Origin of the sequence: Phytomonospora sp. NPDC050363 (assembly GCF_040655735.1) — a bacterium.
In the GTDB taxonomy this organism is placed as follows: domain Bacteria; phylum Actinomycetota; class Actinomycetes; order Mycobacteriales; family Micromonosporaceae; genus Phytomonospora.
This window is the reverse complement of the sequence record NZ_JBFAKK010000011.1, coordinates 225,515-281,406: the sequence shown is the minus strand read 5'-3', so window position 1 is coordinate 281,406 and position 55,892 is coordinate 225,515. Positions and strand designations below refer to the sequence as shown.

At 71.1% G+C, this 55,892-nt stretch carries 55 protein-coding genes and 1 tRNA gene (2 of these 56 running past the window's edge); 18 read left to right on the top strand and 38 right to left on the bottom strand.

Features of this window, described 5'->3' with window-relative positions:
* Window positions 1-577 carry the 3' portion of an inositol monophosphatase family protein gene (locus tag AB0I28_RS28090; RefSeq protein WP_357498250.1) on the top strand. Its footprint begins 221 nt before the window's first position, so the window shows 577 of its 798 coding nt (coding positions 222-798); the start codon falls outside the window, past its left edge; the stop codon is at window positions 575-577.
* Here the strand turns inward: AB0I28_RS28090 and AB0I28_RS28085 are convergent.
* Window positions 552-2,516: a M91 family zinc metallopeptidase gene (locus tag AB0I28_RS28085; RefSeq protein WP_357498248.1), complete on the bottom strand. Its 1,965-nt coding sequence runs from the start codon at window positions 2,514-2,516 to the stop codon at window positions 552-554. The genes AB0I28_RS28090 and AB0I28_RS28085 overlap by 26 nt on opposite strands.
* Entirely contained in the window at window positions 2,513-2,851 is a 339-nt protein-coding gene (locus tag AB0I28_RS28080) for a hypothetical protein (protein WP_357498246.1), read from the bottom strand. The genes AB0I28_RS28085 and AB0I28_RS28080 overlap by 4 nt, the downstream gene beginning before the upstream one ends.
* 106 nt (window positions 2,852-2,957) lie before the next feature.
* Between AB0I28_RS28080 and AB0I28_RS28075 the strand changes: the two genes are divergently transcribed.
* Window positions 2,958-3,818: a hypothetical protein gene (locus AB0I28_RS28075; protein ID WP_357498244.1), complete on the top strand. Its 861-nt coding sequence runs from the start codon at window positions 2,958-2,960 to the stop codon at window positions 3,816-3,818.
* Here the strand turns inward: AB0I28_RS28075 and AB0I28_RS28070 are convergent.
* From AB0I28_RS28070 to AB0I28_RS28025, 10 genes are all read right to left on the bottom strand, one after another.
* Window positions 3,762-4,523: an MBL fold metallo-hydrolase gene (locus AB0I28_RS28070; protein ID WP_357498242.1), complete on the bottom strand. Its 762-nt coding sequence runs from the start codon at window positions 4,521-4,523 to the stop codon at window positions 3,762-3,764. The genes AB0I28_RS28075 and AB0I28_RS28070 overlap by 57 nt on opposite strands.
* Window positions 4,520-5,332 (bottom strand): glutamate racemase, encoded by an 813-nt coding sequence (gene murI, locus AB0I28_RS28065; protein ID WP_357498241.1) that lies wholly within the window; start codon window positions 5,330-5,332, stop codon window positions 4,520-4,522. Before murI ends, AB0I28_RS28070 begins: the two co-directional genes overlap by 4 nt.
* Window positions 5,333-5,430: 98 nt before the next feature.
* Window positions 5,431-5,796, bottom strand: coding sequence for a hypothetical protein (locus AB0I28_RS28060; RefSeq protein ID WP_357498239.1), 366 nt, complete (start codon window positions 5,794-5,796; stop codon window positions 5,431-5,433).
* Between the two features lie 78 nt (window positions 5,797-5,874).
* Window positions 5,875-6,825: a cysteine synthase gene (locus tag AB0I28_RS28055; protein ID WP_357498237.1), complete on the bottom strand. Its 951-nt coding sequence runs from the start codon at window positions 6,823-6,825 to the stop codon at window positions 5,875-5,877.
* Between the two features lie 8 nt (window positions 6,826-6,833).
* Window positions 6,834-7,109: a MoaD/ThiS family protein gene (locus AB0I28_RS28050; protein WP_357498235.1), complete on the bottom strand. Its 276-nt coding sequence runs from the start codon at window positions 7,107-7,109 to the stop codon at window positions 6,834-6,836.
* An 84-nt stretch (window positions 7,110-7,193) separates the two neighbouring features.
* On the bottom strand, window positions 7,194-7,676 hold the full coding sequence (locus AB0I28_RS28045) for a M67 family metallopeptidase (protein WP_357498233.1): 483 nt from the start codon (window positions 7,674-7,676) through the stop codon (window positions 7,194-7,196).
* Between the two features lie 29 nt (window positions 7,677-7,705).
* A complete protein-coding gene (locus AB0I28_RS28040; protein ID WP_357498231.1) occupies window positions 7,706-8,203 on the bottom strand; it encodes a DUF2017 family protein in 498 nt (165 codons plus the stop codon).
* A gap of 13 nt (window positions 8,204-8,216) precedes the next feature.
* A complete protein-coding gene (gene clpS, locus AB0I28_RS28035; RefSeq protein WP_357498229.1) occupies window positions 8,217-8,507 on the bottom strand; it encodes an ATP-dependent Clp protease adapter ClpS in 291 nt (96 codons plus the stop codon).
* 800 nt (window positions 8,508-9,307) lie between these two features.
* Window positions 9,308-9,547: a hypothetical protein gene (locus AB0I28_RS28030; RefSeq protein ID WP_357498227.1), complete on the bottom strand. Its 240-nt coding sequence runs from the start codon at window positions 9,545-9,547 to the stop codon at window positions 9,308-9,310.
* Entirely contained in the window at window positions 9,547-11,700 is a 2,154-nt protein-coding gene (locus tag AB0I28_RS28025; RefSeq protein ID WP_357498226.1) for a glycosyltransferase family 4 protein, read from the bottom strand. The genes AB0I28_RS28030 and AB0I28_RS28025 overlap by 1 nt, the downstream gene beginning before the upstream one ends.
* 184 nt (window positions 11,701-11,884) lie before the next feature.
* Here AB0I28_RS28025 and AB0I28_RS28020 point away from each other — a divergent pair, with 184 nt between their 5' ends.
* Window positions 11,885-13,174, top strand: a complete 1,290-nt coding sequence (locus tag AB0I28_RS28020) for a nicotinate phosphoribosyltransferase (RefSeq protein ID WP_357498224.1) — start codon at window positions 11,885-11,887, stop codon at window positions 13,172-13,174.
* 67 nt (window positions 13,175-13,241) lie between these two features.
* Here the strand turns inward: AB0I28_RS28020 and AB0I28_RS28015 are convergent, their stop codons facing one another.
* The 4 genes from AB0I28_RS28015 to ctaD all read right to left on the bottom strand — a co-directional run bounded on the left by AB0I28_RS28015 (window position 13,242) and on the right by ctaD (window position 17,559).
* Window positions 13,242-13,814 (bottom strand): isochorismatase family protein, encoded by a 573-nt coding sequence (locus tag AB0I28_RS28015; protein ID WP_357498222.1) that lies wholly within the window; start codon window positions 13,812-13,814, stop codon window positions 13,242-13,244.
* Between the two features lie 37 nt (window positions 13,815-13,851).
* Window positions 13,852-14,514: a TetR/AcrR family transcriptional regulator gene (locus AB0I28_RS28010; protein ID WP_357498220.1), complete on the bottom strand. Its 663-nt coding sequence runs from the start codon at window positions 14,512-14,514 to the stop codon at window positions 13,852-13,854.
* A gap of 14 nt (window positions 14,515-14,528) precedes the next feature.
* Complete coding sequence (locus tag AB0I28_RS28005; protein ID WP_357498218.1) at window positions 14,529-15,704, bottom strand: MFS transporter; 1,176 nt, start codon at window positions 15,702-15,704, stop codon at window positions 14,529-14,531.
* A gap of 166 nt (window positions 15,705-15,870) precedes the next feature.
* Complete coding sequence (ctaD, locus tag AB0I28_RS28000; RefSeq protein WP_357498216.1) at window positions 15,871-17,559, bottom strand: cytochrome c oxidase subunit I; 1,689 nt, start codon at window positions 17,557-17,559, stop codon at window positions 15,871-15,873.
* A gap of 151 nt (window positions 17,560-17,710) precedes the next feature.
* Here ctaD and AB0I28_RS27995 point away from each other — a divergent pair, with 151 nt between their 5' ends.
* Window positions 17,711-18,430: a phosphotransferase gene (locus tag AB0I28_RS27995; protein ID WP_357498214.1), complete on the top strand. Its 720-nt coding sequence runs from the start codon at window positions 17,711-17,713 to the stop codon at window positions 18,428-18,430.
* Between the two features lie 43 nt (window positions 18,431-18,473).
* Here the strand turns inward: AB0I28_RS27995 and AB0I28_RS27990 are convergent, their stop codons facing one another.
* The 9 genes from AB0I28_RS27990 to AB0I28_RS27950 all read right to left on the bottom strand — a co-directional run bounded on the left by AB0I28_RS27990 (window position 18,474) and on the right by AB0I28_RS27950 (window position 28,499).
* On the bottom strand, window positions 18,474-19,511 hold the full coding sequence (locus tag AB0I28_RS27990) for a TAXI family TRAP transporter solute-binding subunit (RefSeq protein ID WP_357498212.1): 1,038 nt from the start codon (window positions 19,509-19,511) through the stop codon (window positions 18,474-18,476).
* Complete coding sequence (locus AB0I28_RS27985; RefSeq protein ID WP_285661342.1) at window positions 19,511-19,966, bottom strand: roadblock/LC7 domain-containing protein; 456 nt, start codon at window positions 19,964-19,966, stop codon at window positions 19,511-19,513. The genes AB0I28_RS27990 and AB0I28_RS27985 overlap by 1 nt, the downstream gene beginning before the upstream one ends.
* Window positions 19,963-22,596, bottom strand: coding sequence for a nitrate- and nitrite sensing domain-containing protein (locus AB0I28_RS27980; RefSeq protein WP_357498210.1), 2,634 nt, complete (start codon window positions 22,594-22,596; stop codon window positions 19,963-19,965). Before AB0I28_RS27980 ends, AB0I28_RS27985 begins: the two co-directional genes overlap by 4 nt.
* Window positions 22,597-22,814: 218 nt before the next feature.
* Window positions 22,815-23,498 carry a TrkA family potassium uptake protein gene (locus AB0I28_RS27975; RefSeq protein WP_357498208.1) on the bottom strand — a complete coding sequence of 228 codons (684 nt, stop codon included), beginning with the start codon at window positions 23,496-23,498 and terminating at the stop codon, window positions 22,815-22,817.
* Entirely contained in the window at window positions 23,488-24,819 is a 1,332-nt protein-coding gene (locus AB0I28_RS27970; RefSeq protein ID WP_357498206.1) for a potassium transporter TrkG, read from the bottom strand. Before AB0I28_RS27970 ends, AB0I28_RS27975 begins: the two co-directional genes overlap by 11 nt.
* A gap of 56 nt (window positions 24,820-24,875) precedes the next feature.
* Complete coding sequence (locus tag AB0I28_RS27965; RefSeq protein ID WP_357498204.1) at window positions 24,876-25,607, bottom strand: class I SAM-dependent methyltransferase; 732 nt, start codon at window positions 25,605-25,607, stop codon at window positions 24,876-24,878.
* A 53-nt stretch (window positions 25,608-25,660) separates the two neighbouring features.
* Window positions 25,661-26,437 (bottom strand): enoyl-CoA hydratase/isomerase family protein, encoded by a 777-nt coding sequence (locus tag AB0I28_RS27960; protein ID WP_357498203.1) that lies wholly within the window; start codon window positions 26,435-26,437, stop codon window positions 25,661-25,663.
* A 37-nt stretch (window positions 26,438-26,474) separates the two neighbouring features.
* A complete protein-coding gene (locus AB0I28_RS27955) occupies window positions 26,475-27,680 on the bottom strand; it encodes a SpoIIE family protein phosphatase (protein ID WP_357498201.1) in 1,206 nt (401 codons plus the stop codon).
* Between the two features lie 3 nt (window positions 27,681-27,683).
* Complete coding sequence (locus AB0I28_RS27950) at window positions 27,684-28,499, bottom strand: alpha/beta hydrolase (RefSeq protein ID WP_357498199.1); 816 nt, start codon at window positions 28,497-28,499, stop codon at window positions 27,684-27,686.
* A gap of 139 nt (window positions 28,500-28,638) precedes the next feature.
* Between AB0I28_RS27950 and AB0I28_RS27945 the strand changes: the two genes are divergently transcribed.
* On the top strand, window positions 28,639-30,069 hold the full coding sequence (locus AB0I28_RS27945) for a hypothetical protein (RefSeq protein WP_357498196.1): 1,431 nt from the start codon (window positions 28,639-28,641) through the stop codon (window positions 30,067-30,069).
* A gap of 99 nt (window positions 30,070-30,168) precedes the next feature.
* Window positions 30,169-31,545, top strand: coding sequence for an RICIN domain-containing protein (locus AB0I28_RS27940; protein WP_357498194.1), 1,377 nt, complete (start codon window positions 30,169-30,171; stop codon window positions 31,543-31,545).
* A 73-nt stretch (window positions 31,546-31,618) separates the two neighbouring features.
* On the opposite strand, the gene AB0I28_RS27935 is transcribed toward AB0I28_RS27940, so the two are convergent.
* The 3 genes from AB0I28_RS27935 to AB0I28_RS27925 all read right to left on the bottom strand — a co-directional run bounded on the left by AB0I28_RS27935 (window position 31,619) and on the right by AB0I28_RS27925 (window position 34,163).
* Window positions 31,619-32,443 (bottom strand): hypothetical protein, encoded by an 825-nt coding sequence (locus AB0I28_RS27935; RefSeq protein WP_357498192.1) that lies wholly within the window; start codon window positions 32,441-32,443, stop codon window positions 31,619-31,621.
* Window positions 32,444-32,483: 40 nt separating this feature from the next.
* On the bottom strand, window positions 32,484-33,587 hold the full coding sequence (locus AB0I28_RS27930; RefSeq protein ID WP_357498190.1) for a family 43 glycosylhydrolase: 1,104 nt from the start codon (window positions 33,585-33,587) through the stop codon (window positions 32,484-32,486).
* A 309-nt stretch (window positions 33,588-33,896) separates the two neighbouring features.
* The gene (locus AB0I28_RS27925) at window positions 33,897-34,163 is read right to left on the bottom strand and encodes a hypothetical protein (RefSeq protein ID WP_357498189.1); all 267 of its coding nucleotides are present in this window, start codon (window positions 34,161-34,163) and stop codon (window positions 33,897-33,899) included.
* 381 nt (window positions 34,164-34,544) lie between these two features.
* On the opposite strand from AB0I28_RS27925, the gene AB0I28_RS27920 reads away from it, so the two are divergent.
* Window positions 34,545-34,862: a hypothetical protein gene (locus AB0I28_RS27920; protein ID WP_357498187.1), complete on the top strand. Its 318-nt coding sequence runs from the start codon at window positions 34,545-34,547 to the stop codon at window positions 34,860-34,862.
* 67 nt (window positions 34,863-34,929) lie between these two features.
* Here the strand turns inward: AB0I28_RS27920 and AB0I28_RS27915 are convergent, their stop codons facing one another.
* From AB0I28_RS27915 to AB0I28_RS27895, 5 genes are all read right to left on the bottom strand, one after another.
* Complete coding sequence (locus tag AB0I28_RS27915; RefSeq protein WP_357498186.1) at window positions 34,930-35,331, bottom strand: nuclear transport factor 2 family protein; 402 nt, start codon at window positions 35,329-35,331, stop codon at window positions 34,930-34,932.
* Window positions 35,332-35,440: 109 nt separating this feature from the next.
* A complete protein-coding gene (locus AB0I28_RS27910; protein WP_357498184.1) occupies window positions 35,441-35,875 on the bottom strand; it encodes an SRPBCC family protein in 435 nt (144 codons plus the stop codon).
* A 7-nt stretch (window positions 35,876-35,882) separates the two neighbouring features.
* Entirely contained in the window at window positions 35,883-37,136 is a 1,254-nt protein-coding gene (locus AB0I28_RS27905; protein WP_357498182.1) for a M24 family metallopeptidase, read from the bottom strand.
* 100 nt (window positions 37,137-37,236) lie between these two features.
* The gene (locus tag AB0I28_RS27900) at window positions 37,237-39,945 is read right to left on the bottom strand and encodes a LuxR family transcriptional regulator (RefSeq protein WP_357498181.1); all 2,709 of its coding nucleotides are present in this window, start codon (window positions 39,943-39,945) and stop codon (window positions 37,237-37,239) included.
* 155 nt (window positions 39,946-40,100) lie between these two features.
* The gene (locus AB0I28_RS27895; protein ID WP_357498179.1) at window positions 40,101-40,643 is read right to left on the bottom strand and encodes a DUF6189 family protein; all 543 of its coding nucleotides are present in this window, start codon (window positions 40,641-40,643) and stop codon (window positions 40,101-40,103) included.
* Window positions 40,644-40,860: 217 nt separating this feature from the next.
* Between AB0I28_RS27895 and AB0I28_RS27890 the strand changes: the two genes are divergently transcribed.
* Together AB0I28_RS27890 and AB0I28_RS27885 are read left to right on the top strand one after the other, a co-directional pair.
* Entirely contained in the window at window positions 40,861-41,514 is a 654-nt protein-coding gene (locus AB0I28_RS27890) for an RNA polymerase sigma factor (RefSeq protein ID WP_357498177.1), read from the top strand.
* Window positions 41,511-42,584: a CU044_5270 family protein gene (locus AB0I28_RS27885; RefSeq protein ID WP_357498176.1), complete on the top strand. Its 1,074-nt coding sequence runs from the start codon at window positions 41,511-41,513 to the stop codon at window positions 42,582-42,584. The genes AB0I28_RS27890 and AB0I28_RS27885 overlap by 4 nt, the downstream gene beginning before the upstream one ends.
* 143 nt (window positions 42,585-42,727) lie before the next feature.
* On the opposite strand, the gene AB0I28_RS27880 is transcribed toward AB0I28_RS27885, so the two are convergent.
* From AB0I28_RS27880 to AB0I28_RS27865, 4 genes are all read right to left on the bottom strand, one after another.
* The gene (locus AB0I28_RS27880; protein ID WP_357498174.1) at window positions 42,728-43,123 is read right to left on the bottom strand and encodes a hypothetical protein; all 396 of its coding nucleotides are present in this window, start codon (window positions 43,121-43,123) and stop codon (window positions 42,728-42,730) included.
* 493 nt (window positions 43,124-43,616) lie between these two features.
* A tRNA-Ala gene (locus AB0I28_RS27875) sits at window positions 43,617-43,689 on the bottom strand.
* 147 nt (window positions 43,690-43,836) lie between these two features.
* On the bottom strand, window positions 43,837-43,965 hold the full coding sequence (locus AB0I28_RS27870) for a hypothetical protein (RefSeq protein WP_357498172.1): 129 nt from the start codon (window positions 43,963-43,965) through the stop codon (window positions 43,837-43,839).
* 308 nt (window positions 43,966-44,273) lie between these two features.
* Window positions 44,274-44,873: a putative glycolipid-binding domain-containing protein gene (locus AB0I28_RS27865; protein WP_357498170.1), complete on the bottom strand. Its 600-nt coding sequence runs from the start codon at window positions 44,871-44,873 to the stop codon at window positions 44,274-44,276.
* A gap of 171 nt (window positions 44,874-45,044) precedes the next feature.
* Between AB0I28_RS27865 and AB0I28_RS27860 the strand changes: the two genes are divergently transcribed.
* The 5 genes from AB0I28_RS27860 (at window position 45,045) to AB0I28_RS27840 (ending at window position 52,669) form a co-directional block, all read left to right on the top strand.
* Window positions 45,045-45,218 (top strand): DUF4236 domain-containing protein, encoded by a 174-nt coding sequence (locus AB0I28_RS27860; protein WP_357498168.1) that lies wholly within the window; start codon window positions 45,045-45,047, stop codon window positions 45,216-45,218.
* 324 nt (window positions 45,219-45,542) lie between these two features.
* Window positions 45,543-47,594, top strand: a complete 2,052-nt coding sequence (locus AB0I28_RS27855) for a cellulase family glycosylhydrolase (protein ID WP_357498270.1) — start codon at window positions 45,543-45,545, stop codon at window positions 47,592-47,594.
* A 221-nt stretch (window positions 47,595-47,815) separates the two neighbouring features.
* On the top strand, window positions 47,816-51,088 hold the full coding sequence (locus tag AB0I28_RS27850) for a S8 family serine peptidase (RefSeq protein ID WP_357498166.1): 3,273 nt from the start codon (window positions 47,816-47,818) through the stop codon (window positions 51,086-51,088).
* A gap of 49 nt (window positions 51,089-51,137) precedes the next feature.
* Entirely contained in the window at window positions 51,138-51,644 is a 507-nt protein-coding gene (locus tag AB0I28_RS27845) for a SigE family RNA polymerase sigma factor (protein ID WP_357498165.1), read from the top strand.
* A complete protein-coding gene (locus AB0I28_RS27840; RefSeq protein WP_357498163.1) occupies window positions 51,641-52,669 on the top strand; it encodes a hypothetical protein in 1,029 nt (342 codons plus the stop codon). The genes AB0I28_RS27845 and AB0I28_RS27840 overlap by 4 nt, the downstream gene beginning before the upstream one ends.
* Before the next feature lie 7 nt (window positions 52,670-52,676).
* Here AB0I28_RS27840 and AB0I28_RS27835 read toward each other — a convergent pair whose 3' ends face one another.
* Window positions 52,677-53,615 carry an MBL fold metallo-hydrolase gene (locus AB0I28_RS27835; protein WP_357498161.1) on the bottom strand — a complete coding sequence of 313 codons (939 nt, stop codon included), beginning with the start codon at window positions 53,613-53,615 and terminating at the stop codon, window positions 52,677-52,679.
* A 107-nt stretch (window positions 53,616-53,722) separates the two neighbouring features.
* On the opposite strand from AB0I28_RS27835, the gene AB0I28_RS27830 reads away from it, so the two are divergent.
* From AB0I28_RS27830 to AB0I28_RS27815, 4 genes are all read left to right on the top strand, one after another.
* Window positions 53,723-54,070: a nuclear transport factor 2 family protein gene (locus AB0I28_RS27830; protein ID WP_357498160.1), complete on the top strand. Its 348-nt coding sequence runs from the start codon at window positions 53,723-53,725 to the stop codon at window positions 54,068-54,070.
* Between the two features lie 63 nt (window positions 54,071-54,133).
* A complete protein-coding gene (locus AB0I28_RS27825) occupies window positions 54,134-54,439 on the top strand; it encodes a type VII secretion target (protein WP_357498159.1) in 306 nt (101 codons plus the stop codon).
* Window positions 54,440-54,449: 10 nt separating this feature from the next.
* Entirely contained in the window at window positions 54,450-55,526 is a 1,077-nt protein-coding gene (locus tag AB0I28_RS27820; RefSeq protein ID WP_357498158.1) for a polymorphic toxin type 44 domain-containing protein, read from the top strand.
* A 44-nt stretch (window positions 55,527-55,570) separates the two neighbouring features.
* On the top strand, window positions 55,571-55,892 hold the start of the coding sequence (locus AB0I28_RS27815; RefSeq protein WP_357498157.1) for an alpha-L-fucosidase. 929 nt of this gene lie beyond the right edge of the window; 322 of the gene's 1,251 nt are visible here — the first part of the coding sequence; it begins with the start codon at window positions 55,571-55,573; its stop codon lies off the right edge, out of view.

Below are 55,892 nucleotides of genomic sequence, written 5' to 3'. Positions count from 1 at the left end.
GGGCAACAGCGGCCGCCGCTGGGTCATCGACCCCATCGACGCCACCGCCAACTACGTGCGCGGCGTCCCGGTCTGGGCGACCCTCATCGCGCTCATGGACGGCGACGAGCCCGTCGTCGGACTCGTCAGCGCCCCCGCCCTCGGCCGCCGCTGGTGGGCGGCGAAGGGCGCCGGGGCCTTCGCCGGCAAGGACCGCTCGCGCGCCGAGCGCCTCAAGGTCTCCGCGGTGTCCAAGGTGGAGGACGCCTCGGTCTCGGTCTCCTCGATCACGTCCTGGTACGAGCACGGCAAGGGCGACAACGCCCTCGGCCTGCTCACCGACTCCTGGCGCGACCGCGCCTACGGGGACTTCTACAGCTACGTACTGCTCGCCGAAGGGACCGTCGACATCGCCATCGAGCCCGAGGTCGCGCTGTGGGACCTCGCGGCGCTCTCGGTGATCGTCACCGAGTCGGGAGGCCGCTTCACCAGCCTCGACGGGACTCCCGGACCGGCGGGCGGCTCGGCGGTCGCGACGAACGGGCTCCTGCACGGGGCGGTGCTGGAGCGGCTCAACGGCCCGCCGGCTCGCTCTTGACCTCGGGCGCCGCCGCGCCGTAGTGGGAGCGCGGTCCGAGCCCGAACTCCTGGCGGAGCCCGTTCTCGGTGAACTGGATCGGGTGCTCGGGGTCGATCACGTAGCGCCCCTTGTCCGGGTCGGGCTCGGTGCCGTTCATCGTCGGGTCGATGGGCAGCCCGACGGCCTGACGCTCGTCCTTGGGCACAGGGTCGCCCGTTTTCGGATCGACGTCGGGATTCGCCGGATCGGTGTGCGATCCGCCCTCGCCGGTGCCGTTGAGGTAGTCGTAGGCGTGCGCGAGTTCGTGGTAGAGCACCACCGAGGGGCGTCCGCTCGATCCGCGGTACTCCGGGTTGATGCTGAGGGTGGCGTCGCCGCCGAGGTTGGACGCCCTGCCGTTGGACTCGTCGAACTCCTTGATAATGAGCCGGCGGTCGTCGATCAGGTCGTCGCCGCGGGACTCCTCCATGCGCTGTTCGAGGTTCTCCAGCATCTGGCGGCCGGTCGGCGAGGCGCCGAAGAGGTCGAGGTCGGCCTGGACCCGGTCGGCGAACTCCTCGCTGCCCTCGATGACGGCGATCTCGGAGTCGACGATCTCGACGTCGTGCCGTTCGGCCGGCGGGCCCGCGGTGACGTCCTCGGCCTGCACGTAGACGCGGTCGTCGGAGGTGCCGCCGTCGACGGTGTCGCGGTCGCGGCCGCCGTAGATGACGTCGGGGTCGTGTCCGCCCAGCAGCGTGTCGGCGCCGCGCCCGCCGGAGACGATGTCGGCGCCCGAACCGCCCGCAGCGAGGTCGTCGTCCTTGCCGCCTTCGAGGTAGTCGGCGCCGGCGCCGCCGAAGATCCGGTCGACGCCGTCGAGGCCGTAGACGATGTCGGCGTCGTCGCCGCCGTGCAGGACGTCGTCGCCGTCCTGGCCGTCGACGTAGTCGTCGCCCGATCCGCCGTCGATGGAGTCGGCGCCCTTGCCGCCGTAGATCTCGTCGTTTCCGGTGCCGCCGGCGATGACGTCGTCGCCGTCGCCGGCCTGGATCTCATCGTTGCCGGAGCCGGTGCCGACGTAGCTTCCACCGTTGACCTTGTCGTCGCCCCCGCCCGTCAGAACGGTGTGGGGGCCGCCCTTGGCGGTCACCTTCTCGGCGCCGTCGCCACCGAGGACCGTGATCGGCGAGGCGCCGGTGTCCACGTCGACGACGTCGTCGCCGGCACCGGTCCGGATCGTCAAGGGGGTGCAGGGCGGGTAGGTGGTCTTGTGCCCGTTGACGTCGACGACGACCTCGCCCTTGTCGTTCGTGGTGACCTTGACCTTGTCGTCGACGTACCCGCCGGAGTTGATGACGATCGAGCCGTCGGGCAGGCGCAGCACGTCGCCCTTGACCGAGGACTCCGGCGGCGACTGGAAGCTCGGCGCCCCGTCGGCCTGCTTCTTCCACTCCTCGAAGGCGGACTTGAAGGGCTGCTCGGCCTCGACGAACAGACGGCGGCGTAGGCGCTCCAGGCCGGTGTCGAGAGACGTGCGGATCTGTTGCGCGACGGCGACGCCGTCCCCGACCAGCCGGCTCTGCTCGGGCGTCTCGGGGGCGAAGACCATCGCCGTGGGGGCAGAGGTGAACGGGACCGCGAGCAGGATGCTCTCCAGGGCGCAGGACAGCTCGAACTGCTTGTCACGCAGGAGCGCCGCCATGTCGGTGAGGACGCCGGCTGCCGCGTCGGCGGCGGCTTTGAGGCCGGACAGCGTGGTGCGCAGTTTCCGCTGGTGATCCTCGTAGGAGTCTCGTGCGGCGCCCTTCCACTCCTCGTCGAGGACGGTGCGGGCCGCCGTTTCCAGAGCGGTCGCGCGGCCGTCGAGGGCTTGGCCGAGGGTCCGCCAGCGACCGGCGGCCTGTTCGAGCCTCGCCGGCTCGGACATCAGGCTCCACCAGCGCAGGTCGACGGTGATCTTGCCGGGCGCGCTCACAGCGGCGTCCTCTCTCCGCAGCGGCAGGCCGCCTCCTGCCGGCGGGCTTCGGCCTCGTCGGTCGACTTGTAGGCGAAGGCCGTCAGGAGCAGCCGGTCGGCGTCGGCCTCGAACACGTCGGCGAGAGTGCTCAAGGCCCGGTCGGCGGCTTCGAGCACGTCGGAGTGGTAGCGCTCGCACTCGGGCGCGTCCCCGGAGTTCCCGAAGACCACCGAGGGAAGCTGCGCCTCGGCGCGGCCCTCGGCCGAGGCCGTCCGGAGGTCCTTGCCGATCCGCAGGGTCGAACCGGCGAGTGTCGCCAGTTCCACCGGGTCGGCGCGCAGTTCGTCGGTCATGGCGCGACCATATCGACGGTCCGCAAACCGTCGACAGTGGACAGTCCGGACCACGGCCGCGCCATTGGGGAGGCGCCCGCGTCCGAGCGTCCATAGACTCGCACCCGTGACGCGAATCGTCGGTGTGCACGGAGTCCTCCAGTACCGTCCCGGCGACCCGCTGCGGGCCGGCGAGGCGATCGCCGCGCAATGGCGCGAGCACCTCGGACCGGACCGGCCGCCCGGGCTGGAGGTCGCCTACTTCGCCGACCTGGTCCGCAAACCCGGGGCCTACGGCGAACCGCTCAACGTGGACCGCCTCGACGCCGACGCGTGGTCGCTGCTCACGTCTTACCTGGTGGCCGCCCTGCCCGACCTCGACGACGGCGGGCGCCTGCGCGTCTCACCGCGAACCGGGATGGCGATCCTCGCCGGGCGGCGCAACGTCAACGGCGCCGCGACGCACGGGTTCCTCGTCGCCTTCGCCCGCGAGGCCGCGCGCTTCCTGCGCGCGCACGGCCGGGCCGGAACACGCGAGGCGGTCACCGCACGCGTGGCCCGCCGGATGGCCGGTGCCGACGTGGTCGTCGCCCACTCGCTGGGGGCCGTTGTCGCCTACGAGACACTATGGGCCCATTCACCGATTGCGATACCGCTGCTGATCACGATCGGCTCGCCGCTGGCCGTCCCGGGCGCGGTGTTCCCGCACCTGTCCTCGCCCACAGTGGACGGACGCCGTGGCCGGCCGCCCAATGTGGACCGCTGGATCGACGTCCTCGACCCCCGCGACCTGTTCGCCGTACCGGGCGGCGAGGTCGCGGCGCTCTTCGACGGTGTGGAGGCCCACGCCGAGCGCAGGGTGCCGGCCTTCGACGCCCACCAGCCCGGCGGCTACCTGCGCAGCGAGCCGGTGGGACGGGCCCTCACCGGGCTAGATCTGGTAAACCGCGCCGGATCTGGCCAGGTCGATCGGGCCGTTGAAGGCTGAGGCGGCCTCGGCGTAGGTGCACTCCTCGCTCCCCCACGCCTGCACGAGATGGGTCAGCACCAGCCGCCCGACCCCCGCCTTCGTGGCGTGCTCCCCGGCCTCCTTGCCGGTCAGGTGCACGTTCGGCGGGTTGTCGCGGCCCTCCAGGTAGGAGGCCTCGCAGAGGAAGAGGTCACTGTGCTGCGCCAGCCGCACCAGGGCCTCGCAGGGCCCGGAGTCGGAGGAGTAGGCCAGCGACCGGCCGTTGTGGGTGATGCGCACGCCGTAGGTCTCCACCGGATGCGTCACCAGGTCCACCGACACGCCGAAGGGACCCAGTTCGAAGGATCCCGGCGCCATCGGATGGAACGCGTACACATCGCGCAGGGAGGGAGCGATGTGCTCCTCCCCCGCACCGCCGTAGGCCTCCATCAGCCGCGCCTCGGTGTCCTTCGGGCCGTACACCGGGATCCTCGGAAAGGGCGCACCCGGCGCGTACCGGCGCATCACCACATAGGTGCAGGCGTCCAGCACATGGTCGGCGTGCAGATGCGTGAGCATGATCGCGTCGATCGAATGCGGGTCGAGATGCCTCTGCAGCGCGCCGAGGGATCCGGAGCCGAAGTCGATGAGCAGCCGGAACCCCTCCGCTTCCACCACATAGGCCGAGCAGGGTGAATCGGGTGCGGGGAAACTCCCGGCACAGCCGATGATCGTCAGTTTCACGGTGCCACCTCACCGAACGCGTCGGCCCGGACGTCCGCCAGTTGCGGGCCAAGGAACCGCCGAGCCAGCCGGGCGAAGGACACCGCGTCACCGGTCGCCAGAAACCGATGCCCGGGCCCCTGCGAATCATTCTCCCGCAGCAGGCCCTGATCGGTGAGCACCCGGTACAACTGCCGGGCGGTCTCTTCGGCGCTCGACACCAGCGTCACTTCGTCTCCCATCACCAGGCCGATGAGCCCGGCAAGCAGCGGATAGTGCGTGCAACCGAGGACAACCGTGTCGACGTCCGCACGCTGTAGCGGCTCAAGGTAGGCCGAAGCGAGACCGAGTAGCTGTCGTCCGGTTGTCACTCCGCGCTCGACGAAGTCGACGAAGGCAGGCGCGGCCGCACTCGTGACCTGAATGTGCGGAGCCGCCGAGAAGGCGTCCTCGTAGGCGCCGCTGCCGATCGTCGCGGCCGTACCGAGGACACCGATCCGCCCGTTGCGGGTGGCCGCCGCCGCACGCCGGACGGCGGGGCGGATCACCTCGACAACGGGGATGTCGTAACGTTCGCGCGCGTCGTGCAGACACGCCGCACTCGCCGTGTTGCACGCGATCACCAGGGCTTTCACCCCGAGCCCGACCAAGTGGTCGCACGCGTCGAGAGAGTGCCTGCGGACGTCGGCGATCGGCTTGGGCCCGTAGGGCACATGCCTGGTGTCGCCGACATAGACGAGTCGCTCGGCGGGCAGTTGATCGAGCACGGCGCGAGCCACCGTCAGACCGCCGACGCCGGAGTCGAAGATCCCGATAGGTGCGTCCGTCACCTAGGGGAGCGTACGCGTCGAACACCTGTCAACGCAGGGCGCGACGCCCGCCTTGTCACGAAGGTGACAGGTGAGGGGCGTCACGACTGTGACCGACGTTACGAAGCCTGAGCGGTCAAAACGACGCCGATGATGAACACGACGGTGCTCGCCGACAGCAGGATCCACGGTGTCTGCCGCGAGCGGGTCATGGGGAACGCGGCGATCGCCAGGCCGAGACCGACGAGGCCGGTGACGATGATCGCCGGCTCGAACCAGCCCGGCGTCTCGCCCCCGAGGAGGAGGATCAGGTCGATGAGGCCGACGACGAGGCCGCAGATCGCCAGGCACAGCGCCCAGGCGCACACGCCCATGAGCCGACGCAGCCGGACGTCCGGCACGGGTCGGTTCTCAGGACCGGCCTGCGCGGCGCGGGGCTGCTCGGTCGGCACCATCGGCGTCCGTGTTGAGGTCTGGATGCTCATGCTGCCCGACTCTACTCGGGGCCGCCGAGGGCGCAACCATCCGTCACACCCCTGGCTGACCAGGTCAAATGATCGAGGTCACGCCCACAGCTGACCGTCGAGGGCTTCGGCGGCCTCTTCGAGCGAACCGGAGTAGGCGCCCGTGGACAAGTACTTCCAGCCCGCGTCGGCGACCATCACCACGATGTCGGCGGCACTACCCGACTTCACGGCCTCCCCCGCCACGACCAGCGCGGCGTGCAGCACCGCGCCCGTCGACGGCCCGGCGAAGACACCCTCGTCGAAGACCAGCTGCCGCGTCCGGCGCAGCGCGTCGGCGGTCCCCACCGAGATACGGCGGTGCAGGATCTTCTCGTCGTAGAGCTCCGGCACGAAGCCCTCGTCGAGGTTGCGCAGCCCGTAGACGAGCTCGCCGTAGCGCGGTTCGGCCGCGACGATCTTCACGCCGGGGGCGTTGTCGCGCAGGAAGCGACCGGTCCCCATGAGGGTCCCGGTGGTGCCCAGGCCCGCGACGAGGTGCGTGATCGTCGGCAGGTCCCGCAGCAGCTCCGGGCCGGTCGTGGCGATGTGCGCGGCGGCGTTGGCGGCGTTGGAGTACTGGTCGAGCATCACCCAGTCGGGGTTCTCCGCGGCGAGCTTGCGCGCCATCGCGACCGCCTGGTTGGAACCCCCGGCGGCCGGTGACGGCACGATCTTCACGCCGTAGAGCTCCAGCAGCTGCCGGCGCTCGGCCGAGGTGTTCTCCGGCATCACGCAGATCAGCTTGTAGCCGCGCAGCCGGCTCACCAGGGCGAGCGCGATGCCGGTGTTGCCCGAGGTGGGCTCAAGGATCGTCGCGCCGGGCTTGAGGACGCCGGCGTCCTCGGCGGCGGTCAACATGGACAGGGCGGCGCGGTCCTTGATGCTGCCGGTCGGGTTGCGGTCCTCCAGCTTGGCCCACAGGCGGACCTCGTCCGAGGGGGACAGGTTCGGCAACCCGACCAGCGGCGTGTCACCGCAGGCGTCGAGGATCGAGTCGTACCGCGCCATGGCTCGCGTCAGCCGCCAGCCACGGCCGGGAGGATGGTCACCGAGTCGCCGTCGTTGAGCTTGGTGTCGAGGCCGCCGGTGAAGCGGACGTCCTCGTCGTTGACGTAGACGTTGACGAAGCGGTGGAGGGAGCCCTCGGCGGTGATCACGCGGCCGGACAGCCCGTTGTGGCGGGTGTCGAGGTCGGCGAACAGGGCCGAGAGGGTGTCACCGGCGCCGGAGACGAGCTTCTCGCCGCCGGTGTGGGTGCGCAGGATGGTGGGAATGCGAACTTCGACAGACATGGCCGTTCTCTTTCAACGCAGGAGGGTGTGACTTGATTCGGGAGAGCCGGGATCTGCGCGGGGCGTGACGCGGGGAGGCGTCGCCTAGCGCGGCTCGGCACAGTCGTACACGATCGAGGTGGGTGTGTGCCCGATCTTGTACGTCTGGACGGCGAGCTCGTCGCCGGTGAGTTCGATGGGTTCCTCGGTGATCTCGCCGTCGACGATCCGGAAGGACCGGACCTCGGCGACCTCGGGGTCGCGGGTGGAGACCAGGACGTAGTGCGCGCCGGGCTCGCCGGCGAACTTGACGTCGGTGCGCGAGGGGTAGGCCTCGGTGGCGGTGTGGGAGTGGTAGATCACGACGGGTTCCTCGTCGTGGTCGTCCATCCCGCGCCAGACGGTGAGCTGCTCGGCGGAGTCGAAGCGGTAGAACGTCGGCGAGCGCTCGGCGTTGATCATCTCGACGAGGCGCGAGGGCGTGTCGGATCCCGCGGGGCCGGCGATGACGCCGCAGGCCTCGTCCGGGTGGTCCCGGCGGGCATGGGCGACCATCGCGGCTACAAGCGCACGGTCGATCGTCAACACGCTCGACAGCCTACCCGGTCGGCGGGCGGTCACCATCCCGCGACGGCCACCACGAGGGACTCCTGGACGTAGGTGAGGAGTTCGTAGAGACCCAGCGCGGCCGCACGCGGGGACACCGGGTCGGCGAGGATCTCGTCGTCGATCTCGCGGCCGAGGTCGGTCGATTCGCTGATGTCCAGGCGGACGCCGAGGGCCAGCCGGACGTCGGTGATGGCGCGCAGCCACGCCTCGGCCGTCTCGGCGTCGATGCTGACCTCGCCGCCCTCGGCGGGGAGCGTGTCGAGGAGCACATCGACCTGCGCGAGTTTCGTGCCGGTCAGTTCGGCGTCGGTGAGGCGGTGGAACTCGGCGGCGTCGTCGCTGGAGTCGTTGTAGACGTCCGGGAACAGCCGCGCGGTGACGGGGTCGTCGGTGTCGTGGGTCCGGACGAGTCCGGCGATGCCCTGTACCGACTGGCGGATCGCGTCGGCCTCGGCCGGGGCGAAGGTGGCGACGAAGGTGTCGCCATCACGAATGAAGGCTCGCATGTTTCCTGTTCGTTTACTGGCGCTCTACGGTGGCCCAGAGGCCGTGCGCGTGGAGGCGGGTGGCGTCGAACTCCATGCGCTCACGGGCGCCGGAGGAGACGGTGGCGCGGCCCTTGTTGTGCACGTCGAGCATGAGCTTTTCGGCCTTGTCGCGGTTGTAGCCGAAGAGCTTCTGCAGGACCCAGGTCACGTAGCTCATGAGGTTGACCGGGTCGTTGTGCACGACCGTCGTCCAGGGACGATCGGGGTCGGCGCGTTCGGCATGGTCCGTGACGATGTCCGGACTCGCCAGTGGTGCTCCCATGTCTCCATCGTGCCACCCCGGCGCCAGCGGCGCGGTGGCGGTGGCGGGTGGGGCGGGAGGGGTGGGTGGGGGTGGTGGGGTGCGCGGGGAGGGGTGGGGGGTGACTGGCGGGGTGGGGCGGGCGGGGGGTGGTTCGCGGGCGGGAGGGGTGGGTGCGGGGGGATGCGGTGGGTGGGGGTGGTGGGGGTGGCGTGCGCGGGAAGGGGCGGGGTGGCGGGGCCGAGGTTGGGGGCGGGGCTGGGCCGGGGCTGGGGCGGGGCGGGGCTGGGCCGGGGCGGGGCCGGGGCGGGGTTGGGGATCGGGATAGCGGACCGGGGTTGGGGGCGGGGTTAGGGCTGGGCGCTCGGCGGGGGACGGTGGGGCAACTGGCGGGGGCGAAGAACGCGGGGTGATGGCTGGAGCGGCGGCGAAGCCGGGAGCGGCGGGTCGACGTGGCCGCCCGTTGTCCCCGATCGGAACCGTGGGGCCGCCCAGGCCGCCTCCCACTTCTGACAGTAGAGGGGCGCCAGGCGTGGGTGTGTAGTGCTCAGCGGCCGGGCCTGTGGATAACCCGCCGGTTGTGGACAACCCCGCCGGAGCACAACCCCAGCAGCCGAGTCCGCCGGAGCACGACACAACCCGGCAGTCGAGTCCGGCGGCGCGCCATGACCTCACGCCCGAGTCGACCGGGCACGATCCGGCGCCCCGGCAACCCAGCACCCCGGCGCCCCGATCCCCAACGCCCCACCCACCCGACGCCCATCGGCCGGTCGCGCCCCGAGCCCGAGCCCCGCAGCCGAGGCAACCGCCCCAACCCGCCCCTACCCCCGCCGCCGCAGCTCCGCGATCTCCTCCCGCGCCTCCGCCAGCTCGGCGCGCAGCGCCGTCAGCGCGTCGTACACCTCGTCCAGCCCTCTCGCGTTGCGAGCGCGCAAGTCCTTCACCGCCGCGTCCAAGACCCCATCGGCCTTCCCGCGCAACGCCCGCTCTGCCGTCCTGTCGACGCGCTTGTCCATCCGCGCCGTGACCGGCCGCAGCAGCCTTCGCAGTACCCGCCCCATCAGTCCCGCCTCCGCAGCAGTGCCCGTTCGTACAGTTCGGCGTCCGCCGGCCGCCCTTCGGCCCGCAGCGCCGCCAGGTGCTCGGCGTGTGCCGTGCCGGTGGCGTCGTCGAGGGCCCCGACGGTGGGAGCCGGCACCCGCGGCGCCGGTCCGTCCTTGGCCAGCGCGAGGGCCGTCGACATGCGCTCGGCGAAGCTCGCCGGCGCGAACAGCTCCTCGACCTCGCGGTACCCCGCCTCGTCGACGTCGTCGGCGAGCACTTCCCGCAGCGCGGTGAGTGCGGCGTCGGGGGTGTACTCGCCGAAGCCCCGGTATCCGCCCACTCCTTGGAGGATCTCCTTCGACCCGACGCGGTCGTAGGTGACGATCCGCAGCCGCTGCTGGACGGCCTCGATCACGGCCAGCGGCATGGGATCGTCCGAACTGGACAGGAACAGCACGTCGGCCTCGGCGAGTTCGGCGCGGACGCGTCTTCGCGGGAGGGCCCCGCGCCAGTCGACGCGTGTGGACACCAGGGCGGTGTCGCTCACCCTGCCGCGGTGGCCGTACCAGGCGAAGTCCCAGGGCAGCGCGGCGGCGCGTTCGGCCACGCGCGAGAACAGGTCGACGCCCTTGCGGTCCTGGACGGTGCCGACCATCGCGATGCGCGGCCGCTCCCCGGCCCGCTTCCGAGCGCGCGGCGGGTGGTCGTCGAGGGGAACGGTGTTGTAGACGACGACGGGGTCGCGGGCGCCGTGCTTGCGGTAGAAGTCGGCTTGGGCGCGGGAGACGCACAGCAGCCGCAGCCTCGGCAGCAGGTCGAGCAGGCGCTCATGGCGCACCCCGCGCGTCGCGGCCTCGTGGTCGAAGACGTACTCGGTCTCGTGGACGTACACCGACGTGGGCACGCGGGCGTCGAGGAGGGCGGCGACGACGCGTGAGCCGAGCCAGTTGCGCCAGAAGAGGGCGAGGCTGTTGACCAGTACCTGCTCGCAGCCCTCGATCGCGGCGAGGACGCCCTCGACGCTGGAGAAGGCCCAGATGTCGATGTAGCGGACGTCGACGGGTCCTTCGGCGACGAGGTCGCGCGTGTAGGTCAGCACGGGCACGGCGACGCCGGTGACGTACCCGAAGTCGGTGCCGATGACGGCCAGGGAGCGGGGGCGGCGGATGCGGTCGCGGATGTCGTCGAGGGCGCGCTCGGCGAGACTGCGGCGGTCGACGGTGGGCCCGTCCACAACGGACCCCGCCGCCGGGACCTGGGCCCGGACGACCGCGTCGACGATCCGTTCCCCGACGTCGGCGTGGAAGGCCAGGTAGTGCTCGACGGGCTCACCGGCCGGGTCGCCCCGGAAGCGGCCGTCGACCTTCAGGCGCAGCGCGACCTCGCCGAGCTCGCCGACGTCGCCGGTGGTGCGGATCAGGTTGTGCCGCAGCGAGGGCAGGACGCGGCCTCCGGTCGCCGCCGGCCGGTGGTGGACCAGCGGGACCCCCGCCCGCAGTGTGCGGGGGTAGAGGGCGTCGGTGGCGGTGACGACGAGGTCGGCGCCGGCCGGGTCGCCGCCGAACTCGACCTCGCCGTAGGCGCGCAGCTCCTCGACGGCCTCGTCCCAGTCGCCGTCGCCGTGGATCACGACCCGCAGCGGGGTGCCCGGGGCGGCGGCGCGCCGGTGCACGGCTGAGCGGGCGGCGCGCAGGAGGGCGGGGTCGTCGCTGAGGCCGAGGGCTCCGGTGACGACGACGGCGGTGTCGGGGCCGCGACCGGCGAGCGCGCGCCGCGTCGCCGGTCCCCACACGCACACGGTGGCCGGTCCGCTGTCGCCGAGGCGTCCGTGGGCGGCGGCCGCGGCGTCGAGGGAACGGTGCCGGTAGTCGACGTGGCGGTCCTGGATCACCACGACCGGCAGGCGGGTCCGCAGCCCCCGCGTGAGTTGGCGGCCGTGGTGGGACTGGTCGTCGCACAGCACGAGCCGGTCGACGCCGTTGGCGTCGGTGAAGGCGCGCACGCGCGCTTCGAGCTCGTGGGGGAGGTCGACCTCGCCGATCGCTTCCTCGGGTCCTACGAGGGCGGGGGTGAGTTCGTCGACGACGTGCCCGGCCGCCTCGGCGGCGCGGCGGAACTCGGCGGCGACCTGTCTGGCCTGGTCATCCTCGGTGAAGACGGCGATGCGCATGCGAGGGGAAGTCCTTACGGCGTGGACCTTCGCGGGTCCCCGTGGAGGGGGCTGCGCCAGGCTATGCGTCGCCGGACCAACACCGGGCGGGCTTGACGTGAAAGCACGGTGAACGAAAAACGCCAAGGGTCTTGGAAGTGGACGAGGTGAAGATCGTCGTCCGCGGGTGAGCGACGGGCGGGCGTTGATTAGGCTCAAGCCCGTGAGCGTGCTGCACACCGATCATTACGAGCTGACCATGGTGTCGGCCGCCCTCGCCGACGGCAGCGCCGAGCGCGCCTGTGTCTTCGAGGCCTTCGCCCGCCGTCTGCCCAACGGCCGCCGCTACGGGGTGGTCGCCGGGATCGGCCGGCTCCTCGACCACCTCGCCGACTTCCGCTTCCACGACGAACAGCTGCGATTCCTGCGCGAGAAGAAGGTCGTCAACGAGCAGACCATCGAGTGGCTGGCGAACTACCGCTTCACCGGCGACATCGACGGCTACGCCGAGGGCGAGCTGTACTTCCCCGGCTCGCCGATCCTGACGGTGACGGGGACCTTCGCCGAGTGCGTGCTGCTCGAAACGCTCGCACTGTCGGTGCTGAACTTCGACTGCGCGATCGCCTCGGCCGCCGCCCGGATGGTGACCGCCGCGCGGGGCCGCCCGATCATCGAGATGGGTTCGCGCCGCGCGCACGAGGAGGCCGCCGTGGCCGCCGCGCGCTCGGCCTACCTGGCCGGCTTCTCGGTCACCTCGAACCTGGAGGCGGGCATGCGCTACGGGATCCCGACCGCCGGGACCTCGGCGCACGCCTACACGCTCCTGCACGACAGTGAGCAGGAGGCCTTCGCCTCCCAGGTGGCGACGCTGGGGACGGACACGACGCTGCTCGTGGACACCTACGACATCTCCGAGGGCATCCGCCGCGCCATCGCCGCGGCCGGGCCGGGTCTGCGGGCCATCCGCATCGACTCCGGCGACCTGCACTTCCTGGGCCAGCAGTCCCGCGAGCAGCTCGACTCGCTCGGCGCGGCCGACACCCGCATCGTCGTCTCCGGCGACCTCGACGAGTACGCGATCGCATCGCTGGCGGCGACCCCCGTCGACATCTATGGCGCGGGCACGGCCGTGGTGACCGGGTCCGGCGCGCCTACGGCGGGTCTGGTCTACAAGCTCGTCGAGGTCGAGGGCCGGCCCGTGGTCAAGCGCTCGGAGAACAAGGCGACCGTCGGTGGCCGCAAGACCGCCGTGCGGCGCCACAAGCCGACCGGCACGGCCGTCGAGGAGATCGTGGTCTCGCAGGGCACGCCCGAGTCGGAGCCCGGCGACCGCGCGCTCCAGCGCCCGCTGGTGCGCGGCGGCGAGATCGTGGCCGGCCTGCCGACCCTCGACGCCTCGCGCGACCACCTCCGCGAATGCCTGATCTCGATCCCGTGGGAGGGCCTGAAGCTCTCCCAGGGCGACCCGGCGATCCCCGTGGTGATGCGCTCCTAGAGAGGGCGTCTCCGGTGGGTCACCGCGGGCCTTGGCGGGCTCGTCGCGCCCACAAGACCCACAAGCCCTAGCCGACGACGGGCGTGCCGACGAGCGTCACGTCCGCCTCGCGCAGCCGCGCCAGGGCCGACTCGGTCGTCTCGGCGGCCACGCCGGCCGTCATGTCGAGCAGCACCGTGGTGGCGAAGCCCTCGCGGGCGGCGTCGATCGCGGTGGCGCGCACGCAGTGGTCGGTGGCGATGCCGACGACGTCGACCTCGGTCACGTCGCGGGCGCGCAGCCACTCGGCGAGCGAGGTGCTGTCGCTGGCGCCCTCGAACCCGGAGTAGGCCGCGGCGTAGGCGCCCTTGTCGAAGACGGCCTCGGCCCGCGAGTGGTCGAAGTCGGGGTGGAAGGCCGCGCCCTCGGTCCCGACCACGCAGTGCACGGGCCAGCTGTCCACGAAGTCCGGTTCGGACGAGAAGTGCCCGCCGGGGTCGATGTGGTGGTCGCGGGTCGCCACGACATGCTCCCAGCGCTCGGGCTCGTCCCGCAGGGCCGCGGTGATGGCGGAGGCGACGCCCGCACCACCGGCGACGGCGAGGGAACCGCCCTCGCAGAAGTCCTTCTGTACATCCACGACGATCAGTGCGCGTGCCATGGGTCAAGCCTAGGGGGTGCCGGCCAGCGACGTCAGGTCAGCGGTGCCCGTAGTGGGAGAGGAACACCTCGACGCCCGCCGCGACCGTCCCGTCGATGTCGCGGTCCTCGGCCTTCTCCTCCGGCAGGAAGGTCAGCACGAGCTGGAGTCCGCCCAGGGTCATCCCGATGAGCTGCCGGACCGCGCGCTCGGGGTCGGGCGCGTCCAGGACGCCGCGCGCGCCGAGCTCGGTGACGGTCTCGATGAGGGGCGCGTCCATCATCTCGCGGGTGATCTTGAACCAGAGCCGCCCCAGCTGCGGGAAGCGGCCGACCTCGCCGATGACCAGGCGCCGCAGCGCGAGGATGTCCTCGCACAGCACCCGCCGCGACCACGCGGCGAGGTAGGCGGTGAGCGCCGAGCGAAGCGCGCCGGGCTCGTCCGGGATGGACCGGTCGAGCGGTTCGAGACCCTCGTAGGCCTCGGTGAGGACCCCGGCGGTGACCGCGAGGAACAGCCGTTCCTTGTTGCCGAAGTGCTGGTAGATCGTGGGTTTGGAGACCCCCGCCCGGCGGGCGATCTTGTCGACCGAGGCCGCCGCGTAGCCCTCGCGGAGGAACTCGCCGACGGCCGCCTCCACGATGGAGGCGCGCTTGCGTTCCGAGGAGCTGACGGGATCGGCGATGATCGGGATCCCGTATTCGTCCACATCGGCCGCCACGCCCACACCATAAACTAAACGGTTCGGTTTCGACCACCGAGGGTGACGGCGAAGCCGGTCAGCACGAGCGCCGCCGGCGGCACCGAGGCGACCGCCAGCAGGCCCCACCCGAGACCGGCCGCCGGCGCGAGAACCGACAGGGCCGCCGGACCCACGACGCTGCCGAACTGGAACGCGAAGTTCACCAGGCCCACACCGCTCGTCCGCGCCGACTCCGGCAGCGTCGAGGTCGCCGAGCCCACGAGCACGCCCTGCCCGGCCGCCGAGGCGAAGGCGGCGGCCCCGGCGGCCGCCAGGACCGGCGGCACACCGCCCCACAGGCCCGCCGACGCCGCCGCGAAGGTCGCCAGCAGCGCCAGGACGATCGCGACCCGCCTGGCCCCGAAACGCAGCACCGCGCCCGCAGAAGCCCACGACAGTCCCGCGCCGACGAGTCCCGGCACCACGAGCACCGCCCCGACCTCCGAGCGGCTCCACCCGGTCGACTCGCCCAGCAGCAGCGGAGCGGCGTAGACGAGCCCGAAGTACACCGTCGTCAAAGCGAGCACCAGCACCACCGAGGCCAGGAAGCGCCGGTCGCGGAGCACCCTGGCGAAGCCGAGCCCGCCGACGCCGGCCGCGGGCTCGTCGGAGAGCACCCGCGAGACCAGCGGCAGCGACACCAGGCTGAGCGCGGGCAGCGCCAACGCGACCCGCCAGGAACTCGCGTCGGCCACGAGCGCACCGGCCAGCGGCCCCAGCGCGCCGGAGACGCCGATGCCCGCCGAGATGAGACCCAGGGCCCGCTGCCGCCGGACCGGTCTCGTGAAAGCCCGGGCCACGTTCATCGCGCTGACCACCATCACCCCCGCACCGGCCGCCAGCAGCACCCTCCCGGCCCCGATCAAGGGCAGCCAGGGTCCGCACAGGATCAGCACCGCACCGGCCGCAGACGCCGCTCCCCCGGCCCGCAGCATCGTCCGGCGGCCGAAGCGGTCGCCGACATAGGCCGCGAACGGCATCACCAGCGCCATCCCCCACCCGTAGAGGGTCAGCAGCCACGTCGCCGCGCCGAGCGAAACGCCGAGCGCCCCGGCGGCGGTCGGGAGCAGCAGGCTCGTCGCCGAGATCCCGAGGGACACCGGGAAGGTCAGGGTCATCAAGACGGGAGTCGCGACGGCCCGGGGGACGCGGTGGGCGGCGATCGACATGCCTCGGATTGAACTACACGGTTTAGTTACATGTCAATACTGAACGGTTCAGTGTCGTCGCCGTGATCGAGAGCGCCCCTGGCGGCTTGAACACCGGGGCGGGACATGACGAAACCGCCGGCCCCATCGGGACCGGCGGTTTCGGCGTGCGTGCGAAGCGAGCGCTCTAGTGCTCGATCTCCTTGCCGGACTTGGCGTCGGCGATGGCCGCCAGAGCGGCACCGTGACGGGCGTCGAAGGCGGGGCGCTCGGAGCGGATGCGCGGCATCCGGTCGAAGTTGCGCAGCGGGGGCGGGCAGCTCGTGGCCCACTCCAGCGATCCGCCGTAGCCCCACGGGTCGTCGACGTTCACGACGCGCCCGGCCTTGTACGACTTGAACATGTTCCACAGGAACGGCAGCGTCGAGGCGCCGAGGATGAACGCGCCGACCGAGGAGATCGTGTTCAGCGTCGTGAACCCGTCCTCCGGCGCGTAGTCGGCGTAGCGGCGCGGGAAGCCCTCGTTGCCGAGCCAGTGCTGCACGAGGAAGGTCGTGTGGAAGCCGAACATGGTCAGCCAGAAGTGCACCTGCGCCAGGCGCTCGTCGTACATCCGGCCGAACATCTTCGGGAACCAGAAGTACACGCCGGCGTAGACGGCGAACACGATCGTGCCGAACAGCACGTAGTGGAAGTGCGCGACGACGAAGTACGTGTCGGACACGTGGAAGTCGATCGGCGGGGACGCCAGGAGCACGCCCGACAGGCCGCCGAAGAGGAAGGTGACCAGGAAGCCGATCGAGAACAGCATCGGCGCCTCGAAGGTCAACTGCCCCTTCCACATCGTGCCGATCCAGTCGAAGAACTTGATGCCCGTGGGCACCGCGATCAGGAAGGTCATGAAGGAGAAGAACGGCAGCAGCACCTGGCCGGTGGCGAACATGTGGTGCGCCCACACGGCCATCGACAGGGCCGCGATGCTCAGGGTCGCGGCGATGAGGGTCTTGTAACCGAAGATCGGCTTGCGGCTGAACACCGGGATGATCTCGGTGACGATGCCGAAGAACGGCAGCGCCACGATGTAGACCTCCGGGTGGCCGAAGAACCAGAAGAGGTTCTGCCACAGCATCGCGCCGCCGGTGTCGACGGCGAAGACGTGCGTGCCGAGGTGCCGGTCGGCGAGGACCATGCACAGCGCGGCGGCCAGGATCGGGAAGACCATCAGGACCAGCAGCGACGTGACCAGCAGGTTCCAGGTGAAGATCGGCATCCGGAACATGGTCATGCCCGGCGCGCGCAGCGTCAGGATCGTGGTGACCATGTTGACCGCGCCGAGGATCGTGCCCAGACCCGAGATGAGCAGGCCGACGAACCACATGTCGGCACCCGCGCCCGGCGAGTTGACCACATCGGACAGCGGCTGGTAGGCGAACCAGCCGAAGTCGGCGGCGCCGCCGGGGGTGGCGAAGCCGAGCACGACCAGCGTCCCGCCGAACAGGTACAGCCAGTACGCGAAGGCGTTGAGCCGCGGGAACGCGACGTCGGGTGCGCCGATCTGCAGCGGGACGATGTAGTTGCCGAAGGCGAACACCACCGGGGTGGCGAACAGCAGCAGCATGATCGTGCCGTGCATGGTGAACAGCTGGTTGAACTGCTCGGCCGACAGGAACTGCAGACCCGGTCGCGCGAGTTCGCCGCGCATCAGCAGGGCGAGGACGCCCCCGATGCCGAAGAACACGAACGAGGTGACCAGGTACATGATCCCGATCTGCTTCGCGTCGGTTGTCCGCAGCGCTCGGGCCAGCCACGAGCCCTTGGGCTCGCGACGCACCGGCCAAGGCCGCGCGACGATCGGCTTCGGTGAAACGGTGGTCACCTGTCGGCCTCCTGTGGCGATGTCTCAATGTGGGCGGTCCGCGGCAGGGCATGCCGCTGGCCCAGCGATCGCAGAATAGCGTTCCGGGTCCTCTACGCGTTGTCGGGGTTGCCAAAAAGATCGGCGTGGCGTACTGGCATCATGCGTGGCCATGGAGTCCACCGGGGACCGGTTGCCGCACGGGTACACGAACCTCACGTCGAGCGACGGCTCTTGGGTGACCAAGAGGTTCACCGGACCGCAGGTCGCCGGGCGTCTGGCGCGGGAGGCCTCGGTCCTGCGCGCGATCGCCTCGGTCGTACCGGTTCCGGCGGTACGCGACGTCGGCGACGATTACATCACGATGCGACACATGCCCGGCACGCACGGTCAGGACATGTTGAATCCCGACACGGCCGCGCGCGTCCTCGCAGCGTGCGGGCGGGTACTGGCGCGCGTCCACGCGGTGCCGGCGGCGGTACTGCCCTTCGCGAGGACGCCCGACGACGCCGCCCGAGGGCGCACGGTGCTCGTGCACGGCGATTTCGGGCCCAACAATGTGCTTCTCGACACCGAGGGGCGCGAGGTCACCGCGGTGTTCGACTGGGAGTGGGCGCGCCTCGGCCGGCCCGTGGAGGACCTGGCGTGGTGCGAGTGGGTCGTGCGGATGCACCACCCCGACTGCGTCGAGGCGATGCCGCACCTGTTCCACGGCTATGGCACGCAGGCTCCGGCCTGGGCCGAGCGGCGGGGCGCGATGCTGGCGAGGATCCGGGAGCTGCTCGACTTCTGCGCGTCCCCGGCCGGGCCGCAGGGAGCGGCCGGCGCGCGCGCCGCCGCGGTGGCCGAATGGCGGCGCAGGCTGGCCGTCACCACGACGTGGCGTCCATGACGGTGCGGTCCCGGCGCGAGTCCTGCCGCCGGGACCGCACCGGTCAGGGGTTTTCCTTGTAGTACTTGGCCGCACCCGGGTGCAGTGCCACCGGGCTGGAGTCGGCGGCCGTCGCCTTGGTGATGTCGTTGACGACGGGAACGAGCGCGCCGATGCTCTTCTGGTACTCGAAGAACACGCGGGTGATGTCGTAGGCGAGATCCTCGGGCATCTTGTCGCTGACGAGCAGCAGCGTCGGCGCCTCGACCGAGGCGAGGTCGTCGATCTTGTACCCCTCGCCGCGGATGGTCGAGGGACGGTAGCCGCCGTAGTTGTTGCGCATCAGCTCCGAAACGGAGCCGAGCGGAACGAGGTGGTGCTTGCCCTCGGACAGGATCGTCGCGATCGCGGAGTTCGGCACACCACTGGAGGCGAAGACCGCGTCGACGGCGTCTTCCTTGTCGATGGGCATGCGAATCCGCGCCAGGGCGTCGGTGATCGCCATGTTCTCCGAGACGATGTCGTCCTCGACGCTCAGGCCGGCCGTTTCGAGGACCCGCCTGGAGAACAGGTCGTCGCCCGAACCGGCGCCGCCGCGGCTGACCCGCAGCCCGGCCAGCTCCTGGACGTTGGTGATCTTCGGCCGCGGCGCGCCGGTCGCCTCGTCGACGCCCAGTTCGCTGCGGACGACCAGGTGCAAGACGCCGGGGAAGACCGACGCCAGCGCCAGGACGGGCTGCTTGATGTCCTTGAACGCGCCGGTGCCGTTGTAGGCGTCGGCGGGTACGCCGTCGCCGGACAGGGCGATCGCCGCGTCACCGCGCACGATGCGCCGGACGTTGTCGGCCGACGCGCCGGTCGGCTGGGCCGTGGCGACCGCACCGGGCAGGCCGCTGTTGATGGCGTCGGCCAGGGCACCGCCGAACTGGTAGTAGACGCCACTGGTACCACCGGTGCCGATGGCCAGGCGGCCGTTGTTCCACGCGGTGGCGGAGTTCTGGGGCTTGTCCGAGGCTGCGTCGGAGCAGGCGGCGAGCAGCGAGGAGGTGAGTCCGGCGGAGCCGAGCGCGGCGGTGAGCCGGAACAGTCGGCGACGGTCCATCAACGCTCTCCCACCGGCGGGGCGCTGCCCGCGGCCCGGCGGATCGCGGGTTCAAGTGCGCTGGCTACGCGCTTGACCAGCAGAGCCATCTCATAGCCGACAAGTCCAAGGTCACAACCGGCGGCCGCGAGTACGGCGACCTGTGCGCGGTCCCCCACCGCCATCAGCAACAGGACTCCGCCGTCCATGTCGACAACGGCCTGGCGAACCCGCCCGGCGGCAAGTACCCGTGAGGCACCGGTCGTCAAGCTTGCGAGGCCACTGGTGATCGCGGCGAGCTGATCGGCGCGGTCGGTCGGCAGTCCGGCCGAGGCCGCGAGGGCCAGACCATCCACGGAGACCGTCAGGGCGTGCGCGACATCGGGCACTTTCTGCGTGAACGAGGTGAGCAACCAGTCGAGCTCACCGACCGCGCCCGCGTGTGCGCCATTACCGGGCGGCATCGATCGAGTCATCGTTGGTCCGTCCTTCGGGAGTGGGATTGGGGGTTGTTGGAACGCAACTGCATGGTCGAGCTGGAGGGGACGCGCCCGCTGACCGGCTCGTCCTCACGGCCGGCGGCGGTGCCGCTGGCCAGGCCGGACAGTCGGGCTCGAATCTCGTCGGGGTCGATGCTTCCGGTGATCTCCGCGGCGGTGGGGACCTTGCGGCCCCGACCGTTGGCCGGGAGGGAGTCGTCGATCGATCCGGGGAGCAGACGCGCGCCCGGGCGACGCTGGGGGAGGCCGCCCGTGGTGGCGGGCGCGGCTTCCGCCGCCGGTTCGGCAAGGACCCGCTGAACTTGAGCGTACGCCGTATCGCTGGGGCCGCTGCGCCACTCGAGGGAGCCCGGCGGGAGCGCCGGGGTGTCTCCGGATCCGGTGGTCGGGCGGAACCATCCCGTCGGCACGATGTCGGTGCCGAGTGCTCCGTTGGCGCCGACGTTCTGCGTGGGGGGACGCTCGTCTGCGCCGCGGGGGCGCGGCACGCGCTGGTCGGTGACCGGCGTGGGCCGGCGTTCGGGGATGACGACCGGACGCGGTTCGGGGGCGGCGGCGATGGCGCGGGGCCGCTGCCCGTTGTCGACGACGGCCGCAGGGGGGCGACCGGCGATCGGCATGGGCCGCGAGGCGCGCGGCGGGAGCGGGTCTCGCCCCAGCCCGGCGCCGAGCGGGGGACGGTCGTCGAAGGTGTCGACCGACCGGTCGGTGGCGATCATCGCGTCGGGGACGCGGACCATCGCCAGGGTTCCCTTGCCGGCGGTGCTGTGCAGCTGAACCTCGATGTCGCGCCGGGCCGCGAGTCGCGCGACCACGAGCAGGCCCATCGTGCCGGCGGTGGCACTGGTCAGCGCCGAGGGCTCGCGGAGGCGCTCGTTGGCCGCCTCCAGCTGCTCGGGCGGCATTCCGATGCCCTCGTCGGCGATGGAGATCGCGAGGTCGTTGACGCTGCGGCGCACCGTGACGCGCACCTGCGAGGTCGGCGGGGAGAACACCGCGGCGTTCTCCAGCAGCTCGGCGAGCAGGTGCACGAGGTCGCCGACGGAGTGCGCGGTGATCGGCACGTCGCCGGCGCCGTCGATCTCGACGCGGGTGTAGTCCTCGATCTCACCGGCGGCTGCGCGAACGACGCTGGCGACCGGTTCGGGGGTGGTGTAGCGGCGACCGGGGTCGCCGCCGGCGAGGACGAGCAGGTTCTCCTCGTTGCGCCGCATGCGGGCCGCGAGGTGGTCGAGGGCGAACAGGCGGGCCAGCACGTCCGGGTCGGTCTCGGCTTCCTCGAACTCGTCGAGGAGGCGCAGCTGGCGCTGCACGAGGCTCTGACCCCGGCGGGCCAGCGCGATGAACAGGGCCTCGACGTCCAGCCGCAGCAGCGACTGGTCGGCGGCGAGCCGCAGGGCCTGTTCGTGGACGGCGTCGAAGGCGACGGCCACCTGACCGATCTCGTCGTCGTTGCGGTTGGCGCGCGACATGGGTGCCGATTCCATGGCGAGTCGCAGTCGGCGGCCGACCTCGTCGGAGTTGCCGGCCGCGGCCACGTCGGCCACCGCGCCGGGCAGGCTCTCGTCGGCGACGGTGAGCGCGTTGCGGCGCAGGACCCGCAGTCGGCGGGAGGTCCGCACCGCGAACAGGATCGCGATGGTCAGGGTGACCGTGGTGACGCCGAGGGCGATCGATCCCGTCGCGAGGGCTCGCTGCTGGGCGGAGATGGTCAGCTCCGAGGCGCTGGTCTCCATCCACGTCGTCACGTCGAGCTCGACGTAGTAGAGGCGCAGGAGCGTGTTGCTCATCGCGACCGTCCACGCCTCGGGCGCGATCTCCTTCCAGGCGACCTCACTGGAGTCGATGCCCTTGAGGACCGTCATCCGGTACTTCGTGACGTTGTCGAAGTCGATCGTCTGGGCGATCTGGTCGTAGTTGAAGCGGATGCCGGGGTCGGCGTAGCGGTAGAACTCACCGATGCGCTCGGTGGTCTGACCGACGACGTCGGCGACCTCGGCGAGCTTCGTGGGGTTGTACTTGCCCTCGGCGAGGATGTCGCGCACCAGGATCAGCTCGTGTGCGGTGAACTGCTTCGCGGTGGCGATCGCGGCGGTCGCGCGGGCCTGTGCGGCCAGCTTGGGGTTGGCGATCTGGTCGGGGAGCTTGTCGGCGACCAGGAGGATCTGTACGGCGATCTTGTTGTACTCGTTAAGACCGCTGGTGCGGGAGTTCAGGTCGGCCGCGATGGCCTCGGTGCGCGCGGTCTCCAGCTGTAGCAACGAACTTCGTGCGCTGGTGACGGCGCCGCGTAGGTCGGGCGCGGCGTTCTCGGCCGACTCGCCGGCGGTCATGAACTTCTCGAGCGTCTGGTCCGTACGGGCCTTCTGCGAGTCCAGCAGCGGCTTGCCGACACCGCCAGCGGCGAGTGAGGCGCCGGAGCGCTGGACGTAGGCGAGAGTCTCGTTCGCCTCTCGCTGCAGTTCCTGGACGAGGCTCGAGGTGCTGCCGGCGAGGGTGGCCAGAACCTGGGCGCGGTCGGCGTCATCGGCTTCGATCAGCGCGTTACGGACTTGGATCGTTCCGAGTGCGACCAGGCCCACCAGCGCGATGACGATGGGCAGCATTAGCTGCACGCGGACCGATTGCACAGTCGCGCGCCTGGACGAATCGCCACGGGCCATGATGCGGTCTCGCTCTCATTTGCGGACAACTCAGCGGGTGCCACGGATATCCTGGCCGCCTTGCCGCACCCGCTCAAGTCCGGGGGCGGTATTTCACCCTACGAAGTCAGGCGTCCACTGTGCGCATTCGAAATGTCACGGACTCAAGCCGACTGACTACTTTAGGTAATGGCGGCGAAGGTCTCCACTTGCATTGTCGGACCGGAGACGATGATCAAGTCGCCTTCGGCTATCGAGGTTTCCGGCCGGGCATAGGTGAAATCCTCGCCCGGTCGTTTGACTCCGACGACGGTGACACCGTACTTGGTGCGCAACTGCGCCTCCGCGAGGGTACGGCCAAGAGCCTCCGCGGGGGGACGCGTCTTCACGATGGCGAATCCGTCGTCGAATTCAATGAAGTCGATCATGCGACCGGTGACCAAGTGCGCGACCCGCTCACCCATCGCAGCCTCCGGATATACGACGTGGTGGGCGCCGACCCGGTGGAGAATGCGGCCGTGTTTGGCGGTGATGGCCTTCGCCCAGATCTCCGAGACACCGGCTTCCTCGACGGCGAGAACGGTGAGCACACTCGCCTCGATGTCGGTTCCGATGGCCACGACGACCCGGTCGAAGTCGCCGATGCCTAGCTGTCCGAGGACCGTCGCGTCGGTCGCGTCGGCCTGGACGACGTGGGTGAGCCGGTCGGACCACTGCTGGACGATCTCGGCCCGCTCGTCGATGGCCAGGACCTCGTGGCCCAGCCTCACCAGGGAGTCGGCGACGGCGCCGCCGAAGCGGCCGAGGCCGATCACGGCGACGGTGCCCGAGTCGGGCTGGAGCAGGCGTTTCTTCTTAGCCGACAATGGGTCGCTCCTCTGGATAGCGGTACATGCGGCCGCGGACGCGCAGCGCCATGGCCGTGGCGACGGCGATGGTGCCGACCCGCCCGATGTACATAAGGACGATGAGCACCAGCTGGGCCGCCCCGTTGAGATGGGGGGTGATCCCGGTGGACAGGCCCACGGTGCCGAAAGCCGACAAGGCCTCGAAGAGGACCCGGTCGAGCGAGAAACTCGTGAAGAACAGCAGCGCGACCGTTCCGGTCGCCGCCGCGGCGACACCGAGCAGCGCCACGGTGAGAGCCTGCCGCTGCACGGTGTGGGTGATGCGCCGGCGGAAGATCGACACGTCGGGCTCGCCGCGCACCTCGGCCCAGATGACGAAGGCGAGCAGGAAGAACGTCGTGACCTTCACGCCGCCGGCCGTGCCGCCGGAGCCGCCGCCGATGAACATCAGACCGTCGGTGATGGCCAAGGTCTCGGGCCGCAATGCGCTGATGTCGATGGAGTTGAAGCCGCCGGTTCGGGGCATCGAACCGGAGAAGAATGCCGGAAGGATCTTCTCCAGTGCCCCCATTGGACCCAGTGTTCCCGGGTTGTCCCATTCGAGGGCCAGATAGGCGCTGAAACCGGTGAGGAGCAGGACCGCGGTCGCCAGAAGCGTGAGCTTGGTGTGGATGCTCCATTTCGCGGCGGGCGTGCCGCGCCGGAAAATGTCGGCGAGTACGGGGAAGCCGATACCGCCGATGATGACGGCCAGGATGATCGGCACGCACATGAACGGGTCGGTGGCGAATTCGGTGAAACTGTCGGCGTGCGGTGAGAAGCCGCCGTTGGTGAACGCCGATACGGAGTGGAAGACGCTGTTCCAGGCGGCTTCGCCCCAACTGTCGGTGTAGGTGCCGCGCATCCGCAGGATCAGGATGAGAGCGACGACGGCCTCGACGGTGAATGTGAGCACGGCGGTGCGGATGATGACGCTGCGAACGTCGCCGAGGGCAAGTGCGCGCGTCTCCATCTGGCTTCTCATGCGGTCGCGCAGTCGCAGGCGGCGGGCGACGAGCAGGGCGAGCAGGGACGCGCCGGTCATGATTCCGAAGCCGCCGGCCTGCACCAGGACCAGGATGACGACCTGCCCGAAGGGCGACCAGTAGGTGCCGGTGTCGACGGTGATGAGGCCGGTGAGGCTGACCGCGGACGTGCTGGTGAACAACGCGGTGAGCGGTGGGGCCGCGCCTTCGCCCGCGCGGGCGATGGGCAGCATGAGCAGACCGGTCCCGACCGCTATCGCGGCCAGGAAGCCGAGCGGCACGATACGGGCTGGATGCCGCAGTGATCGACGCACAAACGCAGATTGTGCCGCATGCGGTCGACCGGTGTGGCGCGTCGGGGTGCGCGTCGTTATCTGCGGGCGACGGTGATGATCTCGCGACTGGCGTCGGTGAGGGGTCCGCGGGTCCAGTCTCCGTGGCGCGACTCGACGGTGAAGCCGGCCTCGGTGAGGAACGCGTCGAGCTCTTCGGCGCTGAGGAAGCGCAGGCTTTCACGGTCGACGCGCAGGACGGTCCCGTCGCGGTCCGCGGTGGTGCCGGTGAAGGTGACGATGTCGCCGGCGACCGTCTCGACCTCGTGCCATACCCGCAGTTCACGGCCGTCGGCGTCGGTCACGTCGGCGGCGTTCGACGGGTTCCACGACTCCCACGCGCGGGCCTGCGGGTGGCGGGTCTCGAAGACGAAGCGGCCGCCGTCGGCCAGCGCGGTGCGGACCGCGGTGAGGGAGGAGCGCAGCTCGTCGTCGGTGAGGAGGAACTGGAAGGCGTGGCCGGTCATGGTGGCCAGCGCGAACTCCCCCGGCCAGCGTGAGACGTCGGCGGCGGTGCCTTCGACCCACTCGACGTCGGTGCGGCGGCGGGCCAAGGCGAGCGCCTCGCGGTCGGGGTCGACGCCGGTGAGGCGGCCAGGGTGCCCGCGTTCGCGGACGAGGGCCAGCATGGCGCCGGTACCGCAGCCGAGATCGAGGACGGAGCCGGCGGAGGTCACGTGTTCGTAGTAGAAGCGGTCGGAGGCGTACCGGGCGGGATCCCAGGGGTTCAGGACGTCGTAGAGGGCGGCCGCGTCGGCGTCTGTGTACATACGCGACAGAATGCTGCGGGTGTCGGTGGCGGGCAACGGGTTATGCCGCCGGGTCATTCCCCCCGGAACACCGGCTCGCGGCGGGCGAGGCTCGCCGCGATGCCTTCGGCGGCGTCGGCGGTCTGCCAGAGGTGGGACTGCTCGGCGTGTTCGTGGTCCAGGGCCTCGCGGACCCGGTCGGCGAGGCCGGCTCGCAGGGTGGCGCGGATGGAGCGCACGGCCAGCGGCGCGGCGGCCGCGATCGAGCGCGCCCAGGCCAGCGCGGTCTCGCGCTGCGCGCCGGGCTCGGTGAGGCGGTCGGCGAGGCCGAGGCGGTGGGCCTCGGTGCCGTCGACGCGGCGGCCGGTGAGGAGCAGGTCGGCGGCGGCCTGGCGGCCGATGATCTCGGGGAGGGTGACGCTCAGGCCGAACCCCTGGTGGAAGCCGAGGCGGGCGAAGTTGGCGACGAACCTGGTGGCGGGGTCGGCCACCCTGAAGTCGGCGGCGCAGGCGAGACCGAGGCCGCCGCCGACGGCCGAGCCCTGCACGGCGGCGATGATGGGCGTCTCGACCTCGAAGAGCTGCGCGGCGCGGCGGTAGAGGCGGGCGGCGACTCCCGCGTGGTCGGAGGCGAAGGCGCCCCCGTCGCCGAAGTCGGCGCCGGCGCAGAAGTGCTTGCCGCGCGAGGCCAGCACCAGGGCCCGGCAGCGGGGGTCGTCGTCGAGTTCGCGGGCGGCGTCGACGATCAGGCCGATGAGGTGTTCGTCGAAGTGGTTGGCGGGCGGCCGGTTCATCTCCAGCAGCCCGACGCCGTCGTCGACCACGACCGAAAGATCAAGTCCCTGTGTCACCCGCGCCACGATGCCACAGGCGGCCCGGCCGGGGCCCTCAGGCCTTCCGTGGGACGCCGACGGACAGGAGGGCGACGTCATCGTCGGCTCCCTCTCCGAAACCCTCGACGATCTCGCTGAGCGCCGCGACGGTCGCCTGCGGGGAGGCGGGGGCGAGCTGCCGGGCGAAGGCGAGCAGCGCCTCCGGCCCGTAGCGGCGGTCGCCGTCGGTGTGGGCGTCGGTGATGCCGTCGGTGTAGAGCAGCAGGGTGTCGCCGGGGAGGAGGCGCAGTTTCGTGGTGGTGATGTGCGCGTTGGGCAGGATGCCGATGAGCTGCCCGCCGGGCGTGGGGACGTAGTCGGCGGTTCCGTCGTGCCGCAGGAGCAGCGCCGAGGGGTGCCCGCCGGAGGCGAGCGTGACGTCGAAGGAGCCGTCGTCGAGCGCGGTGAGCACTCCGAACAGCAGGGTGAGGTAGCGCGACTCGGGGCCGCTGTACTGCCGGGCGAGGAGGCTGTTGAGGTCGGCCAGGACCGCGGCGGCTTCGGGTTCGTAGACGGCCGCAGCGCGCAGTGTGTAGCGCGCGCTGGAGGTGACGACGGCCGCGCCGGCGCCTTTGCCGCACACGTCGCCGAGGAACATGCCCCAGCGGCCCGGGCCCAGCGGGAACAGGTCGTAGAAGTCGCCGCCGACCTCGTCGGCGGAGGCGACGTGATACCCGGCGGCCACGTCGAGGCCGGGGACGTCGGGGAGCTTCGGGGGCAGCAGGGTCTTCTGGAGCGTCGCCGTCAGGCGCTGGAGGCGCTCGCGTTCCCTCTCGGCGATCTGCCGCGCGCGCAGCAGCTCGACCTCGTAGGCGCGGCGGTCGCGGGCGTCGAAGATCGTCGTGCGGACGAGCAGCGGCCGGCCGTCGCCGCCCGCCTTGAGGACCGAGGTGACCAGGACGGGCAGGCGTGAGCCGTCGGCGGTCTTGAGTTCGAGGGCGATGCCGTTGATCTCGCCCTGCATGCGCAGCAGGGGCCCGAAGTGGGTCTCGTGGTAGAGCTTTCCGCCGACGGTGAGCAGGTCGGAGAAGTACTTGCGCCCGACCAGCTCCTCACGGCTCATGCCCAGCCAGTCGAGGAGCGTGGTGTTGATCTTCGCTATCCGGCCGTCGAGGAGCGTCGAGAGGTAGCCGCAGGGGGCGTTCTCGTAAAGGTCCTCGGCACTGTCCTCCAGGAGTGCGGCGAAGGCTGGATCGTCACCGTTGCGGCGGTCGGCCGTCATGGGTCATCGACCCGTGATCCTGGCGGCGAAGGCGGAGATCGCCGCGGCGGTGGCCTCGGGCTCGCTCAGCTGCGGGCAGTGGCCGGTGGCGTCGAGGGTCACCAGTTCGCTGCCGGTGATGCGGCCGTGCACGAAGGCGCCGACCTCGCGGGGCGCGATGGCGTCGTAGGCGCACTCGGCGACCAGCGTCGGGACGGTCACCCCGCTGAGGTCCTCGCGGTTGTCGGACAGGAACGTGGCCCTGGCGAAGACCTGCGCGATCGCCGGGTCGGTCCGGCAGAAGCTGTTGGTGAGCTCCTCGCCGAGTTCGGGACGGTCGGGGTTGCCCATGATGACCGGCGCCATCGTCGCCGACCAGCCGAGGTAGTTGCTGTCGAGCGACTCCAGCAGTTCGTCGATGTCGCCGGCGGTGAAGCCGCCCCGGTACCCCGTCGACGGGTCGTCGATGAAGCACGGCGAGGGCGCCAGCATGACCAGCCCGGCGAACAGCTCCGGTTCCGCGACCGCCGCCAGCACGCCGATCGAGGCGCTGACCGAATGGCCGACGAAGACCACCGGGCCCATGCCGAGACCGCGGCACAGCTCGCGCACGTCCTCGGCGTAGCCCTCCAGGCCGCCGTAGCGCTCGGCGCTCCACGCCGAGACGTCGGAGCGGCCGGAGCCGACGTGGTCGAACATCACCACGCGGAAATCCTCGGCGAGGATGGGCGCCACCAGCCGCCACAGGTTCTGGTCGCAGCCGAATCCGTGGGCGAGGACCACGGTGGGGCCGTCGTCGGGTCCGGTGACGGTCAGGTTGTAGCGCCGGCGCAGATCCATGCCCCATCCTTGCACTTCACCGTCGGTGCCGCCGGGCACGGCCGGAGAAGAAGTCTCAGCCGGTGTCCACCGTTCGCCGCGCAACCTGCGCCCTCTCCGGGGCGTGGTCGAGACAACAGTCCCGACCCGGGGAGACGCCATGCGCGGTCGCGCAACCCTCAGTGCCCTCGCCCTCGCCGCCACCTGCCTCACCGCTTTATCGTCGCCGGCCCACGGATCGGCGGCCGCCGACCACCCGCCCCGCGCCGCGGGCGCCGACTTCAACCTCGACGGCCACCCCGACGTCGTCACGGGGATCCCCGACAACGCCGACGGCGAGGACGAGCCCGGCCCCAGCCCGGGCGCGGTCAAGATCATCTACGGCGGGGACCTCGGCGACGTCTACATCACCCAGGACAGTCCCGGCGTGCCCGACGTGTCCGAGCCGCGCGATCGTTTCGGGCACACGGTGGCCGTCTGGTACTCGCCCTACAGCCAGTACCCGTACCTCGTCGTCGGCGCCCCCGGCGAATCGGTCGGGTCGGCCACCTGGGCCGGTCAGATCACCGTGTTCCCGGGCGGGCCCGAGGGCGTCTCCCTCGCCGGGTACACCGTCAACCAGGACTCCCCCGACGTCCCGGGCGTCGCCGAGGCGGGCGACCTGTTCGGCTGGTCGCTGGCCAGCGGGCGCTCGGACCCCGACCGGCACGAGATCCTCGCCGTCGGCGCACCGGGCGAGGACGACAACGCCACCGACTCCGGGTCGGTCACCCTGCTCGGCGGCGCGCGCCCGAAGGTCGTCCATCAAGACACCCCCGGGATCGGCGGCGAGCAGGAGAACGGCGATCAGTTCGGCTGGTCGCTGGCGGCGCAGCGCGACCTGATCGTCGTCGGCGTCCCTTATGAGTCGATCGCCTCGACCACGGGCGCCGGACTGGTGCAGGTGCTGACCGTGCGGCCTTCCGGGGCTTCCGACCCCGACTGGCCCAGGCCCCGGCCGGTCGCCGACATCGACCAGGGCAAGGCCGGCGTCAGCGGTGTTCCCGAGGCGGGCGACCACTTCGGCTGGTCGGTGGCGATCACCTTCGGCGAAGCCGGGGAGGGCTACGACCTCGCCATCGGCGTGCCCGACGAGTCCATCGGCGTCGACGAGCAGGCGGGGATGGTGCACGCCTTCGACCTCGAATACCCCTCCCCCGGGTGGGCGCAGCGCGTGTCGGTGAACCAGGACTCGCCCGGCGTGCCGGGCCAGACCGAGACCGGTGACCGCTTCGGTTCCTCCGTCAACGCCGTCCACACATCGTGGGGGGTCGTGGTCCACACCGTCGGCAGCGACGGGGAGTTCCGCGACGGGGAGGTCGGCTCGCGCCACGGCGTGCACGTCCTCAGCCGCGAACTCGACGGTGCCGTCTGGGTCCGTTCGGGCCTCTACGGCATCCCGTCCGACGAGCTGCTGCGAACCGTCCACCTCAACGGCGGCGAGACCCATCTGTACGTCGCGTCGTCCAGTCCCGACCGGGTGATCGGCGTGCCGTGGGGCAACATCCTCTACGGCGGCGACGAGCCGGTGGTGGTCTACGGGTGGCCGTGACGGGGCTTCACGAGCGCACCGGGACCTCGCGGACCTTTAAGGAGAACTTGACCCTCGACGCGTATCACCCAACAGTCCACATAGGACATACTGCCGGACATGCCCCACACCCGAAGGTCTCTTCATAGAACGATCCTGGTCGCCGTGACCGCGCTGTCGGTCTGGCTGCTCGGCACGACGTTCGCCGCGGCGGGAACCGAACCGCCCGTTCCCGCCGGCGGCGGATCGGTTCCGGTCGCCGACGACGAGCTCCCGCCGGACTGGGCGGCGCACTCGGGCGCCGGGCCGTTCGCGGCCCTCGACGACGCGCCGCCCTCGTGCGACGGCGACGGGACGAGCGGCCGGCGAGTGCAGCTGCTGTACGTGCGCGGCGACGGCCAGGCCGACCGCCTGGAGGAGCACCGCGCGCGCTTCGACGCCCGGGCGGTCAACCTCAACACCCGCCTCGTGCTGTCCGCCGAGGAGAAGGGCGAACGCCGGGAGTTCCGCTTCGTCCACGACGCCGCGTGCAAGCCGACGATCACCCGCGTGGTGGTCCCGCAGGCGGCCATGGACGACGCGGACAAGGGCAAGGTCGTCGACGCGCTGAAGGCCCGGGGATACGGCCGGGCCGACCGCAAGTACGTCGTGTGGACCGAGAACGACTCCTGCGGTCTGGGTTTCGGCGGATCGCAGGACCAGACTCCGGGCGCGGGGAACCTCAACAACCACCAGTCCGGCTGGGCGATGGTCGGGATGCGGACGACCTGTTTCGACAACGCCAATGTGGACGTTCACGAGCTGCTGCACACGATGGGCGCGGTGAACCCGAAGGCGCCGTACGCGACCTCGGGCAGCCACTGCTACCTCCGGGGCGACCTGATGTGCTACGACGACGGTGGCATCCCGAACCCGCCCGGCGGGCTGATCGACTGCCCGAACCCGCTCGTGGAATGGGTGGACTGCGCCGGTGACTCCTACTTCAACCCGAACCCGGTCGCCGGCGGTTACCTGGCCGTGAACTGGAACATCGCCGACAGCGTGTTCCTGATCGGGGGCCTTGCTCCGGGCATGCCGATGACGAACACGCTGATCACCAACAAGGCCAGCGGTCTCGTCGCCGACCTCGACTACGCGGGCACCGCGAACGGGACGCTCGTCAAGCTGGAGACCGAGCACGACCACCCGGCGCAGCGCTGGAACCTCAAGAAGAACTCCGACGACACCTACCGGATCATCCCGGTGATGGCGACGGGCAAGTCCCTTGAGCGCAACACCGATCCGGCGAAGGTCCACGACGGGACCAGCAAGTTCACCCACATCTGGACCGCCGGGACGGGCGCCAACCAGAAGTGGCGGCTCGACCGGAACGCCGACGGGACCTACCTCATCGTGGCCACCGCCGTCGGGTGCCTGACAGGGCAGACGCAGGGCAAGACGCTCAAGGTGCTGGCCTGCAACGCGACGACGAGTCAGAAGTGGACGATCACCGTCTGACGGGCCGGCGAACCCGCCCGGCGCCGAGGCCCGGCCGGCACTCTCGCGAGTGCCGGCCGCGGCCGTTTCGGGGTCACGCCCTCCGCACGCTCATCACCGCGACCCGCGCGTTGTGACCGTCGACGTGCATCGGTACGACCTTCGTCGAGTTGAGGCGCAGTTCGGTCCCGTTGGTCCCCGGAATCCAGGCGATCTGGTCGATGCCCGCGCCGAAGGCCCGCTGCTCGTGGTTCGGGAGCAGCAGCGGCATCGGGTCCCGGTTGCAGTCGCCGGTCCAGATGACCGGGTATCCCTTCGCCCTCCAGTGCGCGATCACGAGGTCGCGGTGCTTGCGGAAGTGCTCTGCCCACATCGAGTCGCGCCAGTCCTCGTACGGGTCCTCCTGGCCGTTCCAGGCGCCGGCCACGTAGTGCGTGTTGGCGAACACGAACGACAGCGCCGGATCGTCGGCCGCCGTCAGGACGACCTCGGTGATCACCCGGTTCGGTGACACGCCTTCCTTGCCGCCGTGCACGGGCGTGACGCGGCGGTCGGCGATGTTGAACTCGCGCGGCACCGAGATCGGCACCCGGTGCGCCGCCGGGTCGTACTCGAAGGCGTTGCGGTACCGCTCGCCGAAGTACTGGTTGATCCAGGCGGGCTCCCGCCCGTCGTCGTCGCCCTCGCCGATCTCCTGCCAGCCCACGAGCGGGTCGGCGCCGTCGACGGCGTGCCGGACGTCGCGGATCGCCGTTTCACGCTGCGACAGGTCGTCGCGGCCGATGTTGGCGGTCACGACGACCAGGCGCCGCCAGGCCGTCGCGGCCGTGGCCTCGCCGACGGTTGCCGCGACGCCGGTCGCGCCGAGCAGGGCGCCGCCGGCGATGGCGAGCGCGCGTCTTCTGCTGATCGATTCCATGGTCCTAAGCCGTTCTGTGTGTGAGGGCGTTCGGCCGGTCTCAGGTGACGGTGAAGCCGTTGGCACCGCGGTTGAGAACGCCGGTCATGGGGTGGCGTCCGCTGCCGGTCCACCAGTGCCAGACGACCCGCGGGCTCCCGTCGGCGGCGGCGAAGACGTCCATGCCGCCGGGCCCGCGACGGTCGAGCGGCAGGCCGCGGTAGGGCCCGAGTCCCGCCTCGCCGGTGAACCCGAAGTAGGGGCGCGCGACGCCGTCCTGCATCGGCGCGCAACGGCTGGAGGGAAGCGGAGTCGTGCCGCAGTCGGCGATGCCGGTCGCGTACCGCGCGCTGTCCCAATTGTTGCCGGAGTACATGAGGTACCAGTGGCCGTCGGGCATCTTCCACATCGACGGGTTCTCGACGACGTGCGTGCCGCCGTCGGTCTTCGCGGTGTCCCAGGTGATGTCGGTGCTCTTCAGCATGTCGCGGCGGGTGTCCCACACCGCCCGGCCCTCACCGTCGGTGCGCACCGTCGAGATGCCGGTCTCGGCGCCCGAGGCGATCGCGTCGTCGCGATAGGTCACGTACAGGGACCCGCCCGCGACGAAGGGGTTGGCGTCCAGCGCCCAGCGGCCCTCGCCGGGACAGGACCATTCGCCCTGGTTCTGGAAGGGGCCGCGCGCGCTGGTGGAGATCGCCCGGCCGATGCACTTCTGCCCGGATCCCTTGCGGGAAGCCGTGTAGAACATGAAGTAGCGGTCCCCGAAGCGCGCCACGCCCGGCGCCCAGATCGCCCCGCCCGGCTCGGCCCACGCGCCGGGGCCGCCCGGCAGGGCGTCGCCCGAGGCGCAGTCGGTCAACCCGACATTGCTGCCGGATCCGTGCGCCAGCACCGGAACGTAGAGCTTCCCGGTGGCGCCGTCGCAGCGCTGGCCGCTGCCCGCGCCGACGGTCGTGCCGTAGGTGATGTAGGAACCGTCCTTGGCGATCACCGTGTCGGGATCGGCGAGCGGGAAGGTCGATGAGCCGGCGGTGATGGAGATGTCGTCGGTTGTGGCTTCGGCTCCCGCCGGGGGCGCGGAAGCCAGTAGTCCCAGTAAAAGTCCCGCGCTCGCACCGAGGCCGAGCGCGCGCCGGCCGAACCGGCTCGTTGATACGTTCACCGTCATCCTCCTCGGATGGCCGTTCGTCCCGGCGGTGTCCGGCGCCGAGACCGGTGGCCGACGCTATCGGCGTGGAGGAAAGGTGTCAACGGGGCGGCCGGGCGCGTAGCCGGTCGCCGGTGTCCGCTCGGGGCTCGCCCGGCGACGAGAACGGTCCGCCTTCTCCCCCGGAGGCGAGATGACGGACCGTTCTTCGACCGCTTGTCGCGGTTCAAGGAGGCCGGCGCCCGACTGGGCACGACCTACGGCTTGGCGGCACGGCTTCGGCAGGCACCCGAAGCCGCCCCGCCCCGCACGTCAGGGGTGCCGCTACGGCAGCATGCAGCCGCCGTAGGTGTACGCGCCGCAGCTCTTGTACTGGCAGGACGAACCGGTGTAGGTGCAGGTGCGACAGCGACGGCGGAGGCCGTTGCTCTGGCAGGCGACGTAGCTGCATTCCTGGACCTGCTCGTAGCAGCCGGCGGCGGCGGTGGTGCGGCCGACGAGCTTGTCGAGGACTCGGTCGGTGATGCGGTGAAGACGCGAGACGCTGATCTCCTTGGCTGATCTTGCTTGGACGGTGAGCAAGAGTCTCACCAGGCGATACAGCCGACCGCACACGAAAGCGCACACGCGTTTGGGCGGCTGATCGCCCGCCCCGTTCTCAGTGCGCCGATGCCCTTTCGGGCAAGGAGAATTGGTGATCCACAATGGACGATTGGAGGTGTCGGCGAGCGGGCTGAGCAGGGAGTTCCCGATTCGCATGGTTCGTGGATCAAGGACCCGGATGACCTGTTTTCGCACCGCCGCCTTAGGCTGATCGCTGCGTTGCTTCCCCATCGTCGGACGAGGTCGTTTCGACCGGGAGGAAACATGCCCACGAAGCCCGAACCCGCACGCGTCCTGCGGTCCGGCCGCATCGCCGCGCCAACGCACCCGGGGAGTCTTCCCGGCGCACATGGATCTCCGGGAGTACCGATGCCGACTGACCCCACCGCGTTCCGCACGGCCCGGCGTCTCGCCGTCGTCGCCGGCGCGCTTCTGCTGGCGTTGACCGCCTGCACCGCCGACAAGGGCACTGTGGACACCCCGCGGACCGCCGCCGACGAACTTCCCGACGGCGCCGTGTGGCTGCACGCCCTCAGCGCGACGGCGAACCTGCCGTCCGGCGGCGAAGTGCTCGCCCAGATCCCGCTCGCCGGCGCGGGCGTGGTGCCCTTCGAGCACAGCACGGACGGCACCTGTGTTCCGGCGGAGGTCGGGTACGGGGCCTTCCTGAACGCCTGGGTGCGCTGAGGCGCAAGCCCGGCGGTGGCGGGTGAAGCCGTTCACGGCCGCCCGCGCATGAGCGGAACGCGATCGTCTACGCGGGGTGGTCCCACCACGAGAAGGCCGCGATGCGCCAGCCGTCGGGAGTCCGCACGAAGTTGAAGGACTTGCTGCCCCGTCCTTCGAAGGGCTCCCCCTCCAGGATCCCGGACTTGCCGTACTCGCCGAAGCGGACGGCGATGTCCCCGCTGATGTCGGTGCGCTCGGCGGTCTCCCACTCGGAGAACTCGGTGAGGCGGCCGTCGGACAGCAGCTCGCGGCGGGGCTCGACGAACTCGTCGACGGTGTACACCGTCAGCTTCGGTCCCGTCGCGACGATCACTCCACCGGGCAGAACCAGCCTGCGGATCCGCTCGACGTCGGCGGTCCGGCCGCCGCGGTTGTCGAAGGCGCCGTAGAACTCGGCGGTGATCGCGTCGATCTCGCTCTTGGCCATGCGGGGACCGTACCGCCGCCGCGCGCCAGACCCACGCCCGGGATGGACACGACCACGGGCCAAGACACGGCTTTGGTGCCGGGACGCCCCGAGAGGCGCCCCGGCGGCCTCATGCCTCGGCGAGGACCGTGGCGAGCCGGCGGAACAGCTCGGGCACCCGCCTGCTGAGCTGTGCGCGTGCGAGGTGTTCGGCCAGGCGGGGGACGCCGTCGAGTTCCAGCCGGAAGTCGCAGCGGCTGCCGCCGTCGCGGTCGGTGATGGTGTAGGTCTGCGTGACGCCCGGTTCGGCGCCGGCGTCGGTGGCGAGGACCAGGTGCGATGCGGGCTCGAACTCGGTGACGGTCAGGGCGATCTCGGTGCGGCGGCCCATGACCTTGCGGGTCTGCAGGATCCGCTTGCCGACGGCGACGGGATCGTCGTCAACGGGGGACACGGCCAAGACCTCGGGTTGCCAGACCGGATGGCCGGCGAGGTCGGCGACGGTGTCGAAGACGCGCTGGGCCGGGAAGGGGTAGTCCGCGGTGTGCTCGACGGTGATCATCATGTTCCTCTCAAGCCTGCAGAAGTCGTGCGGTGTAGGGGTTGAGCTCGACCGGGTCGTCTTCGCCGATCACGACGGTGCCGCCGAGGTTGACCACGCGGCCGCCGACGACGGCGTTCGGCTCGAACGCGAAGGTCATCCCGGGTGCCAGCGGCAGTTCGCCGCCCATCGTCGGCAGCTCGAACAGCCGCCCGTACTCACGAGCCTCGGGTACGCGTTTGAGTCCGGCGCCGAAGCCGCAGACCGGCCCGAGCGGGTTGAGCGTGTGCACCAGCGGGTGGATGTTCCACGCGTCGGCCCCGGCCAGCGGCGCCATCATGGCCTCGGCGAGGTCGCCGAAGCTGTTGCCCGGTCGGGCCGCGGCCAGTCCGGCCTCGTAGCTCGCGCGCGCGATCTCGGCGGCGGCCTTGATGTCGGCGTGCGGCTCGCCGATCGCGATGGCGACCTGGTGCTGCGTCTCCTTCATCCCGAAGCGGCAGAACACCTCGGCCATGACGACGTCCCCGTCTTCGAGGACGCGAGGCGCCTGCGGCCGGTAGGACCAGGCCGGCGGACCCCAGGAGATGAATCCCGGTCCGCTCGACAGCAGCATCCCCGGCGCGGCCACGCCGAGCCGGAAAGCGGCCGCCATCCCGGCCGCGTAGACGTCGGCTTCACCGACACCCGGCGCCGACGCCTCCAGCATCGCCCGCGCCATGGCGTCCCCGGCCGCGGCCGAGTAGCCGATCACGGCCAGCTCCTCCGCCGACTGGCAGATCGTCGCGAACAGGTACCCCAGACCCACCGGGGTGAAGGTGACCCCGGGCAGCTCGGCGAGCACGTCCGACCACAACCGGTACGGCATGATCGGGTTGATGTGGAAGGGCGGGAAGGGATCGAGGCCCAGGACGCCGACGTTGCCGTTCTCCAGCCGGTGCTCCCGCAGGACCTCGACGACGCCTGCGGCGTGCCGCGCGACCCGGATGTCGCCCGGCGCGATCCACAGCCGGTCGCCGCGCCTGCGCGCCTCGATGTGGTCCTGCACGGGCAGCACCGACCAGGTCAGCTCGACCGGATCGGCGTCACGGCAGAAGATCACGATCGCGCCGGGGCGGTCGTTGGTGAAGTAGGCGTCGGGGGCGAAGGGCGCGAGGTCGGCGCATTCGTGCTCGCCGTAGGCGATGAGCGCGTCGAGGCCTTCGGCGGCCATGATCTCGCGGGCGATGCCCCAGCGCCGGTCGCGTTCGGCGAGCGAGTAGACGGGGACGGTATCGGGGTTGATCATGTGGCCGACGCTATGGGCGCGCGCCCCGTCCCCGCGTCCGTCGCGCCACCTGTCCGGTCCGGCCGGCGGTCGCCGCGCTTAAGTCGGCCGGCGCCGGTGCTTAGGTAGCGAACCGTGCCAGTTCGGCCCGCGAGGAGACGCCGAGCTTCGGGAACGCCTTGTACAGGTGGTACCCGACGGTCCGTGGGCTGAGGAAGAGCCGGGCGGCGATGTCGCGGTTCGAGGCGCCCGTGGCGGCCAGCCGCACGACCTGGAGTTCCTGCGGCGTCAGCGCGGACAACGGGTCGCTGCGGACGGGGCCGCGCGCGTGCACGCCCGTCGCCTTCAGCTCGCCTTCCGCCCGCGCCGCCCAGGCGCGGGCGCCGACCCGCTCGAAGACCTCCAGTGCCGCGCTCAACTCGGCCGCCGCGTCGGCCCGGCGCTGCCTGCGCCGCAGCCATTCCCCGAACAGCAGACGGGTGCGGGCGTGCTCCAGCGGTTGCTGCGCGCTTCGCGCGTGTTCGGCCAGCGCACGGGTGAACAGCTCCTCGTCTCCGCCCGCGACCAGGGCCGCCGCCCGCAACGCGACCCCGCGCGCCCACGGCTGCCCGCTCGCGTCGGCCCAGGCCGTGAACCCCGCCAGCGGTTTCGCCGCCGCCTCGGACCGTCCACAACGGACGGCGGCCTCGACGTGGTCGGCGGCGGTGTAGATCTGCACGGTCAGACTGTGCCGGGCCGGGCCCGCCGACTCGCGATCGAGCCGTTCCAGAACGGCCTCGTGGTCGCCACGTCCCATGTCGAGGGCGGTCAGCCCCTGGACCGCCCACGCGAGGTTGGCGGCCCGCTCGCCGTCCGCCGAGCTCGCGATCGCCTCACCGGCGAGCGCGCGGGTCGGCTCCTCGTCGCCGGACAGGGCGTGCAGCCATGACAGCAGCCCCGCGAGATGGCCGCGCCGGTGTCGCTGGCCGGTGTCCTCGGCCAGCAGTTGCGCCTCGTGCAGGGTGGCGAAGGCGTCCCGGTGCTCGCCGAGGAACATCTGCGCGACGGCGAGCAGACCGAGCGGCTGAGGGAGCAGCGTGATGCGGCCCTCGGCACGACAGACGGCGACGAGATCGCAGGCCAGCGCGTGCGTGCGGTCGTGGTCGCCGGTGGCGAGCGAGACATGGGCGGCGCTGAGCCGCTGCGGAAATGGGACGCCCGGGTCGTCCATGGCGGACACGTAACCGGCGAGTGCGGGGACGGCCGCCGCGACGTCCCCGGCGGAGGTGAGGCGCAGCCCGCCGACCAGCCCGGTCAGCGGTGATCCGGGCGGTCGCCCGGGCAGCCGTTCGATGCGGTCGAAGAGCTGGTTCTGGTGCGGACCGTGCCCGCAGTGCCACGTGTAGACGGCGGCGCGCGCGAGCACGGACGCCAGGTGCGCGGGCTGCGCGGCGGCGAGGGGAGCGGCCTCGTCGACCAGGATGGCGGCCGCCGTGCGCGGAAGGCCCCGCTCGTACTCCAGCAGCGCCCGCACGCCCGCCAGACGCCGCGCGGCGGCCGCGTCGGCGTCGCCGAGGGAGGCGCGGCGGGCGAGCCGCTCAGCGCGGTCGAGGCGCCCCGCCTCCAGCGCCGCGGCGGCCGCGTAGGTCAGGCGCCGGGTGCGGGACTCGGGTTCGGCCGACAGGTCCGCCGCGCGCTCGGCGGCCGTGGACGCCAGCGACAGCGCGCCGAGCGCGTCGGCGCGGCCGGCGATCCCGTCCAGTTCGGCGGCGATGGCCTGATCGGGGCCGGTCGCGGCCGACGCCAGATGCCACACCCGCCCGTCTCCCTCACCGGCGGCGGCCAGCGCCGAGTGCGCGGCGGTGCGTTCGGCGATGTCGGCGACGGTCTGTGCGGCGACCCGTACGAGCGGGTGGCGCAGTTCGACGCGGGCGGTGCCGACGTGCAACAGCCCGGCCCGCTCGGCGAGCGCGAAGTCGGCGATGCCCGCGCCGAGTGCGGCCGCGGCGGCGAAGACGGTGTCGCGGTCGCCGGTGCCGTCGAGGGCCGCGACGAGCAGGCAGGTCCGCGCGGGTGTGGGCAGGGCCCCGATCCGCTGCCGAAAGCCGCGCAAGACGGCGCCGTGCGCGCCCTCGGCGTCCCCGAAGGTCATCGACAGCGGAGGAAGCGCGCCGGAGCGCTGCTCGGGAGACAGCGCCCGGGGTAGCTCGATCAGCGCGAGCGGGTTGCCGCGGGCCTCGTCGAGGAGTCGGTCGCGGACCGAGATGTCGAGTCCGGCCTCGCCGAGCAGGGCCTCGGCCGCGTCGCGGGCAAGGCCGCCGAGTACGAGGTCGGGCAGACCGGGCGCGGGGAAGACGCCGCCGTCGTCGCGTGCGGCGAAGACCGTGCCCACGGGCTCGGCGTGCAGGCGGCGTACGGCGAACAGCAGCGCGTCGGCCGATTCACGGTCGAGCCACTGCGCGTCGTCGACCAGGCACAACACCGGGCCCTCGGCCGACAGTTCGGTCAGGACGCCGAGAACGCCCAAGCCGACCAGGAAGCGGTCGGCACCTGCGGGAGCGGCAAGGCCGAGGGCGGCCCGCAGCGCTTCGCGAGGGCCGTCGGGTACGCCGTCGAGGCGGTCGCGGGCGGGATGGAGAAGCTGGTGGAGACCCGCGTACGGCAGCCCGGTCTCGGCCTCGGCGCCGGTGGCCCGAAGGACCGGCACACCGGCCGCCGCGGCGAGGTCGTCGAGGAGGGCGGTCTTGCCGATCCCGGCCTCCCCCCGCAGGACCAGCGCCTCGGCGCGGCCCGCGCGGACCCGGCCGAGCAGCCCGGCGAGAAGCCCTCGCTCGCTTCCGCGACCGTGCAAGGCGCACCTCCCCTCAAGATCCCCGGCGATGATACGCAGCCGAGATCCCGGCGGGACCGCGCCGGAACGCACGACGGCGGCGGCCCGTCCCAGAGCGTCGAGTACTTCCGACGGGTGACGCGCTGGTCGGCGAACGGCGAAGGCGTTGGACTGCCTTAGGCTTCGTCCACCCCGTCGACAATGAGCCGATCGAGCTCGTCGTGCGGTTCACCGAACCTGGTCAGCAGCTTGCGCAGGTCGTCGCGGTCGACCGCGGACACGGGGATCTCATCACGGGCGAGGTAGCCGATGAGGTCGGTGACGGCCAGGCGCCATTCGCCGGCGATGGCGGCGCCGCGGAGGTAGTCGGCCTCGTGCTCTCCGATGCGAGGGGCCAAACGCTCCACCACCGAACGCGTCCCGGTGGCCGTCTCCCTCATGTCGGCCAGCTGCTCGGGCGTGAAGGGCTTGACGACCAGAGCGCGGACAATGTCGCCGGGTAGCCCGGCTGCGTACAGAGCACCGTGCAACGCGGCGCGTTCGTGCCTGGCGATCGGTGTTCCATCATCGACGAGGCGGGCGGTGAGCTCGGTGAGGGCGGCCCTCCAGTCGCCGGCGGCCGCGTTCGCGCGTATCGACTCCGCGTGTCGCGCGTCGACCTCGGTGACGAGCCGGTCGATGAGAGGGGCGGCGCCGGAGGGCGCGGTCTCGGGATTCACCGGGGCAGGCGGCCGGCGCCGTCGGACCAGAGTCCGTCCTGGGTGCGCAACTCCACGGTGGTCGCCTTTCTCGGTCGGTCACGGAGAAGGCGACGATAGCCGCGGGCGGGCGCGCCGAGCTTGAGCGGAACTTGAGCGCGGCGGCGACTCTGCCGCAGTGCTGTGATCTGAATCACGGGAAGTCCCCACGGCGATCGGACAGTCAACGGATGTGGAGATGAATTTGCGCGCCCGCGTTCGCTCCGGTGACCCCGAGGCCTTCGGAGAGCTCTTCGCCGAGCACGCCCGATCGGTGTACAACCACAGCTTCCGGCTCACCGGCAACTGGTCGACGGCCGAGGACGTCGCCTCACTGACCATCCTGGAGGCGTGGCGACTGCGAGAACGGATCGATGTGGACCGGGACACCGGCGATGAAGCGGCGTCCCTGCGGCCGTGGTTGCTCGGCATAGCCACGAACATCGCCCGCAACGTCCGCCGGGCGGCCCGGCGCCACGACGGTGCCCTGCTCCGGATGCCGCACCCCGAGACGGTCCCCGACATCGCCGAGGACGTCACCAGTCGCACCGATGACCGTGAGCGGCTGGCCGTGACCATGGCTTCCATGAAGAAGCTGCGCAAGACCGAACGCGAGGTGATCGCGCTGGTCGTGTGGGCGGAGCTCGACTACACCCAGGCCGCCGAAGCGCTCGGCGTACCCGTGGGGACCGTCGCGTCGCGCCTGTCGAGGGCGCGGGCGAAGCTGGCGAAGCTCGTCTCGTCGGGCCGCCTGAAACCCGCCGAGACGAAACGGGAAGTCGCGCCGCGCCGCGGACAGGTAAGAGATGACCGCGACAAAGCGGTCCGGCTCGCTCAGGAGATCAACCGATGAAGAACGAGAACCCCCAGCCCAGCTTGGACGTACGCGACGAGTTCGCCCGGCTCCTGCCGGTGCCCCCCGAGCGGGACTTCCCGAGCGGCCGGCAGCCCCAACTCCAGGAGTTCGTGGTGAACCACCTCCAAGACCAGAACACCGCCGCCCGGACGAAGCGCCGGATTCCCCGGCGCCGCTTCGCCCTCGCGACGGGAGCGCTCGCCGCGGTCGCCGCCGCGGCGGTCGTGCTCACCGTCGCCACCGGCGGCGGGAGCGCGCCGACCGAACCGGACGCGGACCCGACCGCCCAGGCCGTCCACGTCTTCGAGATGGCGGCATCCCACGCCGCCGTCCAACCGTGGACGGAGCCGCAGCCCGACCAGTGGTTCTACATCAAGTTCCGCGACACCAGGAGCGGCGCGATGGCCGAGTGGAAGGGCAATGACGGCGTCGGCTTCGACGAGAACTGGTATCGCGCCGACGGCAAGGACACGAGGAGGTACGACCGGACCGGCGAGCTGGTGGGAACCCTCACCGACATGAACCACACCGAGTACCCCTGGCTGGTGACCCTTCCCACCGAGCCGACGGCACTGCTCGCCGCCCTGCGTCAGCAGATCATCGACCACCACAACGGGATCAACCCCGGCCGTCCGCCTTTCTACATCCTGCCCGAGTCGGAGGAGGAGTGGAACGGAACGCTCTTCGCCCGTATCGGCGACATTCTCAGTGGAAACCTGCTCCCGCCGGCGCTGACCGCGGGCCTGTACCGGGCGGCGGCCCAGATCCCGGACGTCACGGTCGCCGGTGAGCCCGTCATGATCGACGGCCGCGAGACGACGGCCGTCGGGAGGATCTCGAACGGCACGACTCTCGGGCAGATGCTGCTCGACCCCGAGACTCACGAGTACGTCGGTTTCCGCAACCTGGCCATCACCGACTTCACCTACGGCGGGCCGAGCGAGTCGGCCGAACCCGACCCCACCGACGACGACGGAGAGGTCATCACCGAGAAGGCGGGCGAGTTGCTGTGGGAGAACATCAGGCTCGCCGCGTTGATCGTCGACGAGCCGGGTGACACCGCCTGATCGTGCGACCGAACGTGGGGCGGACCGAAACGGTCCGCCCCTTTCGCCGTCGTTCGGCCCTCGTCGAGGAACTCCCCGGAGATGTTCGGCAAATGGCGGTGGGATGCGCCACCCGTGGTGGCGCACCCTGCGTCATCCCCTGGTCACTCGTCGATCCACTTAGAACCGCAGTACGAGCCGGTCGTGTCGTTCGAGCCGTCGACCGAGCACACGATGATCTTGTAGCTGCGGTCCGGGACGACGTCGTAGAAGAAGTACGTGTAGTTGCCGTTGCCCTTGCCGTTGTAAGTGGTCGCGAGGACCTTGCCGGCGGCGTCCTGGAGCGTGCCGCGGACGCCGTGGCCGTCCGCCTCAAGGTCGTAGACACGGAACTGGTCGCCGTCGTCCATGTGCGACATCGAGCCGAGGACGACCCCCTGGCTGTTCGTCGAGTAGATCAGCGAGGAGCCGCCGGCCTGGGCGCCGCCCGCGACCCCGAAGACCGCGAGCGCGGTGGCCGTGGCGGCGAGTGCCGTACCGATGATGGACCTCTTGGACATGTCTTTTCCCTCCGTTGTCGTTGCGGTCGCAAACCTAGGCACGGGAGGGGCGAGAAACCTTGACGAGAGCTTTACCGAACCTTGCGCCGCCAGGGATCGCCCTGGCCGGCCGCGCCCGAAGTCGCCCTCGTCGGGGCTCTGGCCTTCCGGGCCGGCGGAAGTGGGCTGGATTCTCGCGTGACTGCATGGTCTACGAGGGGCCTACCAAGGAACAGGAAGCGAAGTCAGTTCCTCGCGGCCAACCGCGACCGTAAAGCGGTCAAGCCGTTCGACATTTTCCGACGCAGGCCAAACGTGGGTGGACAGAGATCGAGAGCCACCGGGCAGAACGTGCGTCACCGCACGTTCGTCCGATCACGAGTTCCAGAAAGTGGGACGGGAGTCACCGCGCTCGACTCAACCGGAGTGACGACTCACGCCCCAGAGAGCGCGAACCGTGCACACGACAAAGGCCGTTGACCTGTTTTCCCAGGTCAACGGCCTTCACGTTGGGTGGAGCTGAGGGGACTCGAACCCCTGACCCCCACACTGCCAGTGTGGTGCGCTACCAGCTGCGCCACAGCCCCGCGCCCGGCGGTTCTTCCCGGGCACTCGCAGTAGCTTACACGGCCCCTGCGGAGGCGGTCGAGGAGGTTAGGCCCCTCCCGGGGGTGGGCTTCGTCGCAGGCCCGGGGCGGGTCGTCGGGTGGGCGCGGCCCGTCGCGGGAACGGGGTCAGAGGCGGCCGTTGGTGGCGGTGGACCAGACGGCTTTGCCGTCGCCCGCCCAGGGCGTCACGTCCTTCAGGGCGATCAGCATCGCGAAGAGGCGCCGGGCGGCGCGGATTTTTTGCACAGGGGGCATCCGTTCTCTATTGCGCGGTGAATTCGGGCGGGGCGAAGGAGCGCGTTATCGGCGCGGTCGGACTCGTGGGGGGCGGCGACGGCCGACGTGGGTTTTGGGAGACGTTGCTGGTCGGAGGGGCGGGGCCGACCCTATTAGACGCGCGGGTCGCGATTTATGGAATACGTCCGACGCGCTCCGATCAGCACGCCATTGCGTCCGATTCCCGACGGCGACTTCGTGATCAGCGTTGGGAATGGGCCGATGGGTTGGACACTAAAGGTGGAAGGCCGGTGGACTGTTCGCGTTCTGCCCCTTTGGGCACGCACTCAGCCGACGGCGCGGCCGATGCCGGGGTAGTCCCGCACCAGGCCGTCGGGGTCGAAGACGACCTCGCGGGTGAAGCCGGGGCTCGCGTAACGCACGACGGAGTGGTCGGCTCCCCCGCTCACGAAGGTGTAGGTCTGCCGCGAGGGGACCACCGCCAGGTCGGGCACCGACACCCAGGCCATCAGGAACTCGACGGGGCCGCCGCCGTCGAGCAGCCCGGCGCGCAGGACCGGCATGGTGTTCGTCAGCGGGGACAGGCCCAGGTCGCAGTCGAGAGCGCCGGAGAGGGCCGCGACGTCACCGCCGGGCGGTGGGAGGTCGGGGGTTCCTTCGGCCTCGACGGCGGCGGTCCATTCGCCGTCGCGGTTGCCCAACTCCAGGCGGCGGCGCCACGGGCCGGTGGCGGGGTCGGCGCCGGAGGTCTCGACGACCAGCCGTGAGGTCACCCAGCGGCCGGTGGTGGCGAGCTCGTAGGTGAGGCGGTAGGGCATGGGGTCGGCGCCGACGGCCGTGCCGGAGGCGCTGAGGCGGTCGCGGCCCAGTTCGGCGGCGACGAACTCGGCGCCTTCCGGTTTGACCCAGATGCGTGTCCTCGTCATGTCCGGAAGTCAATCAGGCGGCGGTGACGGAAGTGGGCGAACGAGCGCACTTCGCTCCACTGCGGACGGTCTACTTTGGGGCGTTTGACCTGGGAGTGTTTGGGCCTCCGGGTGTTCGGGCATCAACCTGACACCCCCTGAGTGACCGACATGAGGAAGGACCACAGCCCCATGGGACTCATGTTCCGCAAGCGTAAGAAGTTCGGGCCGCTGATCCTCAACTTCACCGAGAACGGCTTCTCGTCGTGGAGTATCAAGATCGGCCGCTGGTCCTGGAACTCCAAGGCCCGCCGCCACCGGGTGGACCTGCCCGGCCCGCTGTCCTGGAAGCAGGACAAGAACTGACCCCCACCCCAACAGCTTGAAGGGAGCGTCCGCGTCGCGGGCGCTCCCTTTCTCATGTCCGGCGAAACGGGGCCGGACCGGTGGAGCGGGAGCTCGGCGTCGCCGGACGCGGCCGGGCCCCCGCAATCGCGCACCGAGACGGGCTGCCCGGCTCTCCCGAGTGACGTCGTAGCGGGCCTTGATCCCCACTGACGTGGATTGACAAAGTTTGGCTTGCCAACTTAATCTGGCTGCACACCGTCGATGGATCCTCGGCCGGCTCGCCCCCTGACGTTGCACGCGACCCTAAGGAGCGCCGTGGAAGGCGTTGAACGCGACAAGCGACTGACAAGAAGATGGATCGCACTGGCCACCACGGCGGTCGCGACCTTATTAGCGGGACTCGGCATCCTGGTACCGACCGCGGCTTACGCGGCCGAGGGATGCGACGTGGACTACACCGTCCAGAACCAGTGGCCCGGCGGATTCACCGCCGGCGTGAACGTGACGAACCTCGGCTCGCCCATCAACGGCTGGTCGCTGGCCTGGACCTTCCCGTCCGGCCAGCGGGTCGCGCAGGCGTGGAGCGCCGTCGTGACCTCCTCGGGAAACCAGGCGACGGCCGCCAACGTCGGCTACAACGCCTCCATCGGCACCAACGCCTCGGTCTCCTTCGGCTTCAACGGATCCTGGACGGGCGCCAACACCGCACCGGCCTCGTTCACCCTCAACGGCGTCCTGTGCGACGGAGGCGTCGGCGGGCCGACCACCCCGCCGACGACGACTCCGCCGCCCGGCGGTGACGTCGATCCCATGGAGACGGTCGCGGCGATGCAGCCGGGCTGGAACCTCGGCAACTCGCTCGACTCGGTCGGCGCCGACGAGACGGCGTGGGGAAACCCGCGCGTCACGCAGTCACTGATCCAGAACATCCGCGCGCAGGGCTACAAGAGCATCCGCGTGCCGGTCACCTGGGACGACCACCAGGGCGCCGGGCCCGGGTACGCCGTCGAGACGGCCTATCTGAACCGGGTGGCCGAGGTCGTCGGCTGGGCGCTGGCCGCCGATCTGTACGTCGTGGTCAACATCCACCACGACTCGTGGATCTGGATCGCCGACATGCAGGCGAAGCACGCCGAGGTCATGGCGCGCTACGACGCGATCTGGACGGCACTGGCGGCGAAGTTCCGCGACTCCTCACCGAAGCTGCTCTTCGAGAGCGTCAACGAACCGCAGTTCAACAACGTCGACGACACCACCGCCTACGGCCTCCTCGACGAGCTCAACACCTCGTTCCACGAGATCGTGCGCGGCACCGGCGGCAACAACGCCGACCGGGTGCTGATTCTGCCGACGCTGCACACCAACGCCGACCAGGGCCGGCTCGACGCGCTCAGCGCCACGATCGCCGCGCTCGACGACCCCAACATCGCCGCGACCGTGCACTACTACGGGTTCTGGCCCTTCAGCGTGAACGTCGCCGGCTTCACCCGCTTCAACGCCGAGGTCCAGCAGGACATCGTCGCCACCTTCGACCGGGTGCACGCCGAGTTCGTCTCGCAGGGCATCCCCGTCCTGATCGGCGAGTACGGACTGCTCGGCTTCGACGCGCACACCGGCACGATCGAGCAGGGCGAGAAGCTCAAGTTCTTCGAGTTCGCCGGACAGTACGCACGCCAGAAGAACCTGACGCTCCAGCTGTGGGACAACGGCCAGCACTTCGGCCGGACCTCCTTCCAGTGGAGCGATCCGGAGCTGTTCGCGCTGCTCAAGGCGAGCTGGACGACACGGTCGGGCACCGCCTCGACCGACCAGGTGTTCGTCGCCAGGGCCAGTGCCGTCACCGACGCGGTGGTGACACTGAACCTCAACGGCACCGCGTTCCAGCGCCTGCGGCACGGGACCACCGCGCTGGTCGCGGGGACCGACTACACGGTCTCGGGCAGTCAGCTCACCATCAAGGCGGCGACGCTCACGCGGCTGCTGGGCGCCAACCCCGCATACGGTGTGCGGGCGTCCCTGCACGCCGACTTCTCGCAGGGCGCGCCGTGGCGGATCAGTCTGGTCTCCTTCGACGCTCCCACCGTGGCCAACGCGATCGGGGCGGCGAGCGCCTTCGCCGTGCCGACGCAGTTCCGCGGGGACCAGCTGGCGACGATGGAGGCGAAGTACGCCGACGGAAGCAGTGCCGGGCCACACAACTGGACCCCGTTCAAGGAGTTCGCCCGGGCATTCGAGCCGGATTACGCGGCCGGTTCGATCAAGTTGACGCCGGCGTTCTTCGCCGAGGTCAACGACGGGCAACGGGTCACGCTGACCTTCCATTTCTGGAGTGGGAGGACCGTGACGTACTACGTGACCGAGTCGGGTGGCTCGGTGACGGGTTCGACCGCATAGCCGAGGAGCCGCCGGCCCGTTGTCGGGCTTCGGGCCGGCGGCTCCCGGGGGCGGGCGAGGCAGGGGGCGGTCGCTTGTGGACGGTCGTCCGCCCCGGCCGCCCCCTTCGCAAGGCCCCGCGAACTTTCTCGCGAAGCCGGGCATAGATCGGCACACCTCGAACTGTCTGCGACTGCGGCGCGCTCCCCCTTGGCGCGCCACAGTCGCAGTCAGGAGACAAGGTGCGCACGAGACCCCTGCCGTTCACTCGCCTGCTCGCCGCCACGGCGGCCTTGGCCGTCGTCGCGAGCGTGGTGACCACCGTCGAGCCCTCTGGCGCCGCCGCCGCGAGCGAGGGCCGTACCGATCCGGTCGCCGGGACCGGCCGCGTCACGCTCGTCACCGGCGACCGGGTGACCCTCCGCCGAGTCGGTGAGCAGTTGCAGCCCGACATCGAGCCCGCGCGCGGCCGCGAGGGCATCGCCTTCGAGGTCCGGCGGCACGGCGGGCACCTCTACGTCCTGCCCGCCGACGCGTTGCGGCCGCTCGCCGAGGGCAGGGTCGACGACAGGCTCTTCGACGTGGCCGCGTTGATCGCCGCCGGTCACGGCGACGAGGCCACCGGCGCGGTGCCGCTGATCGTGCGCGGCGGGTCCGTCGCGGGTGTCACCGCGCGGATGCCGGGCCTGGGCATGTCGGCGGTCGCGCACACCAAGGCCGACCCGGTCCTGTGGCACCAGGTCACCGACGGCGATGTCGCCCAGCTGTGGCTCGACGGGACGCGGCGGGTCTCGCTGGCCGAGTCGGTGCCGCAGATCAAGGCGCCCCAGGCATGGGAGGCCGGTTACGACGGCGAAGGCGTGACCGTCGCCGTCCTCGACACCGGTGTGGACGCCACGCATCCCGACCTCGCCGGCCGCGTCATCGAAGCGCGCGACTTCACCGGCGGCCCGGACGGCACCACCGACACCGTCGGCCACGGCACGCACGTCGCCTCGATCATCGCCGGCAGCGGCGCCGCCTCGCAGGGTCGCTACAAGGGCGCCGCGCCCGGCGCCGAACTGCTGGTCGGCAAGGTCTGCCCCGACAGCTCCTGCCCCGACTCGGCGATCCTCGCCGGGATGGAGTGGGCCGCGCGGTCGGGCGCCGACGTGGTCAACATGAGCCTCGGCGGACCGGACACGCCCGGCGTCGACCCGCTCGAACAAGCCGTCGCCGAACTCAGCGAGCAGTACGGAACCCTGTTCGTGGTCGCCTCCGGCAACAGCGGCATCTCGGCCCCGGTCGACTCCCCCGGCAGCGCCGAGCAGGCCCTGACCGTCGGCGCGGTCGACAAGAGCGGTGTGCTCGCCGAGTTCTCCAGCCGCGGTCCCCGCGTCGGCGACGCGGGACTCAAGCCCGACATCACCGCGCCCGGCGTCGGCATCGTCGCCGCCGCAGCCGCCGGCGGCCAGGTCGGCGAACCCGCCGGCGAGGGCTACGTCTCCATGGACGGCACGTCCATGGCGACTCCGCACGTCGCGGCCGCCGCGGCGATCCTCAAGCAGCGCCACCCCGGCTGGTCCGGGCCGCGTCTCAAGGCCGCTCTGATGGGCTCGGCGAGTCCCGCCGAGGCCGTCAGCGCCTACGACCAGGGCGCCGGTCTCGTCGACGTGGCCGCGGCCGTCGAGCAGCGGGTCACGGTCACTCCCCCGTCGGTGTCGGCGGGGCCGGCGAAATGGCCGCACACCGACGACGCGCCCGTCACGCGCACCCTCACCTACCGCAACGCCGAGAAGTCGCCGATCCTGCTGAGCCTGGCCGTCACCGGCTCCGGGCCCGACGGGGCCGCGCCCGCCGGAATGTTCACGCTGGACCGCTCCTTCGTCATCGTCCCGGGCAAGGGGACCGCGAAGGTGAAGCTCACCGTCGACACGACCCGCGGGGGCGCCGACGGCCTCTACTCCGGCCGTGTGACCGCGACCGCGCGCGGCATCACGGTCACCACGCCCGTGGCCGTCGACAAGGAGACCGAGAGCTACGACCTGACCATTTCCCTGCGCGACCGCGACGGCTCGGCCGCCGCCGACTACCTGCTCGGCGTCGTCGACCTCGACCGGTCCGAGTACCACTCCGACCACGACCCCGACGGCACGCTCACGCTGCGGCTCCCGAAAGGCCGCTACCACCTCGACGCGGTGATCAACGAGGACGGCGGTGTCTCCTCACGGCTCAACCGCCCGCTCCTCGACCTGTCCGCCGACACCTCGCTCACCTTCGACGCCGCCGTCGCGAAGCCGGTGACCGTCACCGTCCCCGACCCCTCGGTGTCGGTGGCCCGCGCGACGGTCGGCTACCAGCGCCTGTGGCCCACCGGTTCCTTCGACTCGATCGTGTTCGGCTCGAACCTGGAGAACCTGTACACCGCGACCGTCGGCGAACCGGTCGGCCGCGAGGACCTGCGGGCCCTGGTCTCGGGGACGTGGGCGGTGCGCGGCGCCGACGGCACCACCTACGCCAGCCCGGTGGCCTACCACCTGGCCTGGTACTTCTACGGCTCGATGCCGACCGGCGTGGTCCGCGACATCGCTCTGGACCGGCTGGCGCGCACCGAGGTCACCTACCGTTCGCAGGGCGAGGGCAAGTCGGGCTACAAAGGCTGGATCCCGCTCGACCAGGACGGCTGGCACGGCGGGATCTGGCTGCGGATCGCGAAGCTGCCCACCACGCGCACGGAGTATCACAACATCGAGGACGGACTGACCTGGCACAGCGAGTTTCAGCAGGTCACCGTCGACGCCGACGACGTGGCCACGACCGAGCACCTGATCCGCACCGGTCCCTACGCGCACGTCGCCGGCGGCGTCTACGAGCAGACGGTCAACGCGGCCGTCAGTGGTCCGGGGCTGCGCTACACCGACGAGCCGATGCTGTCCCGCAACGGCGACACCATCACCGCTCTGGCCATCTCGCTGACCAGTGACAGCACCCCCGACTCGCACGGCTACACCTATCTGGACTCCTCGCGCACGGCGCTCTACCGCGAGGGCGTGCTCGTCAAGGAGTTCTTGTTCCGCGAGGGCTTCGGGATCTTCGCGGTGCCGGCCACCGAGTCCGCCTACCGGCTGGAGGCGGAGGCGGTGCGCAGCGATTCACCGTTCTCGACACACGTCTCGGCGGCGTGGACCTTCCGCTCGGGGCACAACGACCTGCCGTCGGACGCTCCCGAACCGCTGCCGCTGACCATGGTCAAGTTCGCGCCCGAGGGCCTCGACGTGTACAACTACGCGCGGGCCGGATCCCTTGTGCGGGTGCCGATCTCGGTGCAGCACCAGACCGACGTCGGCCTCGCCTCGCTGAGCGTCGAGGTGTCCTTCGACGACGGCGGCACCTGGGCGCCGGCGCCGGTCGACGGGATGGCGGTCTCGATCGCGAGCCCCGACGGTCCGGGCTTCGTCTCCTTGCGCGTCAAGGCGACCGACACCGAGGGCGACACCGCAGAGCACACCGTCATCCGCGCCTACGGGGTGCGCTGATCCAGGCGGCGGGCCGGGGTATCTTCCCCCGGCCCGTCCAGGAGGCCGAATGAGACCCGAGCACGAACGCGAGTTCCGCGAGTTCGTGACCGCGCGCTCGGCCGACCTGCTGCGCACGGCGTACTACCTGACCGGGGACGCCCACCGCGCGCAGGATCTGCTGCAGACGGCGCTGCTGTCGTGCGCGCGGCGCTGGTCGCGGATCCGCTCCTGGGACCAGCCGATGGGCTACGTGCGCAAGGCGATGTTCCGCCACCAGATCAACTGGTGGCGGGTGCGCCGCAACCGGCTGGAGGTGTCCACCGGCCACATCCCCGACCACGGCCACGATCCGGTCTCGGCGTGGGTGATCCGCGACGACCTCATGACCGCCCTGCGGCAGCTGCCGCCGCGCCAGCGGGCCGTGGTCCTGCTGCGTTACTACGAGGACCGGCCGGAGAGCGACGTGGCCCGGATCCTCGGTGTTTCCATCGGCACCGTCCGCAGCCAGGCCGCCAAGGCCCTGGCGAAACTGCGGACGCGCCACGGCGAGCTCGTCTTGACGGAGGACGGATGACCGAGCACGAGCGGGTCCGCGACGAGTTGCGCGCGCTGCCCGAGACCCCTGTCCCCGAACCGCCGGCCGACCTCGCCGACACGGTGCTGGACCGGCTCGGCCGGCGGCGCCGGGCGATGGGCGCCGGGATCGCCGTGCTGGTGCTGGTTCTGCTGGTGGCGCTGCCGCTGGCGTGGGTGGACCAGCCCCGGCAGGGCGCGCCGCCGGCAGGGCAAGGGTCCGATCTGGACGTTCCGGGGCTGTCGGCGCCCGGTGGCGGGCCGATGATGATCCAGGTCTACACCGTGGCCGGGAACTCCTTCGTGTTCGACCCTCGAACCGGGGCCTACCGGGGTTTCGCGCTGCGGATCGTCTACTCGGCCGACCTGGTGTGGTCGGCGGCGATGAAGGACGGGAAGGTCGGGGTGGCCACGCGCGAGGCACTGCTGCGAGACGGCGAGAGCGCGCTGTCGTGGCTGGACGTCCCGCCCGCCGACGGCGCGGTCTGGGCCCCCGACGGGAGCGCGCTGCTGGTCACCGAGATCGACCGCTCCCTGGCCCACCGCCACGACCCGGCGACGGGGACCACGACGGCCATCCCGCTCGACCACTACGAACTGGCCGCGCCGCTGGCCTGGGCGGGCGACTCCGAGAACTACGCGGTGACCCTGGCCAAGGCGGGCCGGCCGTCCGGTACGCAGTACGTCGACGGCGACGGCAAGGCCTTCGCGCAGATCGAGGGCGGCCCCGGGCACGTCGCGGGCTACTCGCCCAACGGTCTGTACGGCTACTGCGACGGCTTCATGAAGACCTCGACGGTCTTCTACGCCCAGACCGGGACCATGGAGTGGTCGCTGCCGACGCGTGACGGCTTCGCCGGCTGGTACGACGACGAGGTGGTCGCGCTGGTCGACGCCTCGACGCTGGAACTGGTCCTGGTCAACGTGATCGTGAACAAGGTGATCGAGCGTGTCGCGCTGCCGGTACTGCCCGAGTCGGTCCAGATCGGACCCACTCCCGACCCGGGCCTGGCCTTCGGGTTCTAGGGGACGGTCATGGCCGCATGCCGAAGTTTCGGCGGATGCGTTCCCACTGGAGCCGCCGGTCCTGGCGGTGGCGTTCGTCCATGGCGAGCCCGTTGAAGATCGCGAAGTCGTCGAAGACGTGGGCGCCCGGGAGCTCGGCGACCGAGAGGGCGGCATCGCGGATCTCGGTCAAATGGGCCACCGGCATCTCCAGCTCCGGCTCGCGCGGCTGGTAGGGGGAGCCGATCGGGTAGTCGCGGCCCGGTCGGCGGGTCATCTCGATATGACAGCCCATCACGTGCGAGACCGGGCGCGTGGCGGCGAAGTCGACGAGCCGGTCGAGGCTGTCGGTGAAGGCCGGGAAGTCGTCGACGCAGAGGCGGCCCCGGTAGACGGTGTCGCCGGTGACGAGGAAGCCCGAGTGCGGGTCGAACACCGCGATCGAGGCGCGGTGGTGCCCGGGGATGCCGACGATCTCCAGCACCCGGCCGCCGAGGTCGTAGCCGACGACCTCCTCGGGCCAGGAGGTGAAGCCGAAGAAGTCGGCGACCTTGTCGGGCTCGCGTCCGACGATCGTGGTCGCCGGCCGTCCCTCGAACTGCGGATCGCCCGCCACGTGGTCGCCGTGGCCGTGGGTGTGCGCGACGATCAGTTCGTAGCCCTCGCGGGGGTGGGCGGCCAGGTGCGCGTCGATGATCTCGTCGACGGCGCCGCGCACCGGGCACACGGCGGGGTCGGCGACGTCGCCGGTGTCGAGAAGCAGCGCGCGGTCGTTGCCGCAGAACAGGTAGAGGAAGGGCGCCTCGTGGGTCACGTCCTTGCTCTGCCGCAGGATGTAGGTGAACGGGTCGTGGGCGTAGGTCTGCAACGGCGGGTCGGTGCGGCCGGAGCCCCGCGCGGTGCCGTGGATCCAGTGCACATCGAGCGGGGACGGGGCGAGCGGCTCGCCGCCGAAGTTGATCACCATCGCTCGACGGTACACGTCGGCGGGCGGTGGTGGATGTGGGCCGTCCGGGTGCCTTCGGGCCGGTTGTCTGGGAGGCTGGGGCGATCCGGCGAGGCAGGGAGGGCGACATGACCGCCATCGAGGTCGTACGAGCGGTGTTCGCCGCGTATCGGGCGCAGGACCGGGCCGCCGCGGAGGCGCTGGTCGCCCCGGACTTCGTCTTCACCAGCCCGCAGGACGACCGCATCGACCGGGCGGCCTACTTCGAGCGCTGCTTCCCCACCGCCGACCGCTTCCTGACGCAGGTGCTCCTCCAGGTCGTGCCGGGTGAGGGCGACGACGTGTTCGTGCTCTACGAGTACGAGTTGCGCGAGGGCGGGCGCTTCCGCAACGCCGAGGTGCTGACCGTGCGCGGCGGTCAGGTCGCCGAGACCCAGGTGTTCTTCGGGGGCCGGGCCGAGAACCCTGAAGGGTAACCGTTCCATCACGGTCCACTGGGGATTGTCCACTGAGTACTGATTGCACTACCCTCGTCACTCATGAGAATCGACCCGCAGAAGGTCCGGCAGCTCGCCAGGCGGGTCCGCGACGCCGCCGACGACATCGAGTCGGCCGCGCGCGGCCGGAGCCCTCAAGTCGAGTCGGCGCACTCGGGGATGAACGGCTACTCCGCGGCGGCCGAACTCCAGCGGATCAGCTCGCAGCTCGGCACCCAGCTGCGCGGCCTGCATCCGCGCACCACCGCCCTCGCCGGGGCCATGGAGACCGCCGCGGCCAACCACACCGCGAACGACCAAGCCGAGCGCGAGCGCTTCCTCCGCCACCTCAACACCCTCAAGGACTAGGGCGGCCCCCATGGTGACCTGGACGCAGTTACGCCGCACCGACGTGGCCGGCATCGACCAGCGTGCGGAGGTCGCGCTGAAGCTGTCGGCCGAGATCCGCGGCTACACCGACCACATCGAGAGCGCGCACAAGGGCATACCGGCGGCGTGGGAGGGCGAGGACGCCACCGCCGCGGCGACCGCCGTCGCCAACCGCGCCAACGACTACAACCAGGCCTCGCACGCCTACCGGATGATCGCCTCGGCCCTGTCGAGCTTCACCGTCACCGTCCGGCACGCGCAGCGCTTCGCCGAGGAGGGCGAACACTGGGCGGCCAAGGCCGGGTACCGCGTCGAGGACTCCGGGACGCTCGTCCCGGTGCGGCCGGTGCCTTTCGGCAACGGGATGCTCGCGATGGCGCAGGGCGCGGTGCGCCGGGCACTGGAACTGGCCCGGCAGGCCGACACGCGGCTGTCGGCGGAGTTGTCGTCGGTCGTGCTGCCGACCGCTCCCGGCGAGGTCCGGCCGCAGCGGCTCGATCCCGACCAGTTCGACGAGATCGCCGCCTACATCGCCGACGAGATGCGCCGCAACGCGCTGAGCCCGGAGGCGGCCGACATCAAGTACTGGAACCGGGCGGTCATCCCGGTCGTCGCGCACGCGAAGTTCTGGGACATGGTCGCCACCGGGCATCCCTGGGACCACAAGTGGCAGATCGCGCAGAAGTGGGGCATGGACACCGGCGACCTGAACTCGCTGTACTCGTGGGTCGACGAGAAGAACGCGGGCCTGCGCTACGACGTGTGGTCCAACATCCACTACGGCTATGTGGGCAGGCACGCCGGTTTCAGCGAGCAAGGGCTCCTCGACTCGGCCAACGCGACCTGGCTGCCGGGCACCGGCGGGCAGATCGACGCCGCCGACGACGTGGCCATCCGGCTCGGCTACGACCTCTACAACCGCTATCCGCCCGACCAGATCACGCCCGCGCTGGTGCGCCAGACCGTCATCGACGCGTGGCCGAAGTTCGAGGCGGCCACGGCGGCGCAGCGGCTGGCCAACGAGGCGGCGGGCAAGGATCCGGGAAGGTTCCTGGTGATCGAGTAGCGGCACTTCCGGGCGGGCGCCGCCCGTAGTAGTCTCCGTCGATCATGAGCATCGTCCCCACCCCGCGGCAACTGGCCTGGCAGCGCGCCGGTTTCGGCCTCTTCTGCCACTTCGGCGTCAACACCTTCCACGCCAAGGAATGGAGCGACGGGACCCTCCCGGCCGCCTCCTTCGATCCGAGCGACCTCGACGCGCGCCGGTGGGCCGACGCGGCGGCCGGCGCGGGGGCGGAGTACCTGGTCTTGACGGCCAAGCACCACGACGGCTTCTGCCTGTGGCCGACCGAGACGACCGGCTACTCCGTGCGCTCCTCGCCGTGGCGCGACGGCCGCGGCGACGTGGTCGGCGAGGTCGCCGAGGCGTGCC

Bases quoted from the DNA above. Each gene is read 5' to 3' on its own strand.
- AB0I28_RS28080 (WP_357498246.1), bottom strand. From the start codon at position 2,851: ATGACCGACGAACTGCGCGCCGACCCGGTGGAACTGGCGACACTCGCC.
- AB0I28_RS28060 (WP_357498239.1), bottom strand. From the start codon at position 5,796: ATGAGCATCCAGACCTCAACACGGACGCCGATGGTGCCGACCGAGCAG.
- AB0I28_RS28055 (WP_357498237.1), bottom strand. From the start codon at position 6,825: ATGGCGCGGTACGACTCGATCCTCGACGCCTGCGGTGACACGCCGCTG.
- AB0I28_RS28050 (WP_357498235.1), bottom strand. From the start codon at position 7,109: ATGTCTGTCGAAGTTCGCATTCCCACCATCCTGCGCACCCACACCGGC.
- AB0I28_RS28040 (WP_357498231.1), bottom strand. From the start codon at position 8,203: ATGCGAGCCTTCATTCGTGATGGCGACACCTTCGTCGCCACCTTCGCC.
- clpS (WP_357498229.1), bottom strand. From the start codon at position 8,507: ATGGGAGCACCACTGGCGAGTCCGGACATCGTCACGGACCATGCCGAA.
- AB0I28_RS28030 (WP_357498227.1), bottom strand. From the start codon at position 9,547: ATGGGGCGGGTACTGCGAAGGCTGCTGCGGCCGGTCACGGCGCGGATG.
- AB0I28_RS28025 (WP_357498226.1), bottom strand. From the start codon at position 11,700: ATGCGCATCGCCGTCTTCACCGAGGATGACCAGGCCAGACAGGTCGCC.
- AB0I28_RS28015 (WP_357498222.1), bottom strand. From the start codon at position 13,814: ATGGCACGCGCACTGATCGTCGTGGATGTACAGAAGGACTTCTGCGAG.
- AB0I28_RS28005 (WP_357498218.1), bottom strand. From the start codon at position 15,704: ATGTCGATCGCCGCCCACCGCGTCCCCCGGGCCGTCGCGACTCCCGTC.
- AB0I28_RS27995 (WP_357498214.1), top strand. From the start codon at position 17,711: ATGGAGTCCACCGGGGACCGGTTGCCGCACGGGTACACGAACCTCACG.
- AB0I28_RS27990 (WP_357498212.1), bottom strand. From the start codon at position 19,511: ATGGACCGTCGCCGACTGTTCCGGCTCACCGCCGCGCTCGGCTCCGCC.
- AB0I28_RS27985 (WP_285661342.1), bottom strand. From the start codon at position 19,966: ATGACTCGATCGATGCCGCCCGGTAATGGCGCACACGCGGGCGCGGTC.
- AB0I28_RS27980 (WP_357498210.1), bottom strand. From the start codon at position 22,596: ATGCTGCCCATCGTCATCGCGCTGGTGGGCCTGGTCGCACTCGGAACG.
- AB0I28_RS27965 (WP_357498204.1), bottom strand. From the start codon at position 25,607: ATGTACACAGACGCCGACGCGGCCGCCCTCTACGACGTCCTGAACCCC.
- AB0I28_RS27955 (WP_357498201.1), bottom strand. From the start codon at position 27,680: ATGACGGCCGACCGCCGCAACGGTGACGATCCAGCCTTCGCCGCACTC.
- AB0I28_RS27950 (WP_357498199.1), bottom strand. From the start codon at position 28,499: ATGGATCTGCGCCGGCGCTACAACCTGACCGTCACCGGACCCGACGAC.
- AB0I28_RS27945 (WP_357498196.1), top strand. From the start codon at position 28,639: ATGCGCGGTCGCGCAACCCTCAGTGCCCTCGCCCTCGCCGCCACCTGC.
- AB0I28_RS27940 (WP_357498194.1), top strand. From the start codon at position 30,169: ATGCCCCACACCCGAAGGTCTCTTCATAGAACGATCCTGGTCGCCGTG.
- AB0I28_RS27935 (WP_357498192.1), bottom strand. From the start codon at position 32,443: ATGGAATCGATCAGCAGAAGACGCGCGCTCGCCATCGCCGGCGGCGCC.
- AB0I28_RS27920 (WP_357498187.1), top strand. From the start codon at position 34,545: ATGCCGACTGACCCCACCGCGTTCCGCACGGCCCGGCGTCTCGCCGTC.
- AB0I28_RS27915 (WP_357498186.1), bottom strand. From the start codon at position 35,331: ATGGCCAAGAGCGAGATCGACGCGATCACCGCCGAGTTCTACGGCGCC.
- AB0I28_RS27910 (WP_357498184.1), bottom strand. From the start codon at position 35,875: ATGATGATCACCGTCGAGCACACCGCGGACTACCCCTTCCCGGCCCAG.
- AB0I28_RS27905 (WP_357498182.1), bottom strand. From the start codon at position 37,136: ATGATCAACCCCGATACCGTCCCCGTCTACTCGCTCGCCGAACGCGAC.
- AB0I28_RS27890 (WP_357498177.1), top strand. From the start codon at position 40,861: ATGAATTTGCGCGCCCGCGTTCGCTCCGGTGACCCCGAGGCCTTCGGA.
- AB0I28_RS27885 (WP_357498176.1), top strand. From the start codon at position 41,511: ATGAAGAACGAGAACCCCCAGCCCAGCTTGGACGTACGCGACGAGTTC.
- AB0I28_RS27880 (WP_357498174.1), bottom strand. From the start codon at position 43,123: ATGTCCAAGAGGTCCATCATCGGTACGGCACTCGCCGCCACGGCCACC.
- AB0I28_RS27870 (WP_357498172.1), bottom strand. From the start codon at position 43,965: ATGCCCCCTGTGCAAAAAATCCGCGCCGCCCGGCGCCTCTTCGCGATG.
- AB0I28_RS27865 (WP_357498170.1), bottom strand. From the start codon at position 44,873: ATGACGAGGACACGCATCTGGGTCAAACCGGAAGGCGCCGAGTTCGTC.
- AB0I28_RS27860 (WP_357498168.1), top strand. From the start codon at position 45,045: ATGGGACTCATGTTCCGCAAGCGTAAGAAGTTCGGGCCGCTGATCCTC.
- AB0I28_RS27845 (WP_357498165.1), top strand. From the start codon at position 51,138: ATGAGACCCGAGCACGAACGCGAGTTCCGCGAGTTCGTGACCGCGCGC.
- AB0I28_RS27840 (WP_357498163.1), top strand. From the start codon at position 51,641: ATGACCGAGCACGAGCGGGTCCGCGACGAGTTGCGCGCGCTGCCCGAG.
- AB0I28_RS27835 (WP_357498161.1), bottom strand. From the start codon at position 53,615: ATGGTGATCAACTTCGGCGGCGAGCCGCTCGCCCCGTCCCCGCTCGAT.
- AB0I28_RS27830 (WP_357498160.1), top strand. From the start codon at position 53,723: ATGACCGCCATCGAGGTCGTACGAGCGGTGTTCGCCGCGTATCGGGCG.
- AB0I28_RS27825 (WP_357498159.1), top strand. From the start codon at position 54,134: ATGAGAATCGACCCGCAGAAGGTCCGGCAGCTCGCCAGGCGGGTCCGC.
- AB0I28_RS27820 (WP_357498158.1), top strand. From the start codon at position 54,450: ATGGTGACCTGGACGCAGTTACGCCGCACCGACGTGGCCGGCATCGAC.